We start from the raw sequence: 43,183 nt of genomic DNA on the forward strand, positions 1-43,183 counted from the left end.
GCCAGGAATTGCTGAAAGAAGGGCGCTACCTGCTCAAAGCCGCGCAGGACCTGGAGCACCGCGTGCGCCGCGTCGCCTCGGGCTGGGAGACGGAACTGGCGATCGGCCTCGATTCCGTATTTTCCGCGCTGGCTCTGACCGGCGATATTGCCGCGTTTTACGCGGTGGCGCAGCAGACGCGTTTGCGCCTGGTGCAGGAAACCTTGTCGGGCACCTGGGAGGCGCTGCTGGAACGCCGCGTCGACCTGCTGGTCGGCGCGGCCGGCGACGGCCCGCCCGGCGGCGGCTATATTGCCCAGCCGCTCGGCATGCTCGACTTTGTCTTTGCGGTGGCGCCCACGCATGCGCTGGCCGCCATCGACCGGCCCCTGACGCGTGGCGACCTGCAGCATCACCGCGCCGTGGTGGTGGCCGACTCGGCGCGCCAGCTGGCGCCGCGCACGGTGGGCCTGCTGCTGGGGCAAGACGCGCTGACGGTACCGAGCATGCAAGTAAAATTCGATTACCAGGTGCTGGGCCTGGGTTTCGGCTTTTTGCCGGGGCCCTGCGCACGCGCCGCCATCGCGCGCGGCCTGCTGCTGGAAAAGGCCGTGGAAGAACCGAAGCCGGCCGAAACGTTTTATCTGGCCTGGCGCGTGGGCGAAGATGGCGCGGCCCTGCGCTGGTGGATGGCGCGCATGCGCGAGCCGGAATTGTTCGCCCGCCTGACGCAATATATGCCCGGCACCTCGCCCTTGCCAGCGGCTTGATCGAAGGCAATCACGCGCCGCCGCCATGGGCGGAGACTGCAAAATGTTGACATAGGCCAACAATTTCAGGTTACTATATTCGCAGCATTTTGCGCCAAACTCCAAGCCCGATCGCGGGATTTTGATGATGACACTCCCAGTAGCGCCCACTTTATGCCTTCCCCCGTTTGCTGTTGTGCGGAGGCGCCGTGCTTGAGGCGCGGGTAGCGCAGTGTTTGCGCCTCAGTCATGAAGCGCAGCAGCAGGGCGGTCTGCAACTGGCCGCGACCCTGGCGCAGTTGCAGGGCGAGCTGGAACAGTTGCGTGGCGCCAGCCGGCCCGTGCTGCGGCTGGCGCCGGCCGACGCCTTGCTGGAAATCGACCTCGAGGGCTATCTGATCGGCTGGAACCACGGCGCCGAGCAGATGTTCGGCTATGCCGAGTTCGAGGCGCTGGGCCAGCACATCCTGTTGCTGTATCCGCCCGACGATGTGCAGGCGAGCGCCGTCGAATTGCTGCCGGTGCAAGCCGAGGTCGCCGTCGATGTGCTGCGGCGCAAGAAGTCGGGCGTGCTGACCTGGCTGCGCATGCAGCGCCATGCCATGTTCGACCAGGCCGGCAAGATCTGCGGCATGGCCGTGCGCCTGTCGGCGCTGGCCGAACCGTTGACCGATATCGACAAGGTCAGGCTGCACGCGCGCATTATCGAAGACAGCGAGCAGGGCGTCCTGATCACCGACGCCGACGAGCGCATCGTTTCCGTCAACAGTTCCTTCAGCCGCATTACCGGTTACTCGCCGTTTGAAGCCATCGGCCGCACGCCTGACCTGCTGCGCTCGGGCGTGCACGATGTCGAGTTTCGCGCCAAGGTGCGCGCCGCCATGCGCGGCCACGGTTCCTGGCGCGGCGAAATCATCGGCCGGCGCAAGAATGGCGAACTGTTTCCGCAAGCGGTCACCATCAGCGTGGTGCGCAACGAGTACGGCGACATCAGCCATGTGTTCTCGCTGTTTTCCGATATCTCGGTGCACAAGGATGCCGAGGCGCGTATGCAGCGCATGGCCAATTACGACACCTTGACGGGACTGCCCAACCGCTGCCTGCTGAACCAGCTGGTGGTGCAGGGGCTGGCCGAAGCGAAGCGCCAGGAAACCCATGGCGCGCTGATGGTGATCGATATCAGCCGCATCGGCTCGATCAGCGACACCCTGGGCCACGAAGTGGGCGACCAGCTGGTCATTGCGATTGGCGCGCTGTTCCGTGGCGCGCTGCGCGACGCCGATATCCTGGCGCGCGTCGACAACAGCAAATTCGTCGTCGCCCTGCTGCATATCGAAAAACGCGAGCATGCGGCCAATGTGGCGCAAAAGCTGCTCAACCTGCTCGACGCGCCGATCCGCATCGATGCCCATGCGCTGTACGTGGGCGCCAGCATCGGTATTACCGTGTATCCGGAAGATGGCATGGAAGCGCCGGCGCTGTTCCGCTTTGCCGACGTGGCCGTGGCGAAAGCGGCGCAGACCATCGAACCGACTTTCCTGTTCTACCGCGAAGACATGAACCGCCGCGCCAAGGAGCATTTGCGCCTGGAAAGCGAAATGCGCCTGGCATTGGGCGACCAGGAACTGGAGCTGCATTACCAGCCGAAAGTAAGCTTGATCAACGGCCAGATCGTCGGCGCCGAAGCCTTGCTGCGCTGGAAACATCCGCTGCGCGGCATGGTCTCGCCGGGCGTGTTCATCCCGGTGGCCGAGGAAACCAGCCTGATTCTGGAACTGGGTACCTGGGTGCTCGATGAAGCCTGCCGCCAGATCCGCGAGTGGGAAGACCGCGGCTTGCGCATGCCGGTGATCGCCGTCAACCTGTCGGCGCGCCAGTTCGACGCCCACTTGCCAGCCAGGGTGGCGGCCGTGCTGGAGCGCTATCGTGTGCGGCCGGACCAGATCATGCTGGAAATTACCGAAAGCCTGCTGATGCGCGGGGCCGACAAGGTGATCGAGATCATGAACGAGCTGGTGGCCATGGGTCTGTCGCTGGCGCTGGACGACTTCGGCACCGGCTATTCCAGCCTGGCCTACCTGAAAAAATTCCCGATCAGTACCCTGAAAATCGACCGCGCTTTCGTGATCGGCTTGCCCTACGAGGAAAACGATTGCGCCATCGCGCGCGCCATCGTCACCATGGCGCAGCAGCTGCGCCAGGAAATCGTCGCCGAAGGCGTGGAAACACCGGAACAGATGCGGTTTTTACGCAGCCTCGGTTGCGACCAGCTGCAAGGTTATCTGTTCAGCCCGGCAGTGACGGCGGTGGAATTCGAGGCCATGCTCGGCGAGGGCAGGCAGCTGATGCTCGAAGAGATCATGTAGTATCAGAGCCGCAGCAGGGTGCGAAAGCCGCGCGCCGCGTAATACGACTCGGCGCCGTTATGATAGATAAATACCTGGCCGTAGCGGCGGTCGCCAAACAGCGCGCCGCCCTGTTTCCTGATGCTGTCCGGGGTCTGTCGCCAGCTCGAGGTTTTCCGGTCGAATTCACCCAGCTGCTGCAGTTGCCGGTATTGGCCCTCCGTCAGCAGGGCCAGGCCCATGTGGCGCTGGTCAAGGCGCTGGTGCTATTGCATGGCGGCAAGGTCGAAGCGCACAATGAAGCGCCGGACCAGGGCAGCCGCTTTGCGGTCAGGCTGCCGCGCATCGAATAGTCCCCGCGCGCGGCCTTCATGGCACAATGCGCCATCCGCACCGCAGGTGCCTCCTCCAGGACTTCCATGACCCGCGCCATCCTCGACGAAAGCCAGATCCATCCCGCCGCCCGCCCTTTGATCGGTGGCAAGCATGCCGATATCGTGCGCGAAGTGCAGGCCGCCATTGCCGCCCACCAGGTGGTGGTGGTCGGCATGGCGATCAATCCGTTTCCGCGCAAGGCGCGCAAGATCCTCGATGTGCTCGGCACGCCTTATCAATACCTGCAATACGGCAGCTACTTCAACCAGTGGCATCGCCGCAATGCACTGAAGATGTGGAGCGGCTGGCCGACGTTTCCGATGGTGTTTGTAAACGGCGTGCTGGTCGGCGGCGCCAGCGAGTTGCAGGCCCTGGTCGCGTCCGGCGAGCTGTCGGCCATGCTGGCCAAAAAAGTGCGCCAGTTTTAAGCGGGAGCGATGCTGGGCAGGCCTGCGCCGGCTAATCGGGTTGTCGGCGCCAGCCTGGCGGGCGCAGCGGATCGAGCAGTCCGCGCAGATCGTTATGGTCGAGTTCGTACATCAGCGCCAGCAAACTACCCAGTTCGCCCGAAGGAAAACCTTCGCGCGCGAACCAGCCCAAATAGTGGCCCGGCAGGTCGGCCAGCAGCCGTCCCTTGTATTTCCCATAGGGCATTTCGCGCGTCAGCAGCAGCGCCAGTTTGTCTGAATTCATGGCGCGAGTGTAGCAGATGGTCAGCGTGGAAACCGGCGCCGCAGGCATCATGGATGCCAGGCGCAGCCGCTTGCAAAATCGGCAGGCCGCTGCGAACCAGTGTCCTGTGACCTCTTGCCGGTGACGAATTGGGCGTCTCACCGGTGAAGCAGGCGCTTTGCTGTATATTCACGCCCCTGTCCGTTTCGCTTGCCCACCCATGTCCCCCGCCATCCTGTTTGCCGTCGTCCTCGCCTATTTCCTGATCCTGCTGCTGGTGGCATGGCGCACCTCGCGCCATGCCACCAATGACAGCTTTTTTATCGGCAACAAGGACAGCAACTGGATGCTGGTCGCCTTCGGCATGGTCGGCACCACGCTTACCGGCGTGACGTTTATCAGCGTGCCCGGCGCGGTGGGGCGCGATGGCTTTGCTTATGTGCAGCTGATGATCGGCTATGTACTGGGGTATCTGGCGATCACGTTTATTTTGCTGCCGCTGTATTACCGGCTGCGGCTCACCTCCATCTACCGCTACCTGGAACTGCGGCTGGGGCGGCGCGCTTACCAGAGCGGGGCGGCGTTTTTTATCCTGTCGCGGCTGCTGGGGGCGACGGCGCGGCTGTATCTGGTGGTCGCTATTCTGCAGGCCACCATCCTCGACAGCTTGGGCGTGCCGTTCTGGCTGACCGCCTCGGTGGTGCTGCTGCTGATCCTGCTGTACACCTATGAAGGCGGCGTCAAGACCATCGTCTGGACCGATACCCTGCAGACGGCCTGCATGCTGGCCGGGCTGGTCATCTGTACGGTGTTCCTGCTGCGCGAGCTTGATCTTTCCGTGATCGACAGCCTGGAGCGCATGCGTGCGCAAGGGCTGGCGCGGGTGTTCAATGCCGACCCGGACAGCCCGGCCTATGTATGGAAACATATCGTGGCCGGCATGTTCATCACCATTGCCATGACGGGCATGGACCAGGAGATGATGCAGAAGAATATCTCGGTGCGCACCCTGCGCGACGCGCAAAAGAACATGCTCAGCCTGACGGTGGTGCTGACCGGCGTGCTGCTGCTGTTTCTGTTTCTCGGCGGCTTGCTGCATCTGTATGCGCCTGTGGTGAATGTGACGGCCACCGGCGACAAACTGTTTCCGGCGGTGGTGCTCGGGCATTTCCCGGCGGTGGTGCAGCTGATCTTTTTTATCGCCCTCATTTCCGCGCTGTTTCCCAGCGTCGATGGCGCGCTGACGGCGCTGACGTCCACCTTTTGCATCGATCTGCTGGGCTTGCAGCGCAGGCCGGAGCTCGATGCGGCCACGCAGATGCGCTGGCGCCGCCGCGTGCACCTGGGCTTTGCCGCGCTGTTCCTGCTCCTGATCATGCTGTTCAAATGGATGGATAGCCCCAGCATGATCGCCGTGATCCTCAAATTGGCCAGTTATACCTATGGGCCGCTGCTGGGCCTGTTCGCCTTTGGCTTGCTCAGCCGGCGCGGCGTGCGCGACCGCTGGGTGCCGCTGGTGGCGATCGCCGGGCCGCTGCTGTGCGCGCTGATCGAGCAGGAACAATCGCTGCTGTTCGCGCATTACCGCCTCGGCCTGGAATTGCTGATACTGAACGGCGCGCTGGTGCTGGCCGGGCTGTTCCTGATTTCCCTGCCTGCGCAAAAGGGCGGGGCGCACTTGTCAGAACAAGACTATTGAGGCGGTTTCAGTTATATTGATTTTTTCAGCTCACCCTCTACGGAGCATCAATCAATGTCACTCAATCCGTTTCCTCCGCTGCGCCGCGGCTTAGGCGCGTTCTGGCGCGCGCTCGACGCCACGCGCCGCGCCGTGTTCAACCTGATTTTCCTGCTGATCGTGATCGCCATCCTGATCGCCATCTTCGGCGGCGGCGCCAAGCCGCTGCAGGACAAGACCACGCTGGTGCTGGACCTGCAAGGCCCGCTGGTGGAAGAAACCCCGGGCGGCGTGCGCGAAGCCGTGCTGGCCAATGTCAGCGGCGACGTCAAGAAAACCGTGCAGCTGCGCGATGTGCTGGCCGTGCTCGACACCGCCGCCAAGGACAAGAATATCGGCGCGATGGTGCTGCTGCTCGATGAACTCGAAGGCGGTGGCCAGGCGTCCTTGCGCGAAGTGGCGGCCGGCATCGAGCGCTTCCGCGCCAGCGGCAAGAAGGTCACGGCCTGGGGTTCGAACTACAACCAGCGCCAGTACCTGCTGGCGTCGAAAGCCGACGAGGTGTTCGTCCATCCGATGGGCGGCGTGGTACTCGAGGGCTTTGGCCGCTACCGCAATTACTACCGCGACGCGCTCGACAAGGTCGGCGTGACGGTCAACCTGCTCAAGGTCGGCACCTACAAGAGCTTCGCCGAGCCGTTTATCGCCAACGGCCCGTCGGACGCCGCCGCCGAAGCGGACCGCTACCTGAACAACGGTCTGTGGACCACCTACACCACCGACGTGGAAAAGGCGCGCAAGCTGCCGGCCGGCGCCGTCATGGCGGCGATCGACAAGCTGCCGGAGCTGATCGAAGCGACCGGTGGCGACCTGGCCAAGGCCTCGCTGAACGCCAAACTGGTCGACGGCCTGAAAACGCGCGATGAAATCCGCAAGCTGATGATGGAGCGCGGCGCGAAAGACGAAGACGGCAACAACTTCCGCCAGGTCAGCTACAGCGACTACCTGGCCGGTTTGCATCCGGCGATGGTCGGCGACGCTGTCGGCGTGGTGATCGCTTCCGGCGAAATCGGCGACGGCGTGGCGCCGGCCGGCTCGATCGGCGGCCTGTCGACCTCGCGCCTGATCCGCCAGGCGCGCGAAGACAAGTCCATCAAGGCGGTGGTGCTGCGCATCGATTCGCCGGGCGGCAGCGCCTTCGGCTCGGAACTGATCCGCCGCGAACTGGAGCTGACGCGCGCCGCCGGCAAACCGGTGGTGGTCTCGATGGGCAATGTGGCCGCTTCGGGCGGCTACTGGATCAGCACCTCGTCCGACGAAGTGATCGCCGACGCGGCCACCATCACCGGTTCGATCGGCGTGTTTGCCATCTTGCCGACGGCCGAAAAAGTCATCGACAAGCTGGGCATTCACACGGCCGGCGCGCCGACCACCTGGCTGGCCGACGCCGGCAATCCGCTGCGTCCGCTCGACCCGCGCTTTGCGCAAGTGATACAGGGTTCGATCAACCATGTGTACGGCGACTTCATCAACATCGCCGCCAAGGCGCGCAAGACCACGCCCGAGAAAATCAATGAAGTGGCGCAGGGCCGCGTGTGGACCGGCCTGCAGGCGAAAGACCGTAACCTGGTCGACCGCATCGGCAGCTACCGCGACGCGCTGGCCTCGGCCGCCAAGCGCGCCAAGCTGGGCGAGGACTACCGCGTGGCCTACATCGAACGCGAAACCTCGACCGTCGACCGGGTGCTCGGCATGTTCGGCGCCAAGGCGATGGCCTCGCTGGGCCTCGGTGAACATGTGAAGCTGGGCCTGGCCGCCACCGGCCTGCCGCCACAGGCGGCGCTGGGCGTCGCCAATGACCTCGCCTGGCTGTCCGGCATCACCAGCGAACGCAAGCCGTTCATGGCCTTGACGCACTGCCTGTGCACCAATCCGATGGGCGGCAAATAGCGCGCTTGCCGACCCCGCAGTGACCACAAGCCGGCTTTGTCCGGCTTGTTTTTATTGAAAGGCCGTAAAGGCGGGTAAAGAGCGCCGGAGATTTGTAGCGAGTTTGTATCTGCCCGCGCAGCCCCGGCGCCCATGCGCGCTCCCCTGCAAGCCTGATGCGGCAGTGCGCGGTGCCACGCCGACGGCCTTGTTTGCCTGTACAAATGTTTCAGTCAGAAATGAAACAGTTACATGACTATGCTAGAGTCCTCGCTCGATGGAGAACGATGTTTTTTCAGCTGATTTTCAGCTCTTGATTCCCCGTTAATCTTGTAAAAAAATACCCGAAAAACGGCCGTGCCGCCTGAGTGAACCGACTCGGCTGGCGGCCAATAACCACGCCGTGCCAGCGGCGCATAAAAGGATAAGCGATGGATACGCAGATGACCCCACCTCCCGCCCGGCGCAGCCGCCGTTCCCGTATCGTCGGCACCGTGATTGCCCTGGCCGTGATGGCCGCCCTCGGCGGCGGCGCCTGGTATCTGACGCACTCGGGCAGCGGCGCGCAAGGCGCCGGCGCCATGGGCGCCGCTGGCCCTGGCGGGCCCGGTGGCCCCGGCGGTGCGCGCCGCGGTCCGCCATCGACCACCGTCGGCGTGGCCACGGCCGTCAAGTCGGACCTGCCGGTGGTGCTCGACGCGCTCGGCACCGTCACGGCCGCCTCGACCGTCACGGTGCGCCCGCAGGTGTCGGGCATCCTGAAGGAACTGCGCTTCAAGGAAGGCGCGATGGTCAAGGCCGGCCAGGTGGTGGCGCTGATCGATCCGGCGCAGTTCGAGATGGCGCTGATGCAGGCCTCGGGCCAGCGCCAGCGCGACGAAGCGCAGCTGGAAAACGCGCGCCTGACCCTCAAGCGCTACCAGACCCTGCTGGGCCAGGATTCGATCGCGCGCCAGGACGTCGACACGCAGGCGGCGCTGGTCAAGCAGCTCGAAGGCACGGTGATGACCGACCGCGCCGCCGAAGGCACGGCTCGCCTGAACCTCGGCTACACCAAGGTGGTCTCGCCGATCAGCGGCCGGGCCGGCCTGAAGGTGGTCGATATCGGCAACCTGGTCAATACCGGCGACGCCGGCGGCGTGGTGGTGGTGACCCAGCTCTCGCCGATCGACGTGCAGTTCGCCATCCCGCAGGACAAGGTGCAGACCATCCAGGAACGCCAGGCGCAGAACGTGGCGCTGCCGGCGCTGGCGCTGGACCGCACGCGCAGCATCACGCTGGACAAAGGCAGCCTGACGGCGCTCGACAACCAGGTCGATGTGCAGACCGGCACCGTGCGCGCCAAGGCCCGCTACGCCAACGAGAAGATGGCGCTGTTCCCCAGCCAGTTCGTCAATGTGCGCCTGGAGATGGGCAATATCACGGGCGCCGTGCTGGTACCCGTCACGGCCCTGCGCCACAGCAATAACGGCGACTTTGTCTATGTACTGAAAGAGGACAAGACCGTTACCGTACGCATGGTCACGCGCGGCCAGGCCACCACCGACATGGTGGAAATCCGCGCCGGCCTCGAAGCGGGCGAGAAGGTCATCACCGAAGGCGCCGACCGCCTCAAGGAAGGCGCGAAAGTCATGCTGGCCGGCGACAAGCCAGCTGCTGGCGGGCAAGGCCAGGGTGGCCGTGGCGCCAATGGCGAACACCGCCAGCGCCGCCAGCACGCCGAAGGCGCAGCGGGTAGCCCGGCATCGTCGGCGCCCGCCACCGCGCCGGCCGCCCCCGCCACGGCCCCAGCGAAGGGTGCGGCGCAATGAGTCCATCGACCCCGTTCATCAGGCGGCCGGTCGCCACCGCGCTGCTGATGCTGGCCATCGTGCTGGCCGGGATGGTGGGCTTCAAGTTCCTGCCGCTGGCGGCCTTGCCGCAGGTTGATTTCCCGACCATCCAGGTGCAAACCTTGTATCCGGGCGCCAGCCCCGAAGTCATGGGCCAGACCGTCACCGCGCCGCTCGAGCGCCAGTTCGGCCAGATGGCCGGCCTGCAGCGCATGAGTTCGACCAGCGCGGCCGGCGTGTCCATCATCACCCTGCAATTCACCCTGGGCCAGACGCTGGACGTGGCCGAGCAGGAAGTGCAGGCGGCGATCAACGCCGGCGGCTCCCTGCTGCCGACCGATTTGCCGGCGCCGCCCGTCTACGCCAAGGTCAATCCGGCCGACGCGCCGGTGCTGACACTCGCGATTACCTCCGACACCATGCCTTTGATACAGGTGCAAAACATCGTCAACACGCGCCTGGCGCTGAAAATCAGCCAGGTCAATGGCGTGGGCCTGGTGTCGCTGTCGGGCGGCCAGCGCCCGGCCGTGCGCATCCAGGGCGACACCAAATTGCTGGCGTCCTACGGCCTGGGCCTCGACAGCCTGCGCACCGCGATCGCGGCGGCCAACGTCAACAGCGCCAAGGGCAGCTTCGACGGCCCGTCGCGCTCATTTACCATCAACGCCAACGACCAGCTGGTCACGGCCGAAGACTACAAGCGCCTGATCATCACCTATAAAAACGGCGCCCCGGTGCGCCTGCAGGACGTGGCCAATGTGGTCGACAGCGCCGAGAACACGCGCCTGGGCGCCTGGGCCGGCAAGCAGCCGGCGATTATCCTCAACGTGCAGCGCCAGCCCGGCGCCAACGTCATCAAGACGGTCGACGCCATCAAGGCCCTCCTGCCCGAGCTGCAAACGAGCTTGCCGGCGGCCATGAAGCTCGATGTGCTGAGCGACCGCACCACCGGCATCCGCGCCTCGGTCGAACACGTGGAACTCGAACTGCTGGCCTCCGTGCTGCTGGTGGTGCTGGTGATCTTCGCCTTCTTGCACAGCCTGCGCGCCACCGTGATCGCCAGCCTGTCGGTGCCGATTTCCCTGATCGGCGCCTGCGGCGTGATGTATTTGCTCGGCTACAGCCTGAACAACCTGTCCCTGATGGCGCTGACGATCGCCACCGGCTTTGTGGTCGATGACGCCATCGTGATGATCGAAAACATCGCCCGCCATATCGAAGAGGGCGAAACGCCGATGGCCGCCGCCTTGAAGGGCGCCTCGCAGATCGGCTTTACCATCATCTCGCTGACGGTCTCGCTGATCGCCGTGCTGATTCCGCTGCTGTTCATGGGCGATGTGGTGGGGCGGCTGTTCCGCGAATTCGCCATGACACTGGCCATTACCATTTTGATTTCCGCCGTGGTGTCATTGACGCTGGTGCCGATGATGTCGGCGCGCTGGCTGAAAAGCCATGCCGATGAAAAAATCGGCGCCACCGGCCAGCGCATCCAGGCTTTTCTCGACCGCGTGGTCAATCGCTACGACCATGCGCTGGTATGGGTGCTCAAGCGCCAGGGCTTGACCTTGCTGGTGGCGCTGGCGACGCTGATCCTGACGGTGATCTTGTATATCACCATCCCGAAAGGCCTGTTCCCGACCCAGGACACGGGCCAGCTGCAGGCGCGCATCGAAACCTCGCAAGCCGTCTCGTATGAACGCATGGCCGGCCTGCAGCAGGCGGCCGCCAGCGCCATCCTGGAAGACCCGGACGTGGAAACCTTGAGTTCTCTGGTCGGCGTCGACGCGGCCAACAACACCATGCTGCATACCGGCAGCATGCTGATCAACCTGAAGCGCTCGCGCAGCGACCATCAGGACGACATCATGGACCGGCTGCGCAACCGCGTGGCCAAGGTGGCTGGCGTGACGCTGTATTTGCAGCCGACGCAGGACTTGACCATCGACGCCGAATCGGGGCCGACGCAGTACCGCGTCTCGCTCGAAGGCGCCAGCACCGCCACTGTCACCGAGTGGGCCACCAAGCTGGCGGCGCGCATGCGTGAAAAGTCGCAGCTGCGTAACGTGACCACCGACGCCGGCGCCACCGGCGCGGCCGTCAACGTGGCGATCGACCGCGACAGCGCGGCGCGCATGTCGGTCACCACCGCCACCGTCGACGATGCGCTCTACAACGCCTTCGGCCAGCGCATCATCTCGACCATTTTCACCGAGACCAACCAGTACCGCGTGATCCTCGAAGCGCAGCCCGGCATCGTCACCACGCCGGCCGAGCTGGGCGAACTGCAGGTACGCACCGGTTCGGGCAAGTCGACACCGTTGTCGTCGTTCGCCACCATCACCGAAAAGCAGTCGCCGCTGCAGATCACGCACGTGGCGCAGTATCCGGCCACCACCCTCGGTTTCGATACCACCCAGGGCGTGGCGCTGGGCAGCGCGGTCGATGCGATCCGCGCGGCGGCGCACGATATCGGCTTGCCCGCCTCGGTGACCATGACCTTCCTGGGGGCGGCCGGCGCGTATGAAAACTCGCTGTCGAATCAATTGTGGCTGATCCTGGCCGCCGTGGTGTGCGTGTATATCGTGCTCGGCGTGCTGTACGAAAGCTATATCCACCCGCTGACGATCTTGTCGACCCTGCCGTCGGCCGGCGTTGGCGCGCTGCTGGCGCTGATGCTGTCGGGGCAGGACCTGGGCGTGATCGGCATTATCGGCATCATCCTGCTGATCGGCATCGTGAAAAAGAACGCCATCATGATGATCGACTTTGCCATCGAGGCCGAGCGCGACGAGGGCAAGAGTCCGCAGGAAGCGATCCACCAGGCGGCGCTGCTGCGTTTCCGGCCTATCCTGATGACCACCCTGGCGGCGCTGTTCGCGGCCGTGCCGCTGATGCTGGGCTGGGGCGAGGGCGCCGAACTGCGCCGGCCGCTGGGCCTGGCGATTTTCGGCGGCCTGATCGTCAGCCAGGTGCTGACGCTGTTTACCACGCCGGTGATCTACCTGGGCTTTGACCGCCTGGGCCGCCGCTTTGGCGGCAAGCCCGGGGACGGGGTGAACCTCGACAAGCCCGGTGACCATCCGCCGGCGGGGAGCGCCGCGTGAATTTGTCCGAACCCTTCGTCAAGCGGCCCATCGCCACGGTGCTGCTGACCATCGGCATCGCGCTGGCGGGCATTGGCGCGTTCTTCGTGCTGCCCGTCTCGCCGCTGCCGCAGGTCGATTATCCGACCATTTCCGTCAGCGCCAGCCTGCCCGGCGCCAGTCCCGACACCATGGCCAGCTCGGTCGCCACGCCGCTGGAACGGCGCCTGGGCGTGATCTCGGGCGTCAATGAAATGACCTCGTCGTCGAGCACGGGTTCGGCGCGCATCAATCTGCAGTTCGACCTGAACCGCAAGATCGATGCCGCCGCCCGTGAAGTGCAGGCGGCGATCGCCGCCTCGCGCGTCGACCTGCCGGCCACCTTGCGCAGCAACCCGACCTACCGCAAGGCCAATCCGTCGGACGCGCCGGTGATCATCCTGGCGCTCACATCGAAGACGCGCACGCCGGGCCAGATCTACGACGCCGTGTCGAACCTGGTGCAGCAGAAGGTGGCCCAGGTCAAGGGCGTGGGCGACGTGGAACTGGGCGGCGGCTCGCTGCCGGCCGTGCGCGTGGAATTGCTGCCGTATCAGCTCAACCACTATGCCGTGTCGATGGAGGACGTGCGCGCCGCCATCCAGGCCAGCAACGCCAACCGCCCCAAGGGCGCGGTGACCGGTGATGAACGCAGCCTGCAGATCTATTCGGGCGCCAGCACCGCCTCGGGCGGTCGCAGCGCCGCCGACTACCGCAGCCTGGTGGTGGCCTGGCGCGACGGCGCCGCGATCCGCCTCGATGACGTGGCCGAAGTGCAGGACGGCGTCGAGAACAACAATACCCTGGGCCTGTTCAATGGCGACCCGGCCGTGATCGTGCTGATCACGCGCCAGCCCGGCGCCAATGTGATCGCCACGGTCGACGGCGTGCGCGCGCTGCTGCCGCAGCTGCAGGCCCAGTTGCCCGGCGACATCAAGCTGCAGGTGGCGTCCGACAGCACCAATTCGATCCGCTCCTCCCTGCACGAGATCGAGTTCACATTGATCTTGTCGATCGTGCTGGTGGTGCTGGTGGTCAGCGCCTTTTTGCGCAGCGTGCGCGCCACCATCATTCCGGCGGTGGCCACCATCGTGTCGCTGCTGGGCACCTTTGGCGTAATGTACATGCTGGGCTTTTCCCTCAACAACCTGTCGCTGATGGCGCTGACGGTGGCCACCGGTTTTGTGGTCGACGACGCCATCGTGGTGCTGGAAAACACGCAGCGCCATATCGAGGCCGGCATGGACCGCTTCAAGGCGGCCCTGCTGGGCGCGCGCGAAGTGGGTTTTACCGTGCTGTCGATCAGCCTGTCGCTGGTGGCGGTGTTCATTCCGCTGCTGTTCATGGGCGGCCAGGTGGGACGGCTGTTCCGCGAGTTTGCCGTCACCCTGTCGGCGGCGGTGATGATTTCGCTGGTCATCTCATTGACGACAACGCCGATGATGTGCGCCTGGCTGCTGAAAAGCGGCGAACAGCATAAAAAGCCGGGCACCATCGCGCGCTGGTTCGAACGCGGTTTCGACAAGCTGCTCAAGGGCTATGAGCACTGCCTGGACTGGGCCTTGTCGAGCGCCGCGCTGGTGATGACGATCCTGGTGTTTGTGGTCGGCCTGAACGTGTACCTGTTCGCGGCCGCGCCCAAGGGCTTTTTCCCGCAACAGGACACGGGCCAGATCAACGGCGGCATGCGGGCCGACCAGAGCATCTCGTTCCAGGCCATGCAGGGCAAGTTGCGCGAACTGGTCAATATCATCAAGGACGATCCGGCGGTCGCCACGGTGGTGGGCTTTACGGGTGGCGGCAGGGCAGGGGGCGGCTTCATGTTCATCAACCTGAAACCGGCCTCCCAGCGCACCGACAAGGGCCAGGCCGTGATCGCGCGCCTGCGTCCGCAACTGGCCAAGGTGACCGGCATTTCCCTGTTTTTGAATCCGGTGCAGGACCTGCGCATGGGCGGACGCTCCAGCAATTCGACCTACCAGTACACCCTGATCAGCGACAACCAGGCCGACCTGAAAAAATGGGCGGCAAAACTGGCCGACCAGATGAAGTCGCAGCCGGCCCTGATCGACGTCGATACCGACCAGGCGGAAAACGGCGTGGAGACCTTTGTTTCCATCGACAAGGACCGCGCCACCGAACTGGGAGTGCAGGTGCGCGATATCGACAATGCGCTGTACAACAGCTTCGGCCAGCGCCAGGTGGCGACCATCTACGATGAACTCAACCAGTACCACGTGATCATGGAAGTGGCGCCGCGCTATGCGCAAAGTCCGGAGGCGCTGCGCTCGGTGTATGTGCCGGCCTCGAATGCGGCCGCGGTTGCCGGTGCCACCGCTACCGCCACCGCCGCCGGCAGCACGCCGGCCGTCACGTCGGCGGTGAGCGCCACCACCTCGAACAGCACGGCGGCGCGCGATCCGTCGAGCGGCACGGCGCTGTCCAGCACCCTGGCGACGATGGTGCCGCTGTCCTCGTTCAGCAGCTTTGCCGAAAGCTCGACGGCCACCTCGATCAACCACCAGGGAGGGGAGCTGGCCACCACCGTGTCGTTCAACCTGGCCGACGGCTACACCCTCGGTGACGGCCAGGCGGCCGTGGCGCAGGCCGAGTCGGAGATCGGCATGCCGGTCAATGTGCGCGGCAGCTTCCAGGGTTCGGCCAAGAGCGCCCAGGACAGCAACAAGGAGCAGCCGCTCCTGATCCTGGCGGCCATCGTGGTGATCTATATCGTGCTGGGCATCTTGTACGAAAGCCTGATCCATCCGATCACGGTGCTGTCGACCTTGCCGTCGGCCGGCGTCGGCGCGGTGCTGGCGCTGCTGATGTTCCGCATGGAGTTTTCCATCATCGCCCTGATCGGCGTGTTCCTGTTGATCGGCATCGTCAAGAAAAATGCTATATTGATCATCGACTTCGCACTGGAGGCCGAGCGTTCGCGGGGCTTGAGCGCGCTGGAGGCGGTGCGCGAGGCTTGTTTGCTGCGTTTCCGCCCCATCCTGATGACGACGCTGGCGGCGGCCCTGGGCGCTTTGCCGCTGGCGATCGGCTTCGGCGAGGGGTCCGAGTTACGCCAGCCCTTGGGGGTCGCCATTATCGGCGGCCTGATTGCCAGCCAGTTGTTGACCTTGCTGACCACCCCGGTGGTCTACATCCTGCTCGACAAACTGCGCACGCGCAGCGCCGACGAGCAGCAATTGAGCCGCATTCCTGGGCCAGATAACCCGAGCACACAATCATGAGTCAAGTAAAACACCGTACGTCCCCCGTTCCGTCACGCCTGCAGCGCCATCTGCTGGCGCTGGCCGCCTTTGCGCTGCTGGCCGGCTGCGCCGTGAGCCCGGTTTATCAAGTGCCAGCGACTTCCGCACCGGTGGCGTTCAAGGAGGCCGCCGGCTGGCAGCCCGCCGCCCCGGCCGACACCCTCGACCGCGGTCCCTGGTGGACCCTGTTCGGCGACACGCAGCTGAACCAGCTGGCCGACGGCATCGACATCTCGAACCAGAACGTGGCGGCCGCCGTCGCCGCGTACGAACAGGCGCGCGCGCTGGTGCGCGAACAGCGCGCCTCGCTGTTTCCCACTGTGAACCTCACGGGCAGCGGCACGCGCGCGGGCGGTGGCGGCGGGCAGCAGACCAGCAACAACTATCGCGCCGCGCTCGGCGCTTCCTGGGAGCCGGACATCTGGGGCCGCCTGCGTGCCGGCGTGACCGGCGCCGATGCCAGTGCTTCGGCCAGCGCGGCCGACCTGGCCGCGGCGCGCCTGTCGGCGCAGGGCGAGCTGGCCACCAATTATTTTTCGCTGCGCCAGAGCGACGCGCAGATCGCGCTCTTGAATTTCACCATCGACGGCTACCAGCGCGTGCTCGACATCACGCGCAACCGTTTCAGCGCCGGCATCGCGGCCAAGTCGGATCTGCTGCAGGCGCAGACGCAGCTGGCCAACGCGCAGATCGACCTCTCAAACCAGGTGCGGTCCCGCGCCCAGCTCGAACACGCGATCGCCATTCTGCTGGGCCGCGCGCCGTCCGACTTCAGCCTGGCGGTGGCGCCGTGGACCATCACCGTGCCCGAGGTGCCGGTCGGCGTGCCATCGACCCTGTTGCAGCGCCGGCCCGATATCGCCGCCGCCGAGCGCCGCGTGGCGCTGGCCAATGAACAGATCGGCATCGCCCGCTCGGCCTATTACCCCAGCCTGAACCTGACCGGCTCGTATGGCTCGGGCGCCAGCCGCGTGGGCGATCTGTTCAACGCGTCGTCCAGCCTGTGGTCGCTGGGCGTGTCGGCTGCGCAAACCCTGTTCAACGCCGGCGCCACCACCGCCAGCGTGGACGCGGCCAAGGCCGGCCACGAGGCGGCCGTGGCGCGTTACCGCCAGACGGTGCTGACGGCTTTCGGCACGGTCGAAGACCAATTGTCGGCCACCCGCGCGCTGGCCGGGCAGATCGACCTGCGCCGCCAGGCGTCCGCCGCCGCCGACGAAGTGGAGCAGCAGATGCTGAACCGCTACAACGCCGGACAGGTCGGCTACACCGACGTGGTGACGGCGCAGGTGACGGCCCTGTCGGCGCGGCGCCAGCTGGTGCAGGCGCAGGCCGACCGCCAGACCACGGCGGTGGCCCTGATCCAGGCGCTCGGTGGCGGCTGGCAGGCGCCGGCGCCGCAGTAAGACAGCGTCCATCAGGCCAGTTCCAGTGAACGGCACGGCCTGGTCGCCGTGCCGCCAGAGCTGCTGCGCGATTCTCGCATGCCAGGCAGGCTGTGAAATTAATTCGATATTATTTGAAATGTCGTAGTTTTCCGACTTATAATATTTCAATCATTATTGAAGCGTGGCGCGGGCCGAGGCCATTTTGGGCGCCATATTTTTCCAGGACCAGCCGTGCTGATTGCCTTTCTGATTTTTCTCGCCACCCTGATCCTGGTCATCTGGCAACCGCGCGGCCTCGGTATCGGCTGGAGCGCCGCCGCCGGCGCCATCGTCGCGCTGCTGGCCGGCGTGATCCATGTCGCCGATATTCCCGTGGTCTGGCATATCGTCTGGAACGCGACCGGCACCTTCGTGGCCGTGATCATTATCAGCCTGTTGCTGGACAAGGCCGGTTTCTTTGAATGGGCGGCGCTGCATGTCGCGCGCTGGGGCCGTGGCAGCGGCAAACGCCTGTTCGTGCTGCTGGTACTGCTGGGTGCAGCCGTGGCGGCCCTGTTCGCCAACGATGGCGCGGCGCTGATCCTGACACCGATCGTGATCGCCATGCTGCGGGCGCTGCGCTTTTCGGCCAGGGCCACGCTCGCATTCGTGATGGCGGCCGGCTTTATCGCCGACACGGCCAGCCTGCCACTGGTGGTGTCGAACCTGGTCAACATCGTCTCGGCGGACTATTTCAATATCGGGTTTGCGCGCTATGCCGCCGTGATGGCGCCGGTGAACCTGGTGGCCGTTGCCGCGACCCTGGGCGCCCTGATGTGGTTCTTCCGCAAGGACATCCCGGCGAACTACGACCTGGCCCAGCTCAAGGCGCCTGGCGAGGCGATCCACGACCGTGCCACATTCGTCACCGGCTGGTGGGTGCTGGGCTTGCTGCTGGTGGGCTTTTTCTGGCTGGAGAGCGTGGGCGTGCCGATCAGCGCTGTCGCCGCGGTGGGCGCGGCGCTGCTGCTGGCGGTGGCCGCGCACGGCCACCGGATTGCGACCCGCGACGTGCTGCGCAACGCGCCCTGGCAGGTGGTGGTGTTCTCGCTGGGCATGTACCTGGTCGTCTATGGCTTGCGCAATGCCGGCCTGACCGACTACCTGACCGGCGTGCTCAATACCTGCGCGACCTATGGCGTGTGGGGCGCCGCGCTGGGTACGGGCCTGATCACGGCGATCCTGTCGTCGATCATGAACAATATGCCCACCGTGCTGATCGGCGCATTGTCGATCGATGCCACCACCTCGCAAGGCGTGGTGCGCGAGGCGATGATTTACGCCAACATCATCGGCAGCGATCTGGGGCCGAAGATCACGCCGATCGGCAGCCTGGCCACCTTGCTGTGGCTGCACGTCCTGTCAGACAAGGGCATCCGGATTTCTTGGGGCTACTATTTCCGCGTCGGCATCGTCCTGACCTTGCCGGTGCTGTTGCTCACCCTGGCCGCACTGGCCGTGCGCCTGGCTTGATATCATGGCGGTGCAAATTGAAAAGGAGACTTGCTTGAAAATTCGCGATGCAAAAAGCACTGATGCCAAGGCAATCGTGGCGATGTACAACCACTTCATCGTCAACACCACCATCACGTTCGAGGAACAGGCCGTCACGGAGAGCGACATGGCGCAGCGTATCGCCGACGTGCAGGGCGGGGAGCTGCCCTGGCTGGTTGCCGAGCAGGATGGCGTGGTGCTTGGCTATGCCTACGCCACCAAATGGCGCGTGCGCCATGCCTACCGATTCTCGGTCGAGAGCACGGTGTACCTGGCGCCGCCGTTTGCCGGCAAGGGCATCGGCAGGCTGCTGTACACGGCCTTGCTCGGGCGCCTTCGCGAGCAGGGCTGCCATCTGGTCATCGGCGGCATCGCCCAGCCCAATGTCGCCAGCGTGGCCCTGCATGAAGCGCTGGGATTTCAGAAGGTGGCCGAGTTCAGGGAGGTCGGTTTCAAGTTCGGGCGCTGGGTCGATGTCGGGTACTGGCAGCTGATGCTGTCAGGCGCCATGCCCGGCGACGCTGCCTGACAGGACGGCATTTGCCCCGGCTTCGCTGAACAGCTCAGCAGTCCAGTCACTGAACGCCCGCATCGCCGGCGACAGGAAGCGCTGATGCGGGTAGAGCAGGGACACCGGCACCGGCGCCGGCCGCCTGTCGGCCAGCACCTCGATCAATGCGCCGCTGCGCATATGCTCGCTCACCAGGATCCCGGCCAGCTGCATCAAGCCGTGTCCGGCCAGGCCCAGCTTGATGTACAGCCCGGTCTCGTTGACCGCGGCCGTGCCAGGCAGCGGCACGGCGACATGGACGCCGTTGTCGATGAAATGCAGCTCGCCGCCGCGCCGCGCCGTGCCGGAAAAGTAATGGACCGCGCGGTGCCGCCGCACCTCGTCCAGGCTCTCCGGAACCCCATGTGCCGCCAGGTAGGACGGCGCCGCGCAGGTGATCCAGCGCAGCTCGCCCAGGCGGCGCGCCACCAGGGCCGAGTCGTCCAGGCTGCCGGTACGGATGACGCAATCGACGCCTTCCTGTATCAGGTCCACCTGGCGATCGTTGACGCCGATCATCAGATAGATGTCGGGATAGCGCTGCTGGAATTGCCACAACTGCGGCACGATCACGGCGTGGGCCAGGCCGCCGGGCATATCGACGCGCAGCCGTCCTTGCGGGCGCTGGCCTGAACCTTGCAGGCACGCTTCGGTGTCGGCGATCAGGTCGACGATGTCGCGGCAGCGGTGGAGGTAGCGCTCGCCTTCCGGGGTCAGGCCGAGCTTGCGGGTAGAGCGATTGAGCAGGCGCGTCTGCAGGTGCTTTTCCAGCCGCTTGATGATGGCGGTGACCGACGACGCGGGCATGCCCAGGATCTCGGCCGCGCGCACGAAACTGCCGCTGTCGACCACGCGAATAAATACCTGCATTGCCTGTACGCGATCCATGGCCAGTCCTTGTAGCGCTGATAGAAACGGCACTATAACCCGGTATTGTTCGGCTTTCCTGCATGGTGAAAACACCGGGCGCCACTTTTTCCGCGCCGCTGGCGTCGCTAGACTGCCTGTCTGCCATAGCCCACACAGGAATCCGCCATGCTTGAACCAGACCGTCAAATGTTGGCGCCGCTCGCGCCCGTCCCCCGCAAGATGCTGATCAAGGGCGCGACCATCATCAGCATGGATGGCGCCGTCGGCAATCTGCCCGGTGGCGATATCCTGATCGCCGATGGTGCCATTGCCGCCATCGGCCCGGACCTGCAAGATGACGGCGCCGAAGTGATCGATGCGGCAGGCATGATCGCCATTCCGGGCATGGTCGATACCCATCGCCATGCCTGGGAAGGCCAGCTGCGCCGCATCAACCCCAATGCCGCCACGCTCGAGGACTACTGCAACGCCACCCATTTTTCGTTTGCCAGATACTACCGGCCGCGCGACATCTACGTGGGCAACCTGCTCACAGCTTTGGGATGCATCGATGCCGGCATCACCACCGTGATCGACAATTCGCACAACAGCCGCACGGCGGCGCATTGCGACGCGGCGGTCGACGCGCTGCTCGATACCGGTATCCGCGCAGTGCACGCCGCTGGCGCGCCGGTGGCGGGCGATTGGGACCAGGCGCATTGGCCCGGCAGCCTGGCGCGCCTGCAGGCCCGGTATTTCAGCGACCCCGACAGCCTGGTGACGCTGGCCATGATGGCGCAGCTGGAACCGCAGCAGTGGGCCATTGCGCGGCAGCTGGGCATCCCCATCGTGACCGAGTTTTTCGGTGGCGCCATGGCAACCGAGCTGGAAAGCCTGCACCAGCGTGGCCTGCTGGGCAGCGACAATATCTTCAACCACTGCACCTGCCTGCCCGACGCCGGCTGGGCCATGTTGCGCGAGGCCGGCGTGCGCGTCAACGTGTGTCCGCGCTCGGACGCCCATTACGGTATCGAGGACGGCATGCACGCCTGGCAGGCGGCGCTGCACCACGGCATCCGCCCCGGCCTCAGTGTCGACAACGAGACCTCGTACAGCGGCGACATGTTCATGGAAATGCGCGTCGCGTTCTACCTGCAGCGGGCCTTGGCGCATGGCCAGCGTGTCCATGGCCATCGCCATGCGCCGCCGCCCACCGATGCGTGGCGCCTGCTGCAGGCGGCCACCATCGACGGCGCCGCGGTGGCGGGACTGGAGCGGCGCATCGGCAGCCTGGCGCCGGGCAAGCAGGCCGACCTGGTCTTGATACGCACCGGCGACCTTAACCTTTACCCGGTCAACAACGCCATCGGCACCGTGGTGCACGCGGCCGAGCGCAGCAATATCGATACCGTCGTCATAGGCGGGCGCGTGCGCAAGCGCGGCGGCGTGGTGCCGGGTGTCGACCAGGCAGCACTGCGCGCCGCCATCGACGAGTCCTGCACTCACCTGTACACCGCCGCCGGCTACCTGCCCGACCTGTTTGCCGCCTCGTTCGCGCCGATACACCAGCCGTAAGGCGTGTTGGAACAAGCAGCCCAGATTCAGCTTTTCAAGCACAGGCTGGGTGATAGAATGCAAGATTATTAATTGCCGGCCGTGGCATGCCGTGGCGGGTCTTGCAGACGATGACAACCAGCAAACGCAGTAAAGCCAGCCCCGATACGCCGCCTGTCGTCCCCGAAGTGCCACTGATCACTTTTCCCGTGGTGGCCATCGGTGCTTCGGCCGGCGGACTCGATCCCATCGTTGCCTTCCTGGGCCAGGTGCCGCAGGAAAGCGGCCTGGCCTATGTCGTGATCCAGCATCTCGACCCTACCCAAAAAGCCATGCTGCCCGAATTGCTGCAGCGCGCCACCAGCATCCCCGTCACCGAAATCACGCACCATGTGCCACTGCGCGCCAATCATATTTACGTGATCCCGTCGAATGCCGACCTGGGCGTCTCCAAAGGCCGCTTCGTGCTGCGCGAACCGCTGCAGCCGCGTGGCCACCGGCTGCCGATCGACATGTTTTTTCAAGAGCTGGCGTCCGAGCTCGGCGAGCTGGCCGTCGGCGTGGTGTTTTCCGGCATGGGCAGCGACGGCACGCGCGGCATGCAGGCCATCAAGCAGGCCGGCGGACTGACCCTGGCCCAGCATCCCGACACGGCCAAGTTCGACATGATGCCGCAAAGCGCGATCGCGGCCGAGGTGGTGGACCTGGTCGACTATCCGGAAAAGATGCCGGAAAAAATCATCAATTATCTGTTTCGCAGCAGCTTTCTGAGCCTGCCCGGGCGCGAGCCGAACGGGCGCAATTGCCTGCATGAGATCGTCAACCTGCTGTCCGAGCATACCGGCAACAGTTTTACCGACTACAAGATCAATACCGTGCTGCGGCGCATCGAGCGTCGCATGAGCTTGTATCAGATCCCCACGATGGAAGCGTACGTGCCGTATTTGCGCGACAATCCGGCGGAAATCGATTTATTATTCAAGGAATTGCTGATCGGCGTGACGAGTTTTTTCCGCGACCAGAAGGTGTGGGAATACCTGAAGATGGTGGCCCTGCCGCAATTGCTGGCCGCCAACCCTGATGGCCGTGCCTTCAAGGCCTGGATACCGGCCTGCTCGACCGGCGAAGAGGCCTATTCGCTGGCGATGGTGTTCCATGAAGTGGTGGCTGGCATCAATCCGCCGTCGAAGTACAGCCTGCAGATCTTTGCCACCGACCTGTCGGCCGACGCCATCGACCGCGCGCGCCAGGGACGGTTTTCAAAGAATATCGTCAGCGATGTGTCGGCCGAGCGCCTGCAGCGGTTTTTCGTGGCGGACAAGAACGACTATTGCATCAAGAAAGAGATCCGCAACATGATCATCTTTGCCCAGCAAAACATCATCTCCGATCCGCCGTTCACCAAGCTCGACATCCTGTGCTGCCGCAACCTGTTGATCTATCTGAACGCCAAGTTGCAGCAGCGTTTGATACCGCTGTTTCACTATGCGCTGAACCGCGACGGCCTGCTGTTACTGGGCAGTGCGGACACGCCTGGCCATTTTTCCGAGCTGTTTGTTCCCCTGATCACCTCGACCCGGCTGTATCGCCGCCTCGACAACCTGGCGCGCCAGCGCCTGCCGACGTATTTCCCGACCAAGGTGTCGTTGGCGTCCCCCCCTACCACCAGCGACACGAGAGAAGCCAGCATGCCCGGAAAGATACAAGCCCACGTGGAGCAATTGCTGCTCCAAAAATATTCGCCGGCGGCGGCCTTGCTGAACCAGGACGGCGACATCCTCTATATCAACGGCCGCACCGGCGTGTTCCTGGAGCCGGCGGCCGGCAAGGCCAACTGGAATATCCACGCCATGGCGCGCGAAGGCTTGCGCTATGAATTGCCGGGCCTGATCAAGCAGGCGCTGCAAACCGACGGGCTGGTGCGCCTGAAGGGGCTGGTGGTCAAGGATCATATGGGGCAGTCGGTGGGGGTGGACCTGACGGCCGAGGCGCTGAGCCAGCCCGAGTCGCTCAGCGGCATGGTCTTCATTACCTTTTCCAGCGTGCCGCTGGCGCCCGAAGCGCGCCGCAGCCGCTCGCCCAATCCCAAGGTGCTGGAACTGGAGCAGCAGCTGGCGCAGGCGCGCAATGAAATCCAGGCCGTGCGCGATGAAATGCAGACCTCGCGCGAGGAACTGAAATCGGCCAACGAGGAATTGCAGTCGACCAACGAAGAATTGCAATCGACCAACGAGGAACTGACCACCTCGAAGGAAGAGATGCAGTCGCTCAACGAAGAGCTGTATACGGTGAACGCCGAGCTGCAGTCCAAGGTGGACGATTTGTCGCTGGTCAACAGTGACATGAAGAACCTGCTCAACAGCACCGATATCGCCACCATCTTCCTCGACAGCGCCTTGCGTATCCGCCGCTTCACGGCGCCGGCCACGCAAATCTACAAGCTGATCCAGACCGACCTGCGCCGCCCGCTCAGCGATATCGTCAACGACCTCGATTACCCGGACCTGGAAACGGATGCGCTGGAAGTCATCCGCAGCCTGGTGTTTTCCGAGCGCCAGGTGCCGACCAAGACGGGGCGCTGGTACAACGTGCGCATCATGCCTTACCGCACCATCGAAAACGTCATCGACGGCGTGGTGGTAACCTTTATTAACATCACCGAATCGAAGCTGCTGGAAGCCCAGTTGCGCCAGATTCAGTCCGGTAGCGCCACCGGCCGGGAGCCCGGCGGGAGCGCATCGTGAGCAAGGCCGGCAAAGCCGGCAAGGCCGCCAGGGCCAACCATGGCGACCCGTTCAGCGTGCGCGTGCGCGAGCAGGCCGAGCAATTGGCGGCGCAAGCGCCACCGCTGCCGCTGTCGCTGTCGAACGAGGACATGCTGCGCCAGCTGCACGAGTTGCAGGTCAGCCAGATCGAGCTGCAGATGCAGAACGCCGCCCTGGCCGAGCTGGAGCAGTTGCGCAGCGAGTCCGAGAGCAGCCGCGACCGCTACGCCCGGCTTTACGAGGAGGCGCCCGCCAGCTATTTTTCGCTCAACCGTGATGGCGTGATCACGCGCGCCAACCTGGCGGCCAGCAACTTGCTGCAGCGCGACAAGCCACAGCTGCTGGCGCGGCGTTTCGAACAATTCATCGCACCCGAAGCGCAGGGCTGTTTCCGGCGCTTTCTCGAGGCGGTGTTTGACAGCGGCGCGCGCCAGGTGTTCGAGGCGCCGCTGTTCCAGCGCGACGGCCTGGTGCGTATCGAAGCGAACCTCGACGCGGGCAGCGCCAGCGTGCGCATGCTGGTGACCGACCTCGGCGACGAACTGGCGCGCGAGTCGGCGCTGCGCCGCGCCTTTGTGATTCTCGACACCATCCGCGAAGGCGTGATGGTGACCGACAGCGACAACCGCATTATCTCGGTCAATCCCGCGTTCACCACCATCACCGGCTACCTGGCCGAGGAAGCGATCGGCCGCGACCCGTCTTTTCTGGGCGCCGGCACCCACCAGCCGCAGTTTTACAAGGCCATGTGGGACAGCTTGCGCCGCGAAGGCGCCTGGTTTGGCGAACTGGTCAACCGGCGCAAGAATGGCGAGCGCTTTGTCGAGTCGCTGTCGATTACGCCGATGCGTGCCCCGGACGGCGCCACCACCCATTTTGTCGGCGTGTTTTCCGATATTACCGAACGCAAGGTGGCCGAAGCGTCGCTGCGCGAACTGCACCGCGAGCTCGACCAGCGCGTGATCGACCGCACCGCCGATCTGTTGCGCGCCAACCAGCATCTGCAGCAGGAAGTGCAGCAGCGCGAACTGGCGCAGCAGGCCTTGCGCGACGCCGAGCGTTTTTTCCATGCCACCATCGATTCGCTGTCGGACCGGGTACTGGTGCTGGACCAGGAAGGCGGCCTGGTGCATGCCAACCAGGCGTATCTGCAGTTTTCAGGGCACGCGCCCGGCGAATTGCCCTACCTGCAGTTTTGTGCAACCGACCCGCGCTGGCGGCGTGGCGCCGGGCATGAGCTGGCCGCCGGCATCGCCTCGGTGATCGCCGGCCAGGCCGACGCCTATGCGCTCGAATATGAATTTGCCACCGAGGCTGGCGCGCACTGGTCGCTGGCCAAGGTCAGCCGTTTTCGCGGCGAAGGCCCGCTGCGGGTGGTGGTGGCGCATACCGACATCACCGAACGCAAGCTGATGGACAGCGCGCTGCGCCAGTCGCATGCCCAGCTGCGCCAGCTGGCGCTGCACCTGGAAACGGTCAAGGAAGACGAGCGCAAGCGTATTTCGCGCGATATCCACGATGAACTGGGGCAAAACCTGCTGGCGCTGCGCATCGATATCTCCATGCTCAGCGCGCGCACGCAACACGCGCATCCGCGCCTGCACCGGCGGGTGGCCTCGGTGCTGGACAATATCGACACGACCATCAAGAGCGTGCGCGGCATCATGAACGAATTGCGGCCGATGGCGCTGGACCTGGGACTGCAGGCGGCCATCGAATGGCAGGTGGGTGATTTTCGCAAACGCAGCGGCATCGTTTGCCACTTGCAGATCGCCGACGAAGCGCTGTTTGCGGCCATCGGCAGCCAGGCCGAGATCGCGCTGTTTCGCATCGTGCAAGAAGCGCTGAGCAATGTCCTGCGCCATGCCCAGGCCAGTGTGGTCGAACTGGAATTCCATTGCGACGCGCGCGCCGTGTATGTCAGCATCAGCGACAACGGCGTCGGCATTACCGCTCAACAACAGCGCAAGAAGCAGTGCTTCGGCCTGATCGGCATTCGCGAACGGGTGCGCGCGCTCGACGGCCAGTTGGAGATCGGCGCCCCCGCCTCGGGTAGCGGTTGCCGTTTGTGGCTGCAAGTGCCGCTGCGCGTGCCGGCACCGGGCGCGCAGATGATACAAAAAGTACAGTGAAGTAATTTTTGCCGACTCATGCCCTCCAGACAGGCTATACTTTCGCCTGCTTTTTATGGAGGCCTACCTTGTTCAAGACTATCGTGTTACCAGTCGCCCTGATGGGCGCGTTCGCCGGCGTACAAGCCGACGAAGGGCAGTGGCAACCACACCAACTGCCACAGCTGAAAGCCGAACTCAAACGTGTCGGCATCGAGATCCCCGCTGAAAAGCTGGCCGACCTGAGCAAGCATCCGATGAGCGCCATCGTCTCGCTGGGCGGCTGTTCGGCCGCCTTCGTGTCGAACGCCGGCCTGGTAGTGACAAACCACCATTGCGCGTATGGCGCGGTGCAGCGCAACTCGACTCCCGAACATAATTACATCACCGACGGCTTCCTGGCCAAGACCCGCGCGGCCGAATTGCCGGGCGGGCCGAACAGCCTGGTGTATGTCACCGATAAGGTGGAAAACGTCAGCGACCGCGTCTTGACAGGCCTGACGGCGCAGATGAGCGGCCGTGCACGCCATGAAGCGGTGGAAAAACGCATCAAGGACCTGATCGCCGAATGCGAGACGGACAAGATGTACCGCTGCTCGGTGCCGGCCTTCCATCGCGGCCTCGAGTACTACCGCATCCGCCAGATGATGATACGCGACGTGCGCCTGGTGTACGCGCCGTCCGACAAGATCGGCAACTTCGGCGGCGACATCGACAATTACGAATGGCCGCGCCACACGGGCGACTACGCGTTCCTGCGCGCCTATGTGGGCAAGGACGGCCGTCCGGCCGATCCGTCGCCGGACAACGTGCCCTACCAGTCGAAGGACTTCCTGGTGGTGTCGGCCGAAGGCATCAGGAACGGCGACGGCATCCTGCTGGCCGGCTACCCCGGACGCACCAGCCGCTACAAGCTGCCATCGGAAATCCGCTATGCGCGCGACTCGGCCTTTCCGCTGAAAGTGGCCGAGCTGCAGGCCGACCTGGCCGTGATGGCCGACGCCACCAAGGGCGATGCCGCCGCCGAAGTGCGCTACGCCAGCGTGGTCAAAAGCATCAACAATGTGCTCAAGAAAACCCAGGGCCTGCTCGACGGTTTCGCGCGCAAGGACATCGCCGCCATCAAGGACGTGCAGGACGCCGAGTTCCGCGCCTGGTACGCGAAACAGCCGAACGTGTCGCCAACCCTGCTGGCCGAACTGGACGCGGCGATCGCCAGCGACATGGCCCTGAGCGACGAAGAGTTCGCCTGGTCGGTGGCCACCAATAGCGACCTGCTGAAAAGCGCGCGTTCGCTGTACCGCTACGCGCAGGAAGGCAAGAAGCCCGATGCCGAACGCGAATCGGGCTACCAGCAGCGCGACCTGGCCTTTATCAAGGCCCGCCTGGCGCGCCTGGAGCAGTCCTACGTGAACAAGGTCGACCAGGCGCGTTTCGAAGCGGGCCTGAAGCGCTATGCGGCCCTGGCCGCGAAGAGCCATCCGCAAGGCCTCGATGCGCTGCTGCCGGCGCCAGGCGCTGTTGCCGCGCTGTACCAGAAGACGCAGCTGGCCGACACCGCCAGGCGCCTGGCCTGGCTGGAAAAAGACCAGGCTGCCTTCGAGCAGTCCGACGACGCCTTCGTGCGGCTGGCCATCAAATTGCAGCCGGTGGCCGCCGCGCTGGAAGAGCGCCGCAAGGAAATCGACGGCAACCTCGAACGCGTGATTCCGCAGTATATGCAAGCGGTAATCGCCTGGAAACAGTCGCAAGGCAAGCCGGTCTACCCGGACGCCAACTCGACCCTGCGCGTGACGTACGGCACGGTTTCGCCATACTCGCCGCGCGACGGCCTGACCAAGGGGCCGTTTACCACCGTCGAAGGGATCGTTGAAAAAGTCACCGGCAAGGCGCCATTCCAGGCGCCGCAAGGCCTGCTCGACGCCGTCAAGGAAAAACGCTACGGCCAGTTCCGCGATCCGGTGCTGGGCACGGTGCCGGTCAACTTCCTGACCAGCGCCGACACCACCGGCGGCAACTCCGGCTCGGCGGTGATGAACAAGCGCGGCGAACTGATCGGCCTGAATTTCGATTCGACCTATGAATCGATCACCAAGGACTGGTACTTCGACACGGCCATCACGCGCGCGATCCACCTCGATATCCGCTATATGTTGTGGGTGATGAAGGAGGTCGACCATGCCGACAATCTGCTGGCGGAAATGACGATCAAGTATCCGAAGGCAGCGCAGTCCAATAAGGCAGCGAAGAAATAATCGTTACTCGCTGATCCGCAAGCCGCATCCGCCGTCCTGGCCGATGCGGCTTTTTTGCACTTGGGCAACTAGTTTGAGCTCCCTCAATATGCCGGCGCTTGCCATGGTTAGCATAAGCCAGGGCACGCAAGGAGGCAATATGGATGATGGCAAGCTGGCAGCCGATCTGGCGCGCCTTTTCGCAGCAGACAGGCGAGTCCAGGACAGCCGCTTGCTGCGCATGGATTTCCCGCACGGCGATGGTCCGCCCGATACCGCGCTGCTGGTCAACAGCCTGCGGGCACACGAGGCAATGTCACGCGACTTCCGTTTCGAGGTCGAACTGCTGTCCGACAATCTCCACGTTCCGCTGACAGCCATGATGGGACGCATGGTCACGATTTCCATGGTGCGCGATGACGCCAGCTTGCGCCATTTTAATGGCTATGTCGGCGAATTTCGCCTGTTGCGCAGCGACGGCGGTTTTGCGTTCTACCAGATGGTGCTGCAGCCCTGGCTGGCGTTTGCCCGGCTGCGCATGGACAATGTCTCGTTCCACGGACGTACCGTGGTCGACATCAGCGAAACGACCTTCGAGCATTATTTGCAGCGCGACTGGCAAAACCGCTTGCAGGAGGAAAAACCGGTTTTAACTTGTGCCAATCAGCATAATGAAACCGATTACAACCATCTGCACCGGCGCTGGGAAGACCAGGGACTCCATTATTGGTATGAACATCGCGCCGACGGTCATACGCTGTGCCTGGGCGACAATACCTGCCTGACCGACAGCATCGACCCGGGCGACGACCTTGCCGGTGAACCTGACGAGATGGTGTTTCGCAGCGGCGCGGGTTCGCTGGAGCGCGACGGCATACGCGATTGGCAGGCGATACGGAAAATCGCTTCGGGTTCGCTCACGCTGGCCAGCTTCAACTACAAGCATCCCCGTGCCAGCCGCGCCAGCGGCCATGCGCTGCGCCAGCAGGGCGATGTGTTTGCCCATGAACTGTATCAGTACACCGGCTATGGCTATGCCGATGTCGACGCCGGCGACGCGCTGGCGCAACGCCGCCTGGAGGAGCGCAACTGCCGGGCGCAATACTTCGACGCTGGCGGCAATCACCGCTGCGCCCAGGCCGGACGCAGTTTCACGCTGGGCGGCCACTTCAGCAGCCGGCAATCCGTGCCGGCCAGAGGTGAGGCGGCGCGCCCGGGCATCGGTTCGCGCGAATACCTGATCCTGTCGGTCGATCATGTCGCCAGCAACAATTACCAGGCGGGGACGGGGGCGAAGTCGCATTATGAAAACCGGTTCAGCTGCATCCGCAAAAGCATCCGCTGGTATCCGGGGCGGCACTTCAACAGCACGCCGTGTGCCTTGCCCGGCGTGCAGACCGCGATTGTCACCGGGCCGGCAGGCGAAACCATCCATACCGACGCGCTGGGCCGGGTGAAGGTGCAATTTCACTGGGACCGGCTGGGCAAGTTCGACGGGGGCAGTTCGCCATGGATCAGGGTCATGACGCCATGGGCCGGGCAGGCATTCGGCCAGATCGCGTTGCCGCGCATCGGCCAGGAGGTGCTGATCCAGTTTTTGGACGGCAATATCGACCGTCCCGTCATCGTCGGCGCGGTGTACAACGGCAACCATGCGCCGCCGTGGCAGTTGCCGGGGCAACGCATGTTGGGCGGCTGGCGTAGCGCCGAGCTGATGCCTGACGGCGGCCACGGCGTGCGCGGCAACCAGCTGGTGTTTGATGACACGCACCAGCGCATCCAGGCGCAACTGAAAAGCGATCATCAGCACAGCCAATTGTCGCTCGGCTGCATCAGCCGCATCGAAGACGCCAGCGGGCGCAAGGATGGTCGTGGCGAAGGCTGGGAACTGGCGTCGGACGCCTGGGGCGTGGCGCGCGCCGGCCGCGGCATGTTGCTGACCACCGAAGCGCGCCCTGGCGCCGCCTCGCATATCAAGAGCATGGATGAAACCCTGCGCCGGCTGGCCGAGGCTGCCGAGCGGCACAAGGCGCTGGCCGCCCTGGCGCAGCATTACGGCGCGCAAGAAAGTGCTGCCCAGCAGGGCGCCGCCGCCGATGAACTGAAAGCCCAGCATGCCGCGATCAAGGGCGCCGGCGCTGGCGAAGGCGTGTTTCCCGAGTTGGCGGCGCCGCATCTGGTGCTGGCCAGCCCGGCCGGCATCGAAACGACGAGTGCGCAATCGACGCATATCGCCAGCGCAGAACACACCGCGCTGACGGCGGGGCGCGACCTGTCGATGGCGGCCGGCGGCGGCCTGTTCGCCAGCATCGGCGCGGCGCTGCGCCTGTTCGTCCACAAGGCCGGCATGAAGCTGATCGCCGCAGCAGGTCCGGTGCAGATCGCGGCACAAACCGATGCGGTCGAAATTGTCGCCAACAAGGTGCTGGAGTTGATCAGCCAGGCCGACTGGGTGAATATTCGCGGCCGCAAGGGCGTGCGCCTGCATGGCGCCGATTGCATGCTTGAAATTGGCGACAAGGTCCAGTTTTTTACGTCGTCGCCGACACTGTTTCATGGCAACCTGGAAACGCTGGCGCCCAAAAACCGGCCGCAACCGGAACCGGAACCGCCCGTCGCGCCGGTAGCGGGGCAATTGCAGCATACGATACAGGCCCACGCCGATGGCGGCCAGTACGCGCTGGTGCCTTATACGCTGTACAACGGAGACGCCGAAGTCGAGCAAGGCCTGACCGATGAATTCGGCCGCATCCTGATCGCGCATCAGGACGGCACGCCGCGCTACCGTGTGGTCCTTGGCAATGGCGAGGAGTTTTCATTGCATGCCAGCGCGTGCTTCGATGCCGGCGCGGCGCCGGACGGCGAACAGAAGCTGTCGAACCGTGGTTTGCGCGCGCTCGACGCTACCGGCGACGGCCGCTTGTGGCGATGATCATCTTCCAATGACTGGAGTAAGCATGGCCGATACAAGCAGGCGCATCGAGACCACCCACATCGACGAGGTCGGCCGCACTGCGGCCAGTTCGCTCCAGTGGCTGCTGGAAAACCGCAACCTGAAAGGCAATGCCACTCATCCGATTACGCATAACAACAAGCTGACGCTGTTCATTTGCGGACAGGAAGCCTTCGCCGACATCGCCGCCGAGATCGCCAGGGCTAAAGATTCCATCGACCTGTGCTGCTGGGGTTTCGACCCGGGCATGGAGCTGGTGCGCGGCAACAGCGCCACCTGGCCGCGTGGCGAAACTTTTGGCGACTTGCTGATCGACGCCACCACGCGGCGTCACCTGAGGGTGCGCCTGTTGATATGGCATGACCGGATCGGCTCGCCGATGGTGCACAATATGCCGGGCCATTCGCACGGCACCTCGCCGTGGAAAAACAGTAGCCAACGCGCTGACGATATCAGCGCAAAAGGCAGCCTGGCGATGTTGCAGGACGCGGTCGCCACGAGAGCGATGATCAGCGGCGGTTACAGGGGCGACAGGATCCCGCCTGAGGATATTCCGATGCTGGCGCGTGAAGAATATTGCTACAGCTGGTATGGGGCCGCGTTCAAGGGCTTGTTTGGAAATCTGGAGATACGCTTGCGGCACGGCGACAGCCATGCGATAGGCAAGAGTATCGCGACCGAAACAAGCCAGCCGCACGGCCTGACGATGGGGGAAATTGAAAAGCCTGGCATGAGCTACTTGGGCACCCATCACCAGAAGACGATCCTGATCGATTTCTCCCACGAAAAGGGATCCAAGGCCGTCGGCTATGTAATGGGCCTGAACTCGGTGACTGATTATTGGGACACGACTGCCCATCTGCTCGACGATACGCGGCGCGAACAGGGCGGTCCCCACGAGCGGCGTGAGTGTTTGCAAGGAATGGCGGCGGACGGCGGCTTTGCCACGCTCAAGCCCTATCAGGATTATGCCTGCCGCATCGACGGCGGCAAGGCGCTCATCGCGCTCTATAACAATTTTGTGAAGGCATGGGATCGCGCGATTGACGACCGTACACATCAGGCCGCCGAGGAATGCGTGAGTTGGTATTCGTCATGTAAAAACCCGCCGGCCCAGCTGTTGCGCAAGGCCGGGCCGGATGACTCCACCGTGCAGATCGTCCTGACGCAGCCCGAGGAGCAGGACAAGACCATCAAGGAAACCTACTTTCGCGCGGTGACCCAGGCCAGCCTGGCGGCCGGCTACCTGTATGTGGAAAACCAGTATTTCCAATATGAGGATTGGGCGCGGCATTTGCTGGCCGAGCGCAAGAAGGTGGTCGCCGCCTGGAACGCCGGCAGCGTCAAGGCGGGCAAGAGCCTTGAAGATATGCCGATCATGCACGTGTTCATCGTCATCCCGGTGCCGGAGCGGGCGCAGATGGTGCCGCGCACCTACGACACGCTGGCGGCCCTGGGGCAGCACGACGGCATGACGGGACAAAACAAGATGATCGATGACTACAACAAGCTGCCGAAAACCCGGCATGTCAGAGGCGGATTCGGCATCACCAACGAGGTTGAAGTCAAGTTGCCCGACGTGGTGCGGCACTCCAACGGCATCAACAAGCCTGGCGCGATGACGCTCGAAAGCGAATTCGGGCTGAAGGTCTCGGTGGCCATGCTCAATGTCAGCGCGTTCGACACCGACCGCTGGCGCTACCGCGAAATCTACATCCATTCCAAATTGATGCTGGTTGACGACGTGTTCATGACCTTGGGCAGCGCCAACCTGAACCAGCGCAGCATGGCCGTCGACAGCGAAATCAATATCGCCACCGTCGACTACCGCGTGGCCGCGGATTTGCGCAAGCGGGTGTGGCGCATGCATAGCGGGGGACTGGTCGATGGAGGGGGCGGGACGAAGTCGGAGATTGCGTCGGCGTTCGGGAAGTGGAGAGAGTTAATGGGAGCAAATCAAAAGAAAAAATTCGGTAAATCCGGAAATTCAGTTTTAAAGAAAATGACCGGTTTCCTGCTGCCATTGGAAGACAAACGTAGCTCCACCATACGCCTGGGTTGATCATGAGTAAAAAAAATACCGCCTTTTTTCGCCTGCCATTTCTTGCATTGGCAGCTCTTCTCTTTGTTCCTTTGATTGCCTGCAAAATGCCTAACGACAAAGTCCTGCCACGCAACCAAAGTTTGCCGCTCTTCAATCCACACGTATCCGACTTTATTTGTGAAATCGAGTCGAGCAAAGTGCCTCTGATCGATGCGCAAGCCGAGGATTGGTTCCTCGAAGCACGCGCCTTGGAAGATCCTGAAATTTTCGTGGAAGATCGCGACTATAAAAAAATTGTCGATCTGACACATAGGGCCGCGGAGCGATTGCACTGGAAAGCGATGCTCAACCTGGCCAGCCTGTATGTGGAAGGGCGCGATCCTTTATATGGTGAGGAGGAAGCGGTGCAACTGGTGGAAAAGGCGATGCTGCTCGGCATACCGGCCGCATATGATCGGATGGGAACGTATTATGCGAATGGGACGGGCGTCAACGGCGACATCACTCGTGCTTATGCCTTCTGGCAAAAGGCAGCACAGATGGGTAATCCGCAGGCATTGGGGTTCTTGGGCGAGAAATTGACGGCTGGAGAGGATCATCCAAGTATTGATATGTGGGACAATTTTCCTATAGCGACCAAAATGCTGGAATGCGCTGTTTCCCAAGGATATGGTCCATCCGCATATGATTTATATTATTTATATGCTGTAGTAAGAACTCCTGACGGTACATCTGATGGGGAAACAACTGCTGAAACCAAAGAACGCTCTTTGCAAATATTGCATGTCGGAGTAAGCCTGGGTTGCGAGAAGTGTGCAAACAAACTTCAGATTGAATTCGGAGATCCATTTGATCTTGCAAACATGGTAGTTCCGTATATTGATAAAGCGCGGGCAGAACGTTATGGCGTACTAAGTCGTGCCCTCGGCTTCAACCCCAATCGCCGCTTCCCAAATCTCGATAAAATCCTGCCATTGCCGCCGGCCGATCTGCCACCGTGGGATGGTCAACGAAAGAGCCTGCTCGACGCCGCCATGGGCGTCCGCCCGCCGCCAGCCATCCCGAAGCCAGGCACAGCCTCGCTTTCAAAAGAGCCGTATTTCCTGGCCGCCGACTACGCGCTGCGTCCCACCGGCTTGCACTGCGATGCGCCGAGCGCGCCATTTTCCGCGTACTGGCAACCTGTCCAAGGACAGGGCTTGACGGCGCCGGCCCGGCTATTTCACAAAGGCGAAGAGTTCCGCCATTTCAGTATGATCGATGCCGATGGCAGGAGCCGCTATGGCGGCGTGACGTGGGAGCATTGCCTGACGATACGGCACAACCATGGCGCCGTGGAACCGCGCGCGGCGCGCGGCTTGCTGCGCGAGGTGGCGCGCCCCGAGCCTTTGTTGCGCTGCGCTTGCGGCCAAGCCTGTCCGGTCAGCGGCGTCTGGCAACCATGGGTAGCGGCCGACCATCCGCTGCAGGCCATCGTCAATCAGTACTGGCGCCAGGCCTGGCTGACCGAGGGCGCGCCGTTCCCGCAGCCGCGCCGCGACTGGCTGCTCGATTTGCCAGATGGCGACGTGGCCTGGCATTTGATGGAGATGTCCCTAGCTGATCCTGGCAGCTGAGCTCAAGCGCATCCGCCTTCGGGCCGATGCGGTTTTTTACGTCTCAATACACCACCAGCGTGCCATCGGCTACCAGGCCGCAAGGCCAGTGACCTTGCCGGTAAAGATCGAGCGCGGCCAGCCAGAAGCCTTCGCGCTGCGCCAGCATTTCAAGGCTGGCCATGCGCACGCAGTACAGCGCCGCGCCGATGGCCGCTGGCGTGAAGTCATGCGCCCCCTTGCTGATCAGCCGGTCCGGCACGCAGCGCAAGGAATGCAGCGCCAGCTTGTAGTTCGCCATCACTGCCTGCAGGTAAGGAGTGCCGGCCTGTTTCAGCAGCGTCGGCAAGGCGTCGCCATGCACCGGGTCGGGTTGGCCGCGCGACGTGGGCAGCCAGTCCATGCTGGCACTGTCCCAGGCATGCAGGCTGGGCAGGGCCAACTGTCCCGGCTGTGCTTGAAACGTGCCGGCTGCGCGAAACCAGCTGATGTTATCGAGCGCCTCCATCATGCCGCGTGTTCCTGCCGCAGCAAGGCTTCCACCGGCAGCTGGAAAAAGCGCGGCACCAGCGCCGGCGACAGCTCGTTGCCGCCATCGATCATCTCCAGCCGTCCGCTCAGCAGCAGCATCACGTAGCCGTGGCCCAGCGACCAGCCGGCGCTGGCGGCGGCGCGCTCCCAGCGCATGTCGAGGCCGGCCTCGCGCACGGCGGCGCCGGCCGTTTGCAGCACGTAGGCAAAGCAGGTGTGCGCCGCTGCCAGCAGCACGGGAAACTGGCGGATATCCTGGTGCTCGAACATGAGGCGGTAATGGGCCGGTGCGGCCAGGGCGAATTCGATATATTGCTGCCCGAGCAACTGAAAGCGTTCGGCCGAGGGCAGGCTGCCCTCCGGCGGCAGTTGCGCATCCCATTTGCTGCGCAGCGCATCGAAGCCGGCGGCGGCCACTTCGGCCAGCAGCGCTTCCTTGCTGGCAAAGTGGCGGTACACGGCGGCGATCGACACGCCGGCCGCGCGCGCCAGTTCGCGCAGCGACACATTGGCGTCGTTCTGGCGCGCCAGCTGGGCGATGGTGGCGGCGATCAGGGTCTCGCGCAGGTTACCGTGATGATAGCTATTGCTGGTTGAATTCATAAGTTATCACTGTTTACATTGCGTGGATTATGTGTATGATAGTTATGTTATCACTGTACACATGAGGCCGCTATGCAAGCAATCACATTCAAGGCGCGCAAGGCAGGCTTGCCGCCACAAGCGGCGATCGCGCCGCTGTACCAGGGCAGCGACCTGGCCGACGCCTATGTCGTCGCCTTGCCCAACGCGCAGGCGGCCAGCATGGACATGGAAAGCCTGGCCAATGCGCTGTTTGGCAGCCAGCCGGGCTGGGCGCAAAAGCTGATGGTGCTGCGCGACGCCATCGTGGCCCGCTTCGGCATCAAGACGGCGACCGAGCTGACCCAGGGCGGCGGCGGGCGGGTCGGCATCTTTCGCATCTATGCCGTCACGGCCGATGAAATTATTGTCGGCGAGGATGACAGCCACCTGGACTTTCGCCTGTCGATGCTGCGCAGCCCGCATGATGGCGCGCATGGCAGCCTGACCCTGGCCAGCGCCGTGCATTGCCATAACTGGCTGGGCCGCGCCTACATCATGGTGATACGGCCGTTCCACAAGCTGATCGTGCGCCATACGCTGAGCCGGGCCGCCAGGCGCGGCTTTAGCTGAGCGCCGGATAAGTCGGATGAGTCGGATAAGGCGGCCGCCAGGGCCGGGCAATCTTGCTTATTCAGGTGCGCTATTGCATACTGCGCCACCTGCCTTTGCCCGTGCCTTCCTCCCGGCCGCCCTGTCCACGCTCATGAACGATACGCTACTCCTGCTGGGTTTTGCCACCACGCCGCTCGAACTGGTTTCCTTTGTACTGGCCCTGATCACTGTCGCACTCAATATCCGCCAGAACCACTGGGCCTGGCTGTTTGCGATCATCTCGTCGGCCGCCTACGGGTTTGTGTTTTTCGAGTCGCGCCTGTATGGCGACATGGGCTTGCAGCTGCTGTTTATCGCCATATCAAGCTGGGGCTGGTATCACTGGCTGCATCCGAAAAGCGGCGTGCCGGTCTTGCCCGTCACCTGGCTCACGCCGCGCGGCTGGCTCGGTAGCGCCGCAGGCTGGCTGATCGGCTTTCTGCTGATTTCCTGGCTGCTGAGCTCGACCGACACCGACGTGCCGCATGCCGACGGTTTCCTGACGGCCGGCAGCCTGCTGGGCCAGCTGCTGCTGTCGCGCAAGAAGATCGAGAACTGGATCGTCTGGATCGTGGTCGATATCCTGTACGTCGGCTTGTACATCTACAAGAACCTGACCTTGACGGCCATCCTGTACGCGGTGTTCGTGGTAATGGCGACGATCGGCCTGCTGGCCTGGAGAAAAGCCGCGCCGGCCGCACCTGACGCGATGGTTCTCAAGTGAAGGCGCCGCTGTTGCGCGTTGCCATCCTGGGCGCCGAATCGTCGGGAAAATCGACCCTGGCGGCCGCGCTTGCCGAACGCCTGGGCACGGTATGGGTGCCCGAATATTTGCGTGAATTTGTCGAAACGCACGGCAGGGTGCCGGTGGCGCAGGATCAGTTCCTGATTGCCAGCACCCAGGTCGCGCGCGAACGCGAGGCCGGTGCATCGGCGCATGGCGTACTGATTTGCGATACCACACCCTTGATGACGGTGCTGTACAGCCGCCATTATTTTGGCGGCGAAGACGCGCCGCTGGCGGCGCTGGCCGCCAGCACGCAGTATGACCTGACCCTGGTGACGGCGCCCGATACGCCATGGGTGGCGGACGGCCTGCAGCGCGAGTCCGAAGCCGTGCGCCAGCTGATCTACCGGCAGTTGCTCGATGAGCTGGCCGCGCGCCGCATCCCCCATCACATCCTGCAAGGCAGCTTGCAGCAGCGGCTGGCGCACACCATGCCGCTGCTCGAAGCGCTGCCGGCCAGCGTTTAAAAGTCGAACTGGGCCGACACTTTCACGGTGCGGCTGGCGCCCGGGAACAGGTAGCCGTCGGACTCCGGCGTGACGTCGCGCCAGTAGAACTTGTCGAACACATTGTTGACGGTGGCGCGCAGCACGGCCTGCTTGCCGGCCAGGCGCATGACGTAAGCGGCACCCAGGTTGGCCACATGGTACGCAGGCACGAAGGTGTTGTTGTTGAACTCGAACGCCTTTTTGCCCGCATATTCCCAGCTGCCGTTCACCGACAGGCCGGCCACCTGCGGCACGCGGTAGTCGAGGTTGACGGCGCTCTTGAAGGCCGGCACGTTCGGCACGCGCTTGCCGTCCAGCGACGCTTCGCCGGTGCTTGACTGCTGGCTGTTCAGGGCCGTGACCGAGACGCCGATATGGAGGTCGCGGCTGGCCTTGCCTTGCGCCGACAGTTCCAGGCCGCGGTGCTGGGCCTGGCCGGCGCGCACGAAGACGTTATTGGCGTTCTGGAACTCCAGGCCCTTGCGGATCTGGAACAGGCTGGCGGCGACCATCAGCTCGGGCGTGATGTCGGCTTTCACGCCGATCTCGATTTGCTTCGAGCGGCTTGGCGACAATTCCTGGTTCGCATTGGCCGCCTTGCGGTCGGCCGTGCCGCCGTGCTCCATGCCCTGCGAGTAGGCGCCGTAGACGGCCACGTTGTCGACCGGGTTGTACACCAGCGCGACGTTGGGCAGCAGGAAGTCATGTTTGGCGCGCACTTCGGCCACGCTCGGGTCGGCTTTCAGCACATATTGAAATCCATCGACGTCGATATGGCGCAGGCCCGCATGCAGCTTCCAGTTCGGCGACAGGGCCACGATGTCCTGCACGAAGACGGAGTTTTCCTTGTCGTTGCGCGTCTCGCGCACCGGCCCCTGCACGCCGTTCGAGATCGGCACGATGACGGGGTGGTAGATATTGCTGGTGCCGGCGTAGTCGTACACATAGCGCCCGGCGTGGTCCTTGCGGTGGAAGGTGGCCACGCCCGCCGTCAATTCATGGCGCAGGCTGCCGGTGGCGAACTTGCCCTGGATCATGGCTTGCGCGCTCAGCGGCTTCTTGGTTTCGCCCAGGCTGCGGTAGTCATACACGTCGTAGTCGCCATTGCCGCAAAAGCCGGGAAACAGATCCTGCGCGCTGCAGCCATATGGAAACGCGGTGTAGTCGTCGCGCTTGAACGAGTGCTGGTTGGCGCTGATGGTGGCGTGCCAGTTGTCGTCGAAGGCGTACTGGAAGCGCAGGCCCAGGTTGCTGGTGATGGTGTCGACCGGGCGCGTCCAGGGCTGCAGGTTGAGCAGGGTATCGGCGCTGACGCCGGCCGGCAGGGTGGTATTGTTCAGCAACTGGAAACCGGGCGCGGTGATCTGCGATTTGTCCTGGTAATCAAGATCGAGTTGCAGCAGGGCCTGCGGCGAAATCTGCCAGTCGAAGGCGCCCGAGATGAATTTGCGGTTGCCGTCGGCGCCCTTGACATACGAGCGCAGGCGCTCGGCCGCCACGTTGATGCGGTAGCCGAAACGGGTGTCGTCCAGCCGCCCGCCCAGGTCGATGGCGCCATACAGGGTGCCGCGCTCGCGCGCTTCGACGGTGACCGTGCGCAAGGCAGTAGCGGTGGGGCGCTTGACGATAAAGTCGATCACGCCGCCCGGTGCCGCCATGCCGGCTTGCAGCCCTGCCAGGCCTTTCAATACTTCGATGCGTTCCTTGTTTTCCAGCGGAATTTGCGTGTCGCCGGGAATCGCGATGCCGTCCTTGCGGTAGCTGGAATTGTTGTCGAGCTTGAAGCCGCGGATCGAGAACTGCTCGGCATAGCCAACCGCGTTGTAGGCGTCGTTGATGCTGGCGTCGAGGCGCACGGCGTCGCTGGTATTGCGGATCTGCAGGTCCTGCATGGTTTGCTGCGAAATGACGGTGACGGCGGCCGGCGTTTGCAGCAGCGGCGCGTCGCTGAAGCCGCCGACCGAGGCGCGCTGGGCGGCTGGCGCCTTGCTGGCGGTAACGATCACTTCGGCCATGCTCGATGGGGTATCGACGGCATCGGCGGTGTCAAAGGCAAAGGCTGGCGATGCAAATGCTTGTGCGATGGACAGGGTCAGGATGGAGACAGACAGATTCGGTGTGGACATGATTGCTCGTGGTTCAAGCCGCTTCATCGGGAGGAGAACGGCAGGCTGCTTGTTCGGCTGGCGCCAACGCAGGAGCTATCAAAGGAGGGAGGTACTTTGCGCTTTCCTTCGCTGGCATTATCCAGATCAGGTACGAAGGGTATCTCTCACCCGGATGACTGCTCCAGGACCCCTAGCGAATTGATAGCTTAACATGAACCGCCGCCCGCTGTCTGCCAGGCTGGCGCTTTTACAACAGTCTACAGACTCAGTTCCAGCACCTTGCGGCTGACGGCCAGCGTCACTTCGCCCTGCTCGCCAAGCGCCGTCATGCCGTGCGTTTCCAGCGCGGCGATCACCGCCTCGACGCTGGCGTGGTCCAGGCCGTAGTCGGCCAGGCGCGTCTTGAGGCCCATATGGCGGAAGAAATACTCGGTGCGCGCGATCGCCGTTTCGATGCGGCCGTCCTCGTCGCCACCGTCCAGGCCCCACACGCGGGCCGCGTATTGCAGCAGCTTGGCGCGCTTGGCCTGCTTGCGCACGCGCAGCATGCTGGGCAGGATCACGGCCAGGGTCTGTGCATGGTCGAGTTCATACAGGGCCGTCAGCTCATGGCCGATGGCGTGCGTGGACCAGTCCTGCGGCACGCCCACGCCGATCAGGCCGTTCAGGGCCAGGGTGGCGCACCACATCACGTTGGCGCGCACGTCGTAGTCGTCCGGGTGCGACAGCGCCTTCGGACCTTCTTCGATCAGCGTCAGCAGGATGCCTTCGGCAAAGCGGTCCTGCACCGAGGCGTTGACGGAGGCGGTCAAATACTGTTCCATCACGTGGGCAAAGGCGTCGACCACGCCGTTGCCGACCTGGCGCAGCGGCAAGGTAAACGTTTTCGACGGGTCGAGCACGGAAAATTTCGGATACACCTTGCGGCTCATGAACGAGCGTTTTTCCTGGGTCGCCTTGCGCGTGATGACGGCCGAGCCGTTCATTTCGGAACCGGTGGCGGGCAGGGTCAATACGGTGCCGAAGGGCAGGGCGTCGTCGATGATCTTGCCGCCTTTTTCCAGGATGTCCCACGCTTCGCCGTCGCGCACGGCGGCGGCGGCGATGAACTTGGTGCCGTCGACCACCGAACCGCCGCCCACGCCAAGCAGGAAATCGATGCCTTCGCTTTTCACCAGCGCCACGGCCTGCATCAGGGTTTCATAACTTGGGTTCGGTTCGATACCGGCGAACTCCAGCACCGTGTGGCCGGCCAGCGCGGCGCGCACTTCATCGTAGACGCCGTTCTGCTTGATGCTGCCGCCGCCATAGGTCATCAGCACTTTGGCCTGCGGCGGTATCAGCTTGGCGATGGCGGCGATCTGGCCCTGGCCGAACAGGATCTGGGTGGGATTGTAGAAGTCGAAATTGATCATGGCTCTCCTGATGCTGATGAGGTTCGAGGCCTGATTATGGACGATGATGACCGCACGCGTGTTTGCCGCTTGAGATTTTCACGCGTGCGGTGGAAAATGCAGCGCATACCGAGGCATCTCGCCTGCGCACACAAAGGAAAAGCATGTCGCATCTACCCCTGGAAGAATCCGGCTTGCCGGCCACCGCGCTGGACATGCACCGCGCCATCGGCGCGCTGGTCGCCGCGCTGCAGGCGCTGGACGTCAACAGCCAGCGTTTCGAAGCCTGCACCGACCCCGAACTGCGCCGCGTGCTGGCGCATGCGGGCGACACCAGCCGGCGCGAAGCGGCCATGCTGTTCGAATGGATGCGCCGGCGCGACGCTCGGCTGGACAAGGAAATGAAGGAAGCGCTGTTCAAGGCGGGACCGATCGTGGCGCAATTTCATTACGACGAGACAGTCAAGTAGGCCTGTCTCGCTGCGTACCATGCGCCGTGCAAGCGGTGGCTCGCGTAGACTGCGTCCCGAATACGATTTTGGGAGTGTATATTGATGAAGTCTTTACCATACCGCGAAGGCAGCTGGTTTGCCGTGCCCTTGCAGGGTGGAGGGCATGCGGTCGGGGTGGTGGCGCGCAGGGCGCCAGCCGGCCGCATCATGCTGGCCTATATGTTCGGTCCGAAACGCGACGCGCTGCCGTCGCTGGCCGAACTGGAAACCCTGCGGCCGGAACAGGCCGTACGCCGCCTGCGCACGGGCGACATGGCATTGCTGAACGAACGCTGGACCATGCTGGGCGACAGCGAACACTGGCAGCGCGACGCATGGCCGATGCCGTCGTTTATCCGCCGCAATGAATCCTTGCAGCGCGCCTGGCGCGCCACGTATGCCGATGCCGACCCCGCCAAGCTGGACCGCGAAGAATCCGTGCCTTTCGATACACCGGGGCTGGAAAGCGATTCGCTGTATGGCTATGGCGCGACGGAGCTGTTGATGAGCAAGTTGCTGGTCACGCCGCCGGCAAACTGATCTGGAACGCCAGGCCGCCACCGGCGCGGTTGCGCACCTGCAGTTCGGCGCCGTGGCGCAGCAGCACGCGCTCGACGATGGCCAGGGCTAAACTAGCGTTCACCTTGCC

31 protein-coding genes and 1 riboswitch (1 of these 32 cut by a window edge) are annotated in these 43,183 nt (G+C 63.8%); of the genes, 24 read left to right on the forward strand and 7 right to left on the reverse strand.

Annotated elements, in window-relative coordinates; genetic code table 11:
* Positions 1–749, forward strand: the 3' portion of a protein-coding gene (locus ASR47_RS26075; protein ID WP_065310684.1) for a LysR substrate-binding domain-containing protein. It extends 190 nt beyond the left edge of the window; the window shows 749 of its 939 coding nt (coding positions 191–939); the start codon falls outside the window, past its left edge; the stop codon is at positions 747–749.
* A 215-nt stretch (positions 750–964) separates the two neighbouring features.
* Positions 965–3,094, forward strand: a complete 2,130-nt coding sequence (locus ASR47_RS26080) for a putative bifunctional diguanylate cyclase/phosphodiesterase (RefSeq protein ID WP_245714472.1) — start codon at positions 965–967, stop codon at positions 3,092–3,094.
* Positions 3,095–3,096: 2 nt separating this feature from the next.
* On the opposite strand, the gene ASR47_RS26085 is transcribed toward ASR47_RS26080, so the two are convergent.
* Positions 3,097–3,315 (reverse strand): DUF4256 domain-containing protein, encoded by a 219-nt coding sequence (locus ASR47_RS26085; protein WP_082989173.1) that lies wholly within the window; start codon positions 3,313–3,315, stop codon positions 3,097–3,099.
* Between ASR47_RS26085 and ASR47_RS27610 the strand changes: the two genes are divergently transcribed.
* A complete protein-coding gene (locus tag ASR47_RS27610) occupies positions 3,286–3,426 on the forward strand; it encodes a hypothetical protein (RefSeq protein WP_171899043.1) in 141 nt (46 codons plus the stop codon). The two genes, ASR47_RS26085 and ASR47_RS27610, sit on opposite strands and share 30 nt — an antisense overlap.
* A 66-nt stretch (positions 3,427–3,492) precedes the next feature.
* The gene (locus ASR47_RS26090) at positions 3,493–3,876 is read left to right on the forward strand and encodes a glutaredoxin domain-containing protein (RefSeq protein WP_065310685.1); all 384 of its coding nucleotides are present in this window, start codon (positions 3,493–3,495) and stop codon (positions 3,874–3,876) included.
* 31 nt (positions 3,877–3,907) lie between these two features.
* Here ASR47_RS26090 and ASR47_RS26095 read toward each other — a convergent pair whose 3' ends face one another.
* On the reverse strand, positions 3,908–4,141 hold the full coding sequence (locus ASR47_RS26095; protein ID WP_065310748.1) for a DUF3820 family protein: 234 nt from the start codon (positions 4,139–4,141) through the stop codon (positions 3,908–3,910).
* 199 nt (positions 4,142–4,340) lie between these two features.
* On the opposite strand from ASR47_RS26095, the gene ASR47_RS26100 reads away from it, so the two are divergent.
* The 8 genes from ASR47_RS26100 (at position 4,341) to ASR47_RS26135 (ending at position 19,394) form a co-directional block, all read left to right on the forward strand.
* Entirely contained in the window at positions 4,341–5,819 is a 1,479-nt protein-coding gene (locus tag ASR47_RS26100) for a sodium:solute symporter (RefSeq protein ID WP_065310686.1), read from the forward strand.
* A 54-nt stretch (positions 5,820–5,873) separates the two neighbouring features.
* Positions 5,874–7,748 carry a signal peptide peptidase SppA gene (gene sppA, locus ASR47_RS26105; protein ID WP_065310687.1) on the forward strand — a complete coding sequence of 625 codons (1,875 nt, stop codon included), beginning with the start codon at positions 5,874–5,876 and terminating at the stop codon, positions 7,746–7,748.
* A 410-nt stretch (positions 7,749–8,158) separates the two neighbouring features.
* On the forward strand, positions 8,159–9,538 hold the full coding sequence (locus tag ASR47_RS26110; RefSeq protein ID WP_065310688.1) for an efflux RND transporter periplasmic adaptor subunit: 1,380 nt from the start codon (positions 8,159–8,161) through the stop codon (positions 9,536–9,538).
* The gene (locus ASR47_RS26115) at positions 9,535–12,663 is read left to right on the forward strand and encodes an efflux RND transporter permease subunit (RefSeq protein ID WP_065310689.1); all 3,129 of its coding nucleotides are present in this window, start codon (positions 9,535–9,537) and stop codon (positions 12,661–12,663) included. The genes ASR47_RS26110 and ASR47_RS26115 overlap by 4 nt, the downstream gene beginning before the upstream one ends.
* On the forward strand, positions 12,660–15,923 hold the full coding sequence (locus tag ASR47_RS26120) for an efflux RND transporter permease subunit (protein ID WP_065310690.1): 3,264 nt from the start codon (positions 12,660–12,662) through the stop codon (positions 15,921–15,923). Before ASR47_RS26115 ends, ASR47_RS26120 begins: the two co-directional genes overlap by 4 nt.
* Entirely contained in the window at positions 15,920–17,350 is a 1,431-nt protein-coding gene (locus tag ASR47_RS26125) for an efflux transporter outer membrane subunit (protein ID WP_065310691.1), read from the forward strand. The genes ASR47_RS26120 and ASR47_RS26125 overlap by 4 nt, the downstream gene beginning before the upstream one ends.
* Positions 17,351–17,563: 213 nt before the next feature.
* Entirely contained in the window at positions 17,564–18,844 is a 1,281-nt protein-coding gene (locus ASR47_RS26130; RefSeq protein WP_065310692.1) for an arsenic transporter, read from the forward strand.
* A 34-nt stretch (positions 18,845–18,878) separates the two neighbouring features.
* Positions 18,879–19,394, forward strand: a complete 516-nt coding sequence (locus ASR47_RS26135) for an arsinothricin resistance N-acetyltransferase ArsN1 family B (protein WP_281218470.1) — start codon at positions 18,879–18,881, stop codon at positions 19,392–19,394.
* On the opposite strand, the gene ASR47_RS26140 is transcribed toward ASR47_RS26135, so the two are convergent.
* Entirely contained in the window at positions 19,365–20,303 is a 939-nt protein-coding gene (locus ASR47_RS26140; protein ID WP_065310694.1) for a LysR family transcriptional regulator, read from the reverse strand. The two genes, ASR47_RS26135 and ASR47_RS26140, sit on opposite strands and share 30 nt — an antisense overlap.
* A gap of 147 nt (positions 20,304–20,450) precedes the next feature.
* Here ASR47_RS26140 and ASR47_RS26145 point away from each other — a divergent pair, with 147 nt between their 5' ends.
* From ASR47_RS26145 to ASR47_RS27275, 7 genes are all read left to right on the forward strand, one after another.
* Positions 20,451–21,839: an amidohydrolase family protein gene (locus ASR47_RS26145; protein WP_065310695.1), complete on the forward strand. Its 1,389-nt coding sequence runs from the start codon at positions 20,451–20,453 to the stop codon at positions 21,837–21,839.
* 110 nt (positions 21,840–21,949) lie between these two features.
* Positions 21,950–24,562: a chemotaxis protein CheB gene (locus ASR47_RS26150; protein WP_065310696.1), complete on the forward strand. Its 2,613-nt coding sequence runs from the start codon at positions 21,950–21,952 to the stop codon at positions 24,560–24,562.
* Positions 24,559–26,715 carry a sensor histidine kinase gene (locus ASR47_RS26155; RefSeq protein WP_245714474.1) on the forward strand — a complete coding sequence of 719 codons (2,157 nt, stop codon included), beginning with the start codon at positions 24,559–24,561 and terminating at the stop codon, positions 26,713–26,715. Before ASR47_RS26150 ends, ASR47_RS26155 begins: the two co-directional genes overlap by 4 nt.
* A 68-nt stretch (positions 26,716–26,783) precedes the next feature.
* Positions 26,784–28,949: a S46 family peptidase gene (locus tag ASR47_RS26160; RefSeq protein ID WP_425402764.1), complete on the forward strand. Its 2,166-nt coding sequence runs from the start codon at positions 26,784–26,786 to the stop codon at positions 28,947–28,949.
* 139 nt (positions 28,950–29,088) lie between these two features.
* Positions 29,089–31,860, forward strand: a complete 2,772-nt coding sequence (locus ASR47_RS26165) for a type VI secretion system Vgr family protein (protein WP_245714475.1) — start codon at positions 29,089–29,091, stop codon at positions 31,858–31,860.
* A 25-nt stretch (positions 31,861–31,885) separates the two neighbouring features.
* Positions 31,886–33,943, forward strand: a complete 2,058-nt coding sequence (locus ASR47_RS26170; protein WP_065310698.1) for a phospholipase D-like domain-containing protein — start codon at positions 31,886–31,888, stop codon at positions 33,941–33,943.
* 2 nt (positions 33,944–33,945) lie between these two features.
* On the forward strand, positions 33,946–35,541 hold the full coding sequence (locus tag ASR47_RS27275) for a tetratricopeptide repeat protein (protein WP_150127969.1): 1,596 nt from the start codon (positions 33,946–33,948) through the stop codon (positions 35,539–35,541).
* A gap of 43 nt (positions 35,542–35,584) precedes the next feature.
* Here the strand turns inward: ASR47_RS27275 and ASR47_RS26180 are convergent, their stop codons facing one another.
* Together ASR47_RS26180 and ASR47_RS26185 are read right to left on the reverse strand one after the other, a co-directional pair.
* Positions 35,585–36,031: a hypothetical protein gene (locus tag ASR47_RS26180; RefSeq protein ID WP_065310700.1), complete on the reverse strand. Its 447-nt coding sequence runs from the start codon at positions 36,029–36,031 to the stop codon at positions 35,585–35,587.
* Positions 36,028–36,654, reverse strand: coding sequence for a TetR/AcrR family transcriptional regulator (locus ASR47_RS26185; RefSeq protein ID WP_065310701.1), 627 nt, complete (start codon positions 36,652–36,654; stop codon positions 36,028–36,030). The genes ASR47_RS26180 and ASR47_RS26185 overlap by 4 nt, the downstream gene beginning before the upstream one ends.
* Positions 36,655–36,726: 72 nt before the next feature.
* Between ASR47_RS26185 and ASR47_RS26190 the strand changes: the two genes are divergently transcribed.
* The 3 genes from ASR47_RS26190 to ASR47_RS26200 all read left to right on the forward strand — a co-directional run bounded on the left by ASR47_RS26190 (position 36,727) and on the right by ASR47_RS26200 (position 38,520).
* On the forward strand, positions 36,727–37,245 hold the full coding sequence (locus tag ASR47_RS26190) for a DUF2867 domain-containing protein (protein ID WP_065310702.1): 519 nt from the start codon (positions 36,727–36,729) through the stop codon (positions 37,243–37,245).
* 133 nt (positions 37,246–37,378) lie between these two features.
* Positions 37,379–37,990, forward strand: a complete 612-nt coding sequence (gene pnuC, locus ASR47_RS26195) for a nicotinamide riboside transporter PnuC (RefSeq protein WP_065310751.1) — start codon at positions 37,379–37,381, stop codon at positions 37,988–37,990.
* A gap of 11 nt (positions 37,991–38,001) precedes the next feature.
* Complete coding sequence (locus ASR47_RS26200; protein WP_245714476.1) at positions 38,002–38,520, forward strand: AAA family ATPase; 519 nt, start codon at positions 38,002–38,004, stop codon at positions 38,518–38,520.
* On the opposite strand, the gene ASR47_RS26205 is transcribed toward ASR47_RS26200, so the two are convergent.
* The gene (locus tag ASR47_RS26205; protein ID WP_065310704.1) at positions 38,517–40,667 is read right to left on the reverse strand and encodes a TonB-dependent siderophore receptor; all 2,151 of its coding nucleotides are present in this window, start codon (positions 40,665–40,667) and stop codon (positions 38,517–38,519) included. The genes ASR47_RS26200 and ASR47_RS26205 overlap by 4 nt on opposite strands.
* A gap of 86 nt (positions 40,668–40,753) precedes the next feature.
* A riboswitch (TPP riboswitch) is annotated at positions 40,754–40,851 on the reverse strand.
* Between the two features lie 55 nt (positions 40,852–40,906).
* A complete protein-coding gene (locus ASR47_RS26210; protein ID WP_065310705.1) occupies positions 40,907–42,064 on the reverse strand; it encodes an iron-containing alcohol dehydrogenase in 1,158 nt (385 codons plus the stop codon).
* A 143-nt stretch (positions 42,065–42,207) separates the two neighbouring features.
* Between ASR47_RS26210 and ASR47_RS26215 the strand changes: the two genes are divergently transcribed.
* Positions 42,208–42,513 (forward strand): ferritin family protein, encoded by a 306-nt coding sequence (locus tag ASR47_RS26215; RefSeq protein ID WP_065310706.1) that lies wholly within the window; start codon positions 42,208–42,210, stop codon positions 42,511–42,513.
* A gap of 84 nt (positions 42,514–42,597) precedes the next feature.
* Complete coding sequence (locus ASR47_RS26220) at positions 42,598–43,074, forward strand: Imm26 family immunity protein (protein WP_065310707.1); 477 nt, start codon at positions 42,598–42,600, stop codon at positions 43,072–43,074.
* Positions 43,075–43,183: the final 109 nt, after the last annotated feature.

This window comes from Janthinobacterium psychrotolerans (genome assembly GCF_001677885.1).
Classification (GTDB): domain Bacteria; phylum Pseudomonadota; class Gammaproteobacteria; order Burkholderiales; family Burkholderiaceae_D; genus Janthinobacterium; species Janthinobacterium psychrotolerans.

Bases quoted from the DNA above. Each gene is read 5' to 3' on its own strand.
- ASR47_RS26095 (WP_065310748.1), bottom strand. From the start codon at position 4,141: ATGAATTCAGACAAACTGGCGCTGCTGCTGACGCGCGAAATGCCCTAT.
- ASR47_RS26110 (WP_065310688.1), top strand. From the start codon at position 8,159: ATGGATACGCAGATGACCCCACCTCCCGCCCGGCGCAGCCGCCGTTCC.
- ASR47_RS26125 (WP_065310691.1), top strand. From the start codon at position 15,920: ATGAGTCAAGTAAAACACCGTACGTCCCCCGTTCCGTCACGCCTGCAG.
- pnuC (WP_065310751.1), top strand. From the start codon at position 37,379: ATGAACGATACGCTACTCCTGCTGGGTTTTGCCACCACGCCGCTCGAA.
- ASR47_RS26205 (WP_065310704.1), bottom strand. From the start codon at position 40,667: ATGTCCACACCGAATCTGTCTGTCTCCATCCTGACCCTGTCCATCGCA.
- ASR47_RS26170 (WP_065310698.1), top strand. From the start codon at position 31,886: ATGGCCGATACAAGCAGGCGCATCGAGACCACCCACATCGACGAGGTC.
- ASR47_RS26115 (WP_065310689.1), top strand. From the start codon at position 9,535: ATGAGTCCATCGACCCCGTTCATCAGGCGGCCGGTCGCCACCGCGCTG.
- ASR47_RS26085 (WP_082989173.1), bottom strand. From the start codon at position 3,315: ATGGGCCTGGCCCTGCTGACGGAGGGCCAATACCGGCAACTGCAGCAG.
- ASR47_RS26180 (WP_065310700.1), bottom strand. From the start codon at position 36,031: ATGATGGAGGCGCTCGATAACATCAGCTGGTTTCGCGCAGCCGGCACG.
- ASR47_RS26215 (WP_065310706.1), top strand. From the start codon at position 42,208: ATGTCGCATCTACCCCTGGAAGAATCCGGCTTGCCGGCCACCGCGCTG.
- ASR47_RS26140 (WP_065310694.1), bottom strand. From the start codon at position 20,303: ATGGATCGCGTACAGGCAATGCAGGTATTTATTCGCGTGGTCGACAGC.
- ASR47_RS26150 (WP_065310696.1), top strand. From the start codon at position 21,950: ATGACAACCAGCAAACGCAGTAAAGCCAGCCCCGATACGCCGCCTGTC.
- ASR47_RS26220 (WP_065310707.1), top strand. From the start codon at position 42,598: ATGAAGTCTTTACCATACCGCGAAGGCAGCTGGTTTGCCGTGCCCTTG.
- sppA (WP_065310687.1), top strand. From the start codon at position 5,874: ATGTCACTCAATCCGTTTCCTCCGCTGCGCCGCGGCTTAGGCGCGTTC.
- ASR47_RS26190 (WP_065310702.1), top strand. From the start codon at position 36,727: ATGCAAGCAATCACATTCAAGGCGCGCAAGGCAGGCTTGCCGCCACAA.
- ASR47_RS26165 (WP_245714475.1), top strand. From the start codon at position 29,089: ATGGATGATGGCAAGCTGGCAGCCGATCTGGCGCGCCTTTTCGCAGCA.
- ASR47_RS27275 (WP_150127969.1), top strand. From the start codon at position 33,946: ATGAGTAAAAAAAATACCGCCTTTTTTCGCCTGCCATTTCTTGCATTG.
- ASR47_RS26090 (WP_065310685.1), top strand. From the start codon at position 3,493: ATGACCCGCGCCATCCTCGACGAAAGCCAGATCCATCCCGCCGCCCGC.
- ASR47_RS26145 (WP_065310695.1), top strand. From the start codon at position 20,451: ATGCTTGAACCAGACCGTCAAATGTTGGCGCCGCTCGCGCCCGTCCCC.
- ASR47_RS26100 (WP_065310686.1), top strand. From the start codon at position 4,341: ATGTCCCCCGCCATCCTGTTTGCCGTCGTCCTCGCCTATTTCCTGATC.
- ASR47_RS26185 (WP_065310701.1), bottom strand. From the start codon at position 36,654: ATGAATTCAACCAGCAATAGCTATCATCACGGTAACCTGCGCGAGACC.
- ASR47_RS26210 (WP_065310705.1), bottom strand. From the start codon at position 42,064: ATGATCAATTTCGACTTCTACAATCCCACCCAGATCCTGTTCGGCCAG.